The sequence below is a fragment of the Vibrio sp. G-C-1 genome (genome assembly GCF_021728015.1).
GTDB classification, from domain to species: Bacteria; Pseudomonadota; Gammaproteobacteria; order Enterobacterales; family Vibrionaceae; genus Vibrio; species Vibrio splendidus.
The window spans coordinates 57672-115342 of record NZ_JAKKCR010000008.1; the positions used below are offsets into that span (position 1 = coordinate 57672).

A 57671-nucleotide genomic window follows, 5' to 3' on the forward strand; every position below is an offset into this window, starting at 1 on the left:
CAGGTATTTCTAAATAAGGAGTAAAGATTGGTGTGATCAACGCAACCTTGTCGCCTTTTTTAAGTAAGCCGTTGTTAAACATCGTTTGGAATGTATAAGTCATTGAAGCGGTTCCACCTTCCGTTGCAAACAAATCAAAATCTGTTGTCATTGGTGTTGGGCCGTACATTTCTTCAGCGATGTATTGTTTAACTACTTTCTCAATGTTTACCAACATACGCGGTGGTACTGGGTAGTTACACGCAAGGTAAGCGAGAACGAGTTCGTTTAGGAACGCTTGTTTTTGGATGCCTAGACGATCTTTTGCGTAGCTTAGTGCGCGCTCGATGAACTGAACACCTTTGTCGTTTTGGTATTCTTTTGCAAATGTATCGAAACGCTCAACAATACCTACGCCGTCAGGAATACCACCAAAATCACCACCAAGGTATGCATAGTTACGTTCTGCTTCATTAACAGCGAATTCACCAAGGCGAATAAACGCTTTACGTGGTAGTGTCGCTAAAAAATTAGGGTTACCACGACCAGCATCTAATAGCGCGCGGTCAGGCACTGTTTGTGCTACTTCGATTAGTTTATCTTTTAATTCAAATGGGCTTAAATCTTCGAATTTTGAGAAGTCGATTACTGTATTTTGTGTAGTCATAATATTTACCTAATTATATATTTACTAAATTTTGGGAATACTTACCCTATCGACCAAATATTTAGCCGATAAGTTATACTGTTTATTATTTACATGCCTGCGTTTAAAGTAATTACACCGACGATGATGGGGCCCCACAATGTAAGTAGGACATTAGCTACTGCGTAAGTTACTGTGAAAGTAAATACAGGTGTTGCATTGCCTGTTTTTTCCATTAATGCCGCAAAGCCAGGGTTTGCGCTGCGTCCGCCAGTCACACAACCTAATGCTTCTACCGGATTCTTAATTTTCAACACAAAGTATGAAAAGAAGAATGATATAAGTTGCGGAATAATGGTTACAGCAGCACCTAAGAACAATAATGACATACCGTGTTCTTTGATGGTGTCAACGGCTTGTGGTCCTGCTTGCAGACCAACAATTCCAACAAAAGCTGCCAGGCCAAAGTCACGAATAAAGTTAACGGCTCCAACTGGAAACTGTGCAATGTGAGGGTTTCTGCTACGAATCCAGCCAACGAATAAACCAGAGATCAAACAACCTGCACCAGAGCCGATCGTTACTGGGATACCAGCGATTTTAAAGCTAATCAAACCAATAAGCAGACCAACAACCATACCCAAACCAAGAATCACAAAGTCAGTCATGCTTGCTGAGCCCATGCGCTGTCCAATATTTTTCTCTACGCGATTAATATCATTTGCAGTACCAGTGACTTGAATAATGTCATTTTTCTTAACAACCAATTCCGGTGTCAATGCAAGCGGTACGCCTTCACGGATGTAATCAGTAATGTAAACACCACGATATAAACCTTCGTTTGAGTGTTGTTTGATCTCTCGAAGAGATTGTCCGACAAGCTTACGGTTATCTGCGATCAGCTGTCGATTTTCTTCTATAATTTCATAGCTTTCAGGGAGAGATACTTCTTTGCCATGAGCGCTACCCTGTAACTCTTGAACCGCATTTCTACGACCGGTAACAACGATGATGTCACCTTCTTTGAGTACTGTGAACTTGTCCGCATTAAGCTCATGTCCATCACGCTCAATCAATTCAATACAAGCAGAAAGCGATGTGTCATTTAACTGTGCTAAGGTATTTCCGACTAACTTGTCTCCAAAACTGACTTTAAACGCACGGGTAACTAATGCCGTAACCGCATTAAATTCACCAGGTGCCAGTTCGCGTTTACCGCTAGAGTTTTTTTCTTCTAAGGCTATCGCTTCAGCTCGAATGTCCCACTTCATCAGTGTTGGGAATACCCAGGTAACCATTAGGATTGGACCTAAAGAACCAAAGATGTAAGTTACTGCATAGCCGACAGCAACATTGGTTTGCATTAGGTGTTTTGCTTCTTCTGATACCCCACCAAGGCGAGCGATAGCATCACCAGCGGTACCAATAATTGCAGACTGTGTGAGACCACCAGCGGCTAGGCCTGCAGCCGTACCTCTATCGAGGTCAAATAACCATGCGGCAGCTAATACACAGAGTAAGCCCGACACTGTCATCACGACAGCTGAAAGTAATATATTGATGGTTCTAAAGTTAAGTGCTTTAAAGAACTGAGCACCACCTTGATAACCAACTGCATATATAAATAGCGCAAAGAAAATACTTTTCACGCCTGGGTCAATATCAACACCGAATTGTCCGATAATTACACCCATTAATAATGTCCCGGCAACACCGCCTAAAACAAATCGACCAATGGTAATCTTACCGACCATATAACCGAGAGAGAGTGTAATAAATAGAGCGACAAATGGGGCCATATCAAATAGATTAGAAATGATGTCCATGACAAATTTACTCTTATGTTAAATTAAGGAATAAATAATCGAACGAATAAATTAGTAATGATATTTGTTGGATTATTAAAGCATCTCGTTGCTTCGAGACGAATATTAGTTAGAAAAGAGTATTCAATGTAATCCTTTTTGATGGACTCAATCATCGCATGTTCAATAATTAAGCGACATCATCATTTTAGAAATGAAGATTTCACTATATTACAGTGAGTTACAATAAAAATAATTGTTTTGAATTTTGTAGATATTTTTAAAAGTAACCGTTATTTGTTTCTTACCTCTATTTATACATCTGACAACCTCGCTTTACGTATCCACTTCACTTCGTATTGATAGGCTTATCCGGCAAATAGAAAGTCGATTACGCCTATTGATGGATCAGGTCCTCTAAACACGATTATCACGTTCAGCCTAACTACCGTATCGTTCCATTCATCAAACAAATAGAGAACAAAACCATGAACACCATGCCGCATGAGCTCGTATGGGGAGAGGTTTACTTTCCACCGCTGTTACTGGTTGTCGCATTGGCTTATGTGTTGACGATATTAACCGGCTCAATCACAACCAGATTAGGACTTCATAAATATGTCGCGTTTCCTGCGTTAGCTGAATTGAGCCTAATCGTCATTTTTACTGGCATCGTCGGCCAATTTATTACCATTTTTTGAGGCAATTCCTGTGATAAAACGTTATCTCATTACACTCCTATTATTCGCAGCCGCTGGTACTGTCATCTATAGCTATTACCAATCTTATTCAAGCAACCCTTGGACTAGAGACGGCCAGGTCAGTGCTTATATTGTCTCTATAACACCACGTGTTACAGGCCAAGTAACCAAAGTCCATATTGATGATAACTCTCAAGTGGTCAAAGGCGATATTCTGTTCGAAATCGACCCAAGCCTTTACCAAGCCGCCTATCACAAGGCCTTAGCGTCTCAAAAACAAGCCTTAGCATTACTTTCCAAAGCAAAGAATGAAGAGCAACGCGCACTTAACTTAGAAAAAAGAACGCCAGGTGCTATACCAGTTTTAACGCTAAACAACCTCAGTAATGCGGTTGAGACTTCCTCCGCGAACGTTCAGCTAGCTAAAGCAAACGTCGAAGAAGCACAACTTAACCTTGAGTATACAAAGGTGTATGCACCAACTAATGGTTATATCACTAATCTAAGCCTTCGTGAGGGTTCTCAAGCAGTCGCAAACTCGCCAGTTGTCGCGTTAATTGATGAGGATAGCTTTTGGATTGAAGGTTATTTCAAAGAAACGGATCTTGTTGGCGTTGACGCGCAAGACAAAGCATACGTAACGTTAATGATGCACAACAAAATCCAGTTAGAAGGTCACATTAAGAGCATCGGTTTTGGTATCGCAAAACAAGATGGGAGTACCGGTAATGACTTGCTGCCCAACGTAAACCCAAATTTCCAATGGATTCGCCTTGCGCAACGTATTCCAATTAAAGTGAAGTTAGACCATATTCCTGATGAATTACAGCTTCGTGTTGGTATGACAGCTTCTATCAAAATTATCAAATAATTGGGTGTTTTCTATGTTCAATGCGTCGACTAAAGAAGCGATAAAAGCGGCGTTCTCTATTGTTATCGCTATATGCTTAGCACTATGGTTCCAATGGGAAAAACCTTATTGGGCAGCGATTGCAGTTGCAGTGATGGCGTTGAATGAGAGCTTTGCTCACTCTATAAACAAAGGGCATAACCGGTTAATGGGAACCTTGTTAGGGACCGGTTATGCCTTTTTCCTCATTGCGATGTTTTCACAAGACCGATTTTTGTTTCTGACATTTTTTACATTGTTCTTAGGCACTTGCATTTTCATGTCTAGTGACGAGAAATATGGCTATGTGTTTTCAATTGGTTTCGCAGTCTGTTCGATTATTTCTTGTATGGGCGGGTTTGATAGCCAAGTGACCTTCCATTTTGCCGTGCTACGTATACAAGAAACCATACTTGGTATCGTAACTTTTTCTATCGTCTATCGTTTAATTTGGCCAGTCAACACAGAGTTAAATTTTATACAACGATTTGAAACCAGTAGAAATTCACTATTAGAAATAATGGAAAACCTAGACAACATCGACATCAACGCACTTGAAAGTAACACCGCCAATATTGATAAGTTGTATCAACTTTTAGATTTGCCACTTACTGGTAGTTACCATCTTAAAGAGAACAGCCAAACATGGCGCTTACGTATCAACGAGATGGCGCATATACAAGATACATTACTTGAGCAAAGTCACAGTGAATCTGACTTGGGTATTCAATGGGCCGTTATTACCAACAACTTGAAGAGCTTTAATACACTAACACCAGATCAATCACTTATTGAAGGTGAACCCAATGTAATGGGCGATAATAAAGACGTGTCTTGGCATCGCGCTCATCGTACGTTTGTTCAACATTTGAATGAAGACGGACGCAAGGTCCTACAAGGTGTGTCGATGTTCGTAACTTCGCTATTGATATGGATATATCTTCCAATGCCGGGTGGCTTTATTTTTCCAATGCTTGCGGGCGTTTTTTCTTCAATGGTACCTACAATGCCACCGAGTATCATCAAAGATGCATTTTTCGGCGTGCTTGGTACAGGTTCAGTGATCTTACTTCAATACATCTTCGTGATGCCTTTGATGACCGAGCTTTGGCAACTTGCCCTATTCTACTTCGTTAATATCATGGTGATATGGAAAGTCTTCGCGACACCTAAACTAATGGTACATCGAATATTGGGTATTAACTTATTGGTGGTTCTTACATCTGGTGCACTCAACCTGACACCAGTCTATCAAATAGAAACACCACTATTAATGTTGGTCAATATCTTAATCATTTTGATGATAGCGAAACTATTTACTGATCTATTCAGAGTAAAAGTGACGGTTTAAAATTACGCCTGCACTACCTCATAAACATGTAACGGCCTGCCAAGCATATTGCTTCGCAGGCCGTTTTCCTTTCTATTTACCTGCCTGCCTTATGAACACATTAAGTTTTAAAATCAATTAGTTGCCAAAGAATACCACTGAAAAGCAATTAAGTGAGGATGGCGTCCATCAAACGCGATTAACGACATTTCCACCCTCACCTTAGAATCCTATCATTGATTGGCGCAATGCATTTTTAAACGCGACATTCACATTGGAAATCCTTATGGATACATACATAACAAACTGAACACGAGGTTCAGTACAACATCGACTGTTTGAGTCTCGAAGGTTTGAGGCTACTCAGAGTGGAAACCGTCATGAGTTTTTTTGAAATACGCACTAGCGCCTGTAAGACCCATACTCTTTCTGTATTAGCGAGCGCCCTGCTACTTACAACACCCTCTTTAGCTTCAGCCGCAGAAGAAACTAAAACTTACAGCGAAGCCATGGAAAAAGGACGTGCCCTGTTTGACAAATATGGCATCAGCCACGACTTACCAAAACTAGCAATCAGCTCATTGGTTCAAGGTGAGCACTTGGTCGAACATGCGCGTCGTACTCTTCAAGTCGGTGATGAAATTCGTGACTCAAGCGTCTACCTAGTAAAAAACACCGACAGTAAAGGCAACATAGACCTACGTATAAAATATAACCCAGAAGAACTGGACGATAACGATGATCTACTGGATGAAATAGAAGCTTTCACTCGTACTGAATATCGCTTACGTGACTATGCCGAAAGCTTTGATTCTTCTTCAGTGCGCGTGCAAGAAATCGACGACAACAAAGTCATCATTAGCTTTGATTATTCGAAGTATGGCTTACCTCAAGATATCGCGTATTTCCGATTCTTGAATGTCGATATCGAATTAGTCGACGGTGAACCAAAGCGAATGCTGATCACCAATGACAAGCCTTTTACACACCATATTTACAAGGTAGAAAGCTACAACCAAGAGATTGAGTTCAACACATTGGAGTCTGGCAAGCTCGTTATTGCACGCAAAACAACAGAAGTCGTCGGCACAACGAAGAATAAACCGATGAAGATGACTAGTTTGGTAGAACCAGTGGCGCTATACGCAGATGACAACGGCGTACAAGTTCTAAATGAAGCAAGACTTCAGGAAGTCTCAGACCCAAGAATGCAAGAAGCGAGCGTAAAGCTGGACCGCATCTTTCCATTAATGGGGGACATGGTGCGCCGTAAAGGCATCGATATGCCGCTTCCATTCGGTGTTTCTGTTGCTTACCGAAACCAAAACATGAATGTTCCCTTCAACGATTTCACTATCGGGGGTGTTCGTTTAAACGATTTGTTCGATCCCGACGACAGTGTGGGCATCGTCAATGCAGAGAGTTTATCTATCCGAGGTGACGTAAATATCCTACCGTTTTGGAATGTGTTCGGATACATAGGAAAGGTTAATGTCGATGCAAATGTCGACGCGTCTTATACAGGGGAAGCTGGGCAATTTCTCAAAGATAAACTTAACGACAAACTACCAGGATTGGGTGACAAACTTTGTGAAGGTGTATCTGCACTGTGTAACAGTGGTCGCTTAAACGTTCCACTTCACCTTGAATATGATCTCCGAGGTCTGGGTACAACGTTATCAGTTGGTTACAAAGAGTTTTTTGCCTCAGTTACCGGCACTTACTCGCAAACACGCCTAAAAGGATTAGACGATTGGGGAGAAGGCATTGTTACAGTTCAACCAATGCTGGGTTATCAATTAGTCGATTATCGCGCTCAATTTTTCGTAGGTGCGGAATACCAAGGTTTAGATTCACGCATGCAAGGTACTGTAAAAACCGGTGACATTGAATTTGATTATGACGTTGGTGTCGAGCTAAACGAATGGGCTCTCCTAACGGGTTTCAACAAGCAAATCGGTAAAAATTACAACTTAACCGTTTTGTACAACAAAGGCGAAACGCGCGATGCACTGACATTAAATCTCGGCTACCGCTTCTAGACTAAATCTAACCAAATTTCTGATGTGAACCTACGTTGTATTAGGTCGACATCATACAAATGAAAACGCGCCAACGTTGGTTATCCAGTAGATAACACACGAAGAAACACAACGTCAGATGCTCCAAAGACGGAGCCATCACCTTATGGATCTACAGGTTTGACGGTATCGATGCGCGGTTCGTTATTTTACCGAATTCTATTGTGGACACATTTTTTATGACTATTGCATATCGCTCTCTTATTGCTTTGACTATTGCTTCGGCCCTTATAGGTTGCGGCGACGAGAGCCAACCAACGGTTCCAATGCCAGACAAACCTGAACCTCTCGTGCCTGCCCCTGCTGAAACGTTTACCGCTCAAATCGGCGATGTGATGATCACAGCGTCTAAAGAAGAGCTGGTGATTACTTCAAATAGTGCCGTCGACAAGCTAGCTTCTGTTGAGTCTTTTAAAGGCATTAAATTTGCCGAAGCAGAGCGCTTTGAGCAAAGTAACATTGTTGATCTTGGGAGTGACATTGATGCCACTGCGTTTGGTGATGCATGTCCTCAATTGAAGACCGTTTCACAGACACAATCTGAAGACTGTTTGAACCTTAACATTTGGCGCCCAGTAGGCGTAGATGCTGATGCAGACCTACCGGTTTATGTATTCATTCACGGTGGTGACTTTGAATATGGCTCAGGTTCTGAAGCACTTGTGCACGGTGATACCGTGGTTGCTCAAGGAAGCGACGATGGTAAGCCTTTCATCTATGTAAGCTTGAACTACCGTCTTGGTCAGTTAGGTACTCAATGGATTAAAGGCGCGAACGAAGATGGCAACTATGGCCTAGGTGACCAGAAGCGCGCCTTAGAGTGAGTACATAACAATATCGCTGACTTCGGTGGTAATGCTCAAAACGTAACCGTTATGGGTCAAGGCTCAGGTGCTATGTCTATTGGTTTCTTGCAACAAGATGACAATATCGCAGGTCAATATTTCCAACGTGCCATTATGCAAAGCAACCCGTATGGTTTTGAGTATCCTAGCTATGACGTTGCTAAGGACCGCAACAATGACTTTGATGTAGACACTTCGATCGACGAGATCATGGCGTCGCAAGAAACAGCTTTGAATGGTATTGAACAGCTAAAAAATTGGTTGTTAGGTTCTTTGCAAATCCCAATTCTGAGCCCAACCGCAGATGAGACTCCAATGTCAAACCTGGTGCCTTTTGCTCCATACATATTGTGTGAAAAAACTAGTATCCTTGGTAGCTGTAGCGAATCAGCAGAATCACCAACGCAAGCAGGCTTCTCAGTACCAACTGTCCTAGGTGAAAATGCACATGAAGCGAACAGCTTTGGCATGCTCTTTACCACTACGTTCTTAATTCCGACGGTCATCGAGTTATTAACAGATGATGAACCTGAACTGCTTACTAATGAAGATCCAGCAAAGCTAGCTCTAGCTATGGTTAACTGGTTAGAAGATGAAAACAACATCGTTCTTCTGCAGCAAAAACTATCTGAGCAAGCAAGTGATGAAACTTCAGCAGATCTTGCATTGCCAAGCAGTGCTTACAGCGCAGTAACGGGTTTATTTTATGGTGCCAAGCTAGAAGGTGATCTACTTGAAATGACTGGATGCATTGATACCAGTGACATTACGGGTACCGTAGGTTGCTTGGTCGACATTGTTGATATCACTAGCCACCAACAAACCCAAGATATTCTGGCTCTAACGGATTTCTACCCTAACTCAGAAGCTGACATAGGTGGTGCTCTTGACAACATGACGCAATTTAAAACCCTGCTAAATGACACCTTGTTCAATGGCCCTGCTCGTTATATGGCAGCAAATAGCAAAGTAGAAGCAACGCTATACCACTTTGAGCACAAACCAAGCTTTAACATGTGGAACTTTAAAACAGGTCTAAATGAAGAAACGGGCGAATACGACCAACTGTCAATCATTGATCTATTCAAAACGATCGGTTGCATCAGCGGCGCATGTAACGGTTCAGAACTGCCATTTATGTTCAACAAAGCTATATGCTTTGACGGTAGTGATATTCACCCGACAAGCAATGAGAAGGTATTGATGAACGAAATGTCGCGTCTTTGGTTTAGCGATGAATTGTTCCAGAGCTACCAGTACAGCGATGCAGCCGACAATGTGCTTGTAATTGATGGTGCAGGATTCAGCGAAAACAGTACTACCTTCGACTGGGATTATGTCACAAACCCAGGTGTTGATCCTAAGCTTCGTGAAGGTCGCTTAACGGGTCTAGCAGAGCAAGGTCTTATGCCTTGGGACTGGTACCTTAACTAAACATCTTCAACACCCCTCCTACTTTAACGGCCAGCTCGCTGGCCGTTTTTATATCCAAATTTCATGTTTAAACGCAGGTTAGTTATGACATTTAGCAAACTAAAAACAGCATGCACAATAATGTTGATTGCTTTGGTCGCAGGATGTGCCCAACCTTACCCCGATGTTGACCCCGATTTCGAAGCTAACTGGCAAAGCACAGAACATCAAGCCGAAGTCTATTTGATCCCTAGCGCGCCTGAAGCCTTTGCTCGCCGTATTGATCTGGTTCGCCAAGCCCAACATTCCATAGATATGACCTACTTCTCATGGGAAAACGACACTCTGGGTCTGATGCTGTTAAACGAGCTAACACACGCCGCTGATCGCGATGTGACCGTGCGCCTCACACTGGATGACTTGCTGGTATTCAATGACAAATGGTTAGCCGAGCTAGACTCGCACCCAAACATTGAAATCCGTTTGTTCAATCCGTTTGATTCACGTAAAGCTGGCTGGATAGGACGTGCGTTTAATTTCTCGACTCACCAAAAACAACTGGATAATCGACTTCACGAGAAGTACTTCAATGTTGACCACCAATCGATGATTTTGGGCGGAAGAAATATTGGTAATGATTACTTTGGTTATAGCGAAAATGCCAATTTCTTTGATATGGACGTTCTGTTTCGAGGTACAGTAATAGCGTCTTTCGACTGCAACTACCAAGCACTTTGGGAGAGCGAATACGTAGTGCCAATTCAAGAGCGTATTCAAATCCAAGAGACCGAACAATACCAAGCGTTCACCAAAGCGTTAAATAAAGGCGAGAAGAATAAAGCGTTGATCACGTCTGAAGTCGAAAGGCAGATAAAGAGCTTAAACCAACCGAAGTTCATTTCGGCCTCTGTCACGCCGGTATTTGACTCACTGGAGAAGCTCAATGACAACAAGCCTTACTTTCGTCAACGTACAGAGCACTTAATGAAGCAAAAAGTAGCGACGCCAACTAAGGCTATAATTTCTACGCCTTATACGGTGCCAAGCGATAATCAGTTTGTGTTTGTCGATGCGCTCAGAGAGAACCAAGCCGAAGTCACTTTACTGACCAACTCATCGGCTTCCAATGATTCAGGCTTTGTACCAGCTTATTACGAAAAACACCGTGAGACTTTACTCGACAAAGGCGTAAGTATCTATGAGTACAAAAGCCAAGCTATCAATGATGATCACTACTTTCATGTTGATACCTACTACCACAACAAGACAGTAATTTTAGATGACCGTTTTACCTACATTGGCTCTTCTAACTTTGACCCAAGATCGGACTTTTTGAATGTCGAGCTGGGGGTACTGATCGACAGCGAAGCGTTTGCTCAGCAAGTGATACGTCACTTAACGCGTCAGAAAGACGAATTGTTCTGGGAGGTGTCACGTGCCCAATCAGGTGAGACTACTTGGGTTTCAGGGGAACAAAAACAGATTAAGAACCCTGATTACAGTTCATGGAATAAGTTGCCGGATTGGTTGTTCCGCAAAATAAACGGCGAGTTTGAGCTTTAATACTAATGCCCGTGAGTGTGTCAGAATCGTAAAGTCCTTATTTGTCTGCAATTCTTTGTAACTCATCAATCTTCAAAACATAAAAAACCGCATAATTCGCGGTTTATTTATGTTTCAGGCAAGCAGATCTCAGTTTATAAACGACGAGTCATCGCTCTCTTGGCTACGTAGTTAACCATATCTAACGTTGTGTAAATAGATTCAACATCATTAATGTCGTAATCAAGATGGTCACGTTCGACATACTGTTCTGCTAGTCGATAGATATCTACAACACGCTCAGCCACAGCTTCCATAGGGTCAATAAGTTTGATAGTTGGAAATGCACTTGCAAGCTGTTTTCTAACAAGAGGAAGTTCAGTACACCCTAAAATCACGGTATTTACCCCTTTATCAACGATACTTTGTACAGCAATCGAAAGTAGAGCTGCATTATGGTCAAACTGACCGGCTTTAATACCGTTTGTTTTACGAATCGCTTGACCACACTCTGTCATCTCACCCGTCACTTCACCATAGATAGCGCTATGTACGTTATGCTCTTGCTCAAAGGCATCTGGCTTAACAAACACCAGATTGGCGTCCGTTAGGTAACGATCATAGATTCCCGAGTTGTAAGTACCATTGGTACACAGAATACCAACAATTGCTTCCGGATTATCTTCTTTGATCTGATCAACGGTGGTTTGAAGCATATCGACGATATAAACATTGGTATGTTTTTGAACTTCAGGTCTGAAGTAATGAGCGGTATTGCAGGTCATTACGCCAAATTGAACATTGGCATGTTCTAAAATGCACGCTGACTCAATCAGCTCTGGAACAGGGTCGGTGCCGCCTTCGTTAATCGCTTCAGAGCGGTCCGGAATATCTGAATTTTTAACCACAATCATGGCCATATGATCTTGGTCTTTTAGCGCACCATGCTCGATCTCTTTCTTAGCAACGATATCTTGGAATAACGCATCAGCTTCAGGTCCCATATTACCAAAGACGCCAAATCGTACTTTTTTCATCGTATTTACCTTTATGTTTATTTAAGCACAAAGGTTATTACGCTTGCTTGATTTCCTAGAATCCCATTAGATGGATCAAACCCTCCCTGAGAACCGTAAATATTAAAACTGAGTGCCTAGAGAAAAATGGATACGGAATTCATCACCTTCGGGCGCATCCAGACCATAGGCAAAATCGAGTTTGACTGGCATAAGCTGTGAGTTCCAAATCAAGCTCACTCCCGTGCCACGCTTCCAATATGGTTGTTGATCAAATGCATCTCCCGCATCAAGAAAGGCACCCAACCAAATTGAACGATAGACTTGATGCTGATACTCGATTCCAGCCGTTAACATATAACGTGCCCCCGTTAATTCGCCATTCTCGTCTCTAGGAGAAATCGATTCATAACCATAGCCCCGCAAGTTGCCGTCTCCACCAGCAAAATAACGAAGCGAGGAAGGCACATCCGATAATGATTTTGCGATATTAATGCCGACGTTAGAACGGAAATGAAGCTTTTGCTCATCACTAATATCCCAAGAAACTACACTGTTTCCTTCCAACCGCAACAGCCTTGAATCAGACAACAGACTAGGGTCAGAATACTCAATAGAATACATGTGTCGATGATTAAGCTCCAATTGATCATTCTTACGATCAACCTGAGAAAAGCTGATTCCAGGTAAGAACAATTGAGATTGCTCTTCTTCAGAGGCCTGACGGTACTGCTCGTGCAAGTATTTGACGTAAATAGTACTTTGCCAATCGCTGTCTAGTTGCCAGTAACGTTCAAACTTAAGATCGTTTGAAAAGCTTTTTGTGTCTCGATGATCAATACGTTTCGATTCAAACTGAATACCAAAGTAATCGGTCGTTACCTTTTCCGTCGGGATTTTATACCCTAATTGAAGCGACTGCTCTTGTTCAGACAAATACGTTTGAGTTTCAAAACTGTGTCCCCTTTGGTTGTACCAAGGTTTTAACCAGTTCAGAGAGGCTCGAAATCCGAGATCGGTAGAATAACCACCACCAACTTGAACAATATCACGTGAGCTTGGCTCCGCGATGATTTCAATTGGGACTTCCAGACTGTTATCAAGGTGGTTGAACTCACTGTGCACAACGACGCTGCGAAACCATAGAGTGTCAGACAAATCAGATTGCAGTTCACCTAACTTGATGGTGTCAAAGTCATCACCTTTTTTAAATGTAGGTATTTTCTCGATACGAGTAGGCTCAACCCCATCATCAGGAATACTTATAGAACCGAACTTGTAGCGTGGACCACTTGCAAAATACAAGTGTATATTCGCGATGTTCTCGCTAGGAATAACCTCAATCTTTGACTCGATAAACCTACCGTCAAAATAACCTTTCCGCTTTGCTAAAGAGAAAATCGCACGCTTAGTTTGGTCGTATTCTTGGTGAGACAAAGTTAAACCTGAGCCTAACTTGCTTTGATTGAGTATATTGATGAACTCCGCATCTAAACTAGCTGCACCTGTAATTTTTACTATCGATTCTGCGATGCGCATGACAGGACCAGAATCGACGTTAATGATCACTTTATCAGAATCATTGAGGTCGATATCGATCTGTGGGTGATAATAACCATAAGGGTTGAGTGCATCTTGAATACGTTTAGATAGCTTCGTTTTTGATAGCTGTGATGCAGGAACATCGGCTAAAGGTTCTAAATATAATTCTACATTTTCGGTGAGAGTTTTATTAACCCCTTTAACCTCAAATTCAGCAGCACTAGAAGAGTATTGGGTAAACAGGAAAAATGAAGTGGCCAGCACTAATGGTTTAATCGAGGTCTTCACGCGGTTACCCAATTGCTCAAAACCCGAACAGGTTATGAGCAAAGCGTTGAATCGCTGAATCTCTTATGGAGGACGCTATCCTTCGAGCCGCTTATCTGGTTGTTTAACACTGCAACAGTCGTTTATTAACGACTCAAATCCCCTCACTACAGACGCAAAAAAGGCGCAATTAAGCGCCTTTAGAAATTCTATTTTTTACTGACTCAATATCAGTTGTTTCTCAGCCACACATCTTGGTTTTTAGGTGCTTTCTTCTTTTTCTTTTTGCCTGTGCCAGCCGGTGGCGCAACGGGTTTTAATGCAGCAACAAGTTCAGCCGTAGCTTCTTCATCCACTTCAAAACCTTCAATTTTCTCACGCTCAAGACGGATTTTGTTCTTCTTCTCAATGATTGTGAAGTGATGGTAATCTTCGTGGTCGATCAAAGATAGCGCTAGACCAACCTCACCCGCACGACCACTTCGGCCAATACGGTGCATGTAGTCTGATGGGCTACGCGGTAGGTCAAAGTTGATTACTACTGGTAGCTTTTCGATATCCAGACCACGTGCCGCGATGTCTGTCGCGATAAGAACGTCAATCTCGCCAGATTTAAAATCTTCAAGAATACGAGTACGTGAACCCTGCCCTTTATCGCCGTGGAATACTTCTGCGATGATACCGCGCTTGTAAAGCTTGTCTGCAAGGTGCTCACAGCTGTTTTTCGCGTTTACGAAGATAAGAGCTTGGCGCCATTCGTGCTGTTGAATCAGGTGCGCTAACAATGCGGTCTTACGACCTTTTTCTACTTCGAATACACGCTGAACCAATGTGCTCGCATTGGCACTTTGAAGTTGAACTTCAATTGGATCATTCAGTAGTTCGTGAGTCAGCGTTTTAACTTGCTCGGGGAAAGTCGCAGAGAACAACAAGGTTTGTTTTTTGCTTGGCAGAAGTTTCAAGATCGCGTCTAGTTCTTCTGTAAAACCAAGGCTTAACATTCGGTCAGCTTCATCAAGCACTAACGTTTTTACTTTATCTAGCTTGATAGCGTTGCTTGAGATCAGATCCAGCAAACGACCCGGTGTTGCCACCAAGATATCAGTGCCGCCACGTAGCGCTTGCATCTGAGTGTTTACCGATACACCACCAAATACACAAACCGTTTTGATCGCACCATTGAAGTGTACTGCGTAAGACTTAACGCTGTCAGCCACTTGCTTAGCAAGTTCACGTGTAGGCACCAAGATAAGACCAGACACAAAGTTACCTTTGCCTGCTCTGCGGTCTAAAGGCGCATCTTCATGGATTTGTTGTAACAGCGGCAGTGCAAATGCTGCAGTTTTACCTGAACCCGTATTTGCACCTGCAATTAGGTCGCGTCCTGCTAACACACTTGGAATAACTTGCGCTTGGATAGGCGTTGGCTGTTGGTATTCAAGCTCTGTTAAACGAGCCATCAAAGGAGAGATTAAGCCAAGATCAGAGAAGTTGGTTGGTGTTGTGGTGTTAGTCATTAATTGCAGGAACTCAAAGCTAAAATAATAGCGCGCTATATTAACGTATTTCAGCAGTATTACGTAACTAAATCGCCCCTTTCTCCCGTGTTTCAGCGATTAAGCCCCTCTAAAACACATCCAGATATCAAGTTATCGCAAATTTAGTTAAGCCACCCCGCGACCGTTTGCTCTGGCGTGTACGAGTTGAGCTCAGTTAACCACACGGCTACAGCATCTGGCTTAGCGACTAACGGGGAGAAATTGATATTGAATTGCCATTCAGACTCACCACGTTGATAGCCGTCGTAAACCACGACAAAATCGTGCTCAAGTTTCTTACCTCTGTTCTCCCCCGCTTTAACGCTGGTGACTTCGTTCATCGCCAACAAGGCAATATGAGCGACATAATCCCCTTTGCCTTCGTAACTCACGCTGAACGTATCGCCTTTATGGTTCACTGTTAATTTGGGATTAGTTTGTTGTTGGAGCGAAGGCAACGTTCTGTCTAGCCAATTAAAGTAACCACGCCACTCTTTTCCATCGACAACAAAGCCCGGTGTATAGACGCCACTTGTTACCCCATAAGCTTTGTACAAACGTTGCTTCTGACTGAATGCCTTGCTGGCGAACTTGTCTCCCCAGCCTAAGTAGTCCCAGTAGTCTACGTGATAAGCAAGCGGTATGACCTCGGTCCAAAGTTTTGGATGATCTGCAAAAGTACTAAGGTACGTGTCAGCAGGTGGACAACTAGAACAACCTTCAGAGGTAAACAGCTCAATAACCTGAGCAGGCTGGCCTTCGTTACTCCACGTTTGTGCAAACGACACAGAAGAATGGGCGCCGATTGGCAAGGCAAGTAAACAGAGTTTAAGCAATGATGAATTGCGTGTGGCGTGTGACATACCGAGATCCTTGTACAAAGCGAATTTACTGGCGCTCAAATAAAGACCGTTATGCCTAAGTATTTCTTTCAGGTGATGAGTTTCTTTCAGATGCTGGGGTTATTCAGATGTGTAGTTTATTTCAGATGCACAGCTTGTTTCAGATACAAAAACGCCAGCTTTAAAAGCTGGCGTTTTTTAAATTCTATATTTTTACATGTTAACGCAGAGACTAACGGTTGATACCGATATCGCGTTGCATGTGACCAGATAGGTCGCTTGCGTAGTAACTACGTGGAGAGTTGTCTACGAAAAGAATATCGAAAATGTGTGCAATCAATCCTTTGATGTTAACCGAGTAGGTCTTCTTATCCATAGAGTTAGGAACAGCGATAGTATTCATTTGCATTGCTTGAGCCATGATTGCCTCTCTATAAATTTGTTTATGTGGTTCGTTCTGATGACAAGAATAATAGGTGATCTTTTGCAGGTTAAAAAATGACTAAAATTAGAAATTCAGATTAGTTTTTCTAATAAAACAATCCATTAACAACACCTCGAAATACATATTCACGCTTGATGAGTAAAAATTCACAACAGTGCCTAAATCATGCATTTAGTACAAATAACCCTCAAACAACAGTGGCCAATGTCACAAAAAATTTACATAAATAAATTTCAATCTTCATTGACCACCTAATCCTTATCGAGTTTTCGATAAGTTATTTTTGTTTTAATTTACTTGTTCAATGTCTGGCTTCTTCGCATAAATCGACGCTATAACCGCAATCGTCATAGTAGAAATCAGAACAGCTAGCGACCAATACGTTGGGATAGCCCACTCACTGTCAACCAATAGCATTTTCACACCAATAAACACCATGATGAATGCCAGTGCAGGCTTCAAGTAGATGAACTTATCCATCATGCCTTGCAGAACAAAGTACAAAGAACGAAGGCCAAGCAATGCAAATACGTTTGCAGCCAGTACTAAGAATGGCTCTCGCGTAACGGCGAAAATTGCAGGAATAGAATCCAGTGCAAACATCACATCCATAACCGCAATGGCACCAATCACCAACATCATTGGCGTGAGTACCCATTTAGTGCCTTGCTTGATCATCAACGCTGGACCATGGAAGTCTTCTGTCACTGGCATCACTTTACGAAGTAACTTCTCAGGTAGCGTATTCACACTCTCCTCTTCGCCCTTGTCTAGCGCTAGTTTAATACCCGTACCAATTAGGAATGCAGCAAATACATAAAGCACCCAATGGTATTCAGCCAATAGCTGAGCACCTAATGCGATCATAATTGCACGAAGCACCAATGCACCAATTACGCCCCAAAGAAGCGCACGAGGTCTTAGATGCTCAGGAACTTGGTATTGAGCAAAGATCATCGCGAAAACAAACAAGTTGTCTACGCTCAATGATTTTTCTAGCAAGTAACCGGTAATGAATGACACGGTTGCTTTTTGGGCTGTGTATTCACTATTCGGCGCATAGATGTCCCAAAAAAGGTAAATGGAACCAGCAAATAAAAACGCGAGCACAAACCAGAAAACGCTCCAAATTGCCGCTTTCTTGATGGTTACACTACCACCACGAGTCTGATAGATATCAATAGAGACGAGAATGACTGTCAGCAGGAAAAAGCCCGCATAAGTCGTCATGATTGGCGATGAAAAAAAGGATTCACTATTTGTAGATAATAGAGATTGAGTTGAGTTCATTATTCCTCCGGGCGGAAGAACTGTACAAAGACCTTCCGCAAACAAAACTATCAAGTTCCACGATGGATCTTGATTGTGATTGCGTTGGTCTCGTTGAAGTGAAATATGGGATTTCACCTTTACATACCGGATAGACTCTTGGCCTAACGAGATGACGATATGTAAACTTGCGCTAACTACTCCCCAAACGCGTGGATAATATTCCTCTATCTTTGTTTCGTCTAGAAAAATTTTCTGAAATAAATAAAAAAGGAGCAAAACGCTCCTCATTTATTTCTATAGGCTTGTCAAAACGACATTCGTATTGATTCTGAGAATACTACTGAGAGGGTTAACCCCTAATACCGTTACTCAGTGATACAAATCCGTTACTCAATGATGCGAATAACGAACGAGTCTTGTACGCGCTTTGTCTGACAGTTCACTTCAAGGCACGCTACGTTATAAACCTGCAGCGGGTACCAAGTACACTAACGCAGACCAAACCGATACCCAACCAACCACTGCTACCGCATCTAACCAATCTTTCTTATCCATGCTTATCTCCACAAGAAGGCGACCTGCAGGAATAAAGCATAAACAATGCCAAATTTATAAATAGACGAAACTAATAACACCAATCACAAGTATTACCTGTGGCTATCTAAAACACTCCAAACAATTCAGTGGCTCGTTGTGTTGCAGTGACTCTGGGTGGTCTTGTAGAAACTCGATGAAACAGTCAGCCATAGAGTCAGTGGTTACCGTGCCATCACCGATCATATCCAACACAGCGTTATAGCCCTCTTTCCCTTTCATGGTATAGGCTGACGACGCGCCTCGGTAAATACGGTTGCGAGAAACAGTCTGCCAACCCGATTCATCAGAGTGGATTTCTAGATGGTGAATCCTGTGTCCTAAAGGCGCTTCTTTGTGGTAACAAAACCTCAGGTTATGCGTATAAGGGAAGCTGCCTGAACCTGTCCCTACAACGCCATTATCCAATGCATTGTTGATTGCACCTTCAAGCATGCCAGCGATCGTTTCACCTTTTACTTCATACACACCAATGGGTACGGCAAACGGTAGTAGTTTTCCGGCAATATCGGCAACAGAAACATCGCCGCTATTCAGTGAATTTCTAACACCACCTGCGTTGTGAATAGCAAAGTCAACGTGATGCCCTTTCTTGTTCATTAGATGGTGAAATGATTGAGCAACCAAAGGCGCTAGTTGGCTCGGGCCTTTATCATCTGGAATACGTACATGGCGAAGTTTTGTGTCTGCATGAGCAATCACTTGTTGCTGAAGCTTTCGAACTCGCGGCTGGTATTTATCCGTCAGAATGCTCTGCAGCTCAGGATCTTTCTTACATACCGCAATATTGGGGTGGTTGTTCAAAAACTCACACGCCATATTATGAGCATCGTCTTGCCCTACTTCACTCAATTTCGCGTCTATAAACAGTCGACGGCCTAACAGCAGTTCGTTCTTACCGTTGAAGTGAGTCACTTTGCCTTCAGCATCGAACTCGATTTCGCAGTGTCCTAGGCTCATGGCGTGGAAACCCGCTTGCACAACATAGGTGTCACCGACTTTCACGCCGTAACCATCATCTTTAACTAAGCCAATATCAGAGAAATCACCTTGTAAGCGATGACTATGACCACCAACAATGACGCCAATACCTGTTACGTTGGCTGCTAACTCTAAATCAGCTTCGTAACCAAGATGGCTAAGTAACACAATCTTGTTGATGCCAGCTTTATGAATCTGCTTAATAGTCGCTTTTGCTGTTTCTAAAGCATTTTCAAATGGTGTATCGATATCTGGATTAGCAATGCCTGCCATCTTGTCGATGCTTAAGCCGAATATTGCAACCTTCTCGCCATCAAACCCTTTCGTTATAAAAGAAGCGCTTCGCGTTTCAGTCAGATAAGGCTTAACAATTTCGTTGTCCGCTAAGGTATGAGTTTTATTGATATCCTCATTCGATAGATTCCAGTTACCGGCCAACAATGGGAATTTGATTCTTTTCGCGAAAATCGCAACGGGCTCATTACCCATATCTAGCTCGTGATTGCCGAGCGTCATGGCATCTATATTAAGGGCATTCAACAAATCGGCGTTGGCTTTTCCCTTGAATAAAGAAAAGTACAAAGTCCCCTGGAAGCAGTCACCAGCATGCAGGAACAGGGTTCCAACCTTCTGACGCTGGGCATCTTGTTCTATTTGTTTAAAGCGTGTTGAAATTCGAGCAAAGCCACCAGTACTGACATAAGGTTCAATGATGTGGTTGTTCATTTTAAGTGATAGCTGTAACGAGGTTGGTTCAAAGTATGAGTGGGTGTCGTTGATGTGTGCCAACACTATTTTTGTCGGCTTATTCTTTTTAGTCATATTTTCTTCTCTCTTTGTCCCTTCATACTAGGTCGAGAATCATGACAGAATCGTGAATTTTATGAAACTGCACTGCAAAAAAATTCTCGAGATAGATCAAAAATCCCATTTTGATCCGTACAAATAAACAACGGGTTTTGTGACAGGTGAGCATACCGGATTGGTATTTTTCGATTATGATTAAAGATATCTGTTAGCTTTCAAACAATTAGCAGAGCCTTCCGTTAGGAGTAAGCCTATGCAACTAGAAAGAATCGAGATTTCTGGCTTTCGAGGTATCAAGCGCATGTCACTCGCGTTTGACGAGCTAACCACGCTTATTGGTGAAAATACCTGGGGTAAGTCTTCATTATTGGATGCCCTTTCCGTCGTTCTGCCCTCAGACGGTGTGCCATATCACTTCGAAATGACTGATTTTCATGTCGATTACTCGGTTTCACATCCACAGTCTCAACATCTTCAAATTGTTCTCGCATTAAAAGCCAATGATAAGAGCGAACTCAACGCTGGTCGTTATCGCAAGCTTAAACCTATATGGGTTCAAGATGAATTTGGCGTCCATCGTATCTATTATCGAATCAGTGCCACATTAGAACAATATGAAACGACCACAAACTACGCATTCTTAGGTTTAGACGGTAATCCGCTCAAACTCCATCACTCAGAAAAGCTCGCTCAAGAATTAATGACCTTACATCCTGTGATCCGTTTACGAGACGCAAGGCACTTTGATCGCCCTTTCAACGGAAATTCACTCAACCACAATGCTCACCTGCCGACTAATGTTCACGCTAATAACGGTCACGCTAACAATGCAAACGGCAATGGGAACAACAATCCAAATAACGGGCATGGGAACGGACATAATCACACTACCAATGGTCATGGCACGAATGGAAACGGCAGCGGCAGCAATGGCAATGGCCGTCAGGCAAGAATAGAAAAGCGGATCGACAACACCTGCCGCCGTCTTATGGCGATACCCGGACATGTTAATAAAGGTGAAATGCGCAGTAGTCTTGAGTCAATGCAAAGCTTAATAGAACACTATTTCTCATTTAAGAGTGTCTCACGTAAGAATCCGAGAAAACCGCGTGACGGGCTACTGTACTCAGCTGGAGCGAACGACAAGAGCATTCATCAATTGGTCGAGGAGACCAAGAATAAACAAACTCGGCTGTTATTCATGGGCTTACTTAACGCTTATCTACAGGCCAAAGGGCCGACAGACTTAAGACGATGTGCGCGCCCTCTTTTGATCCTTGAAGATCCAGAGGGTCGACTGCACCCAACGCACCTAGCAAGGGCTTGGAGCTTGATGCAGAAGTTACCTATGCAAAAAATCCTTACCACCAACAGTGGCGATCTACTTGCTGCTGTACCACTTCAATCGATTCGTCGTTTGGTGCGTCAGTCCGATAAAACCATCGCTAACCAACTCAACATGAACCACTTTAGCAAAGATGAGCTTCGTCGAATTGGTTTTCATATTCGTTTCCATCGTTCAGGTGCTCTGTATGCTCGCTGTTGGTTATTAGTAGAAGGTGAGACTGAAGTCTGGTTGTTTAACGAGTTAGCCAACCAATGTGGGTATAACCTTGCTGCGGAAGGCGTTCAGATTATTGAGTTCGCTCAATCAGGACTAAAGGCATTGATCAAAGTCGCGCAAGAGTTTGGCATCGATTGGCATGTCGTCACCGATGGCGATGCAGCAGGTAAAAAATATGCGGCAACAGTGCTATCTAAACTTGGGAACGATCAAGAGCGACATCGCCTCACAGAGCTTCCTGACAGAGACATCGAGCACTACTTGTATATGAATGGGTTTGAGAATTTTTTCAGAGACATGGTTAAGATTCCTTACGATCACCCTATCCCAGCGAAAAAAGTCGTGGCTAAAGTTCTTAAGAAACACGCAAAACCAGATCTGGCTTTAGCGATCGTGTCTCATTGTGAGAATCAAGGACAAGACTGTATTCCCTTGTTATTAAGGTGGACGCTAAAACGTGTCATCACCATGGCAAACGGGAACACCTAAGCGCTTTAATTAATTGATAGATGCTATTGGTTCTTCTGCAGATGATTTTTTAAACTGATTGGCTTAACCAAAACCAAAAAAGGCACACCAAGTAGTGTGCCTGTATAAATCGATATACAAATTAATTGGGGGTTATCTTGCAAGAGTTTACAGTGACTAAACTGAGGTTAGGTTAACGAATTAAGGTTAGATTAACGAATTAAGCCTTAGCTTGCTTAGTGTGTTGTTCAACCACTTCCGAAGATTGAGTCGATTTCTCGTGAAGCCATAGCCCCGTTGCTTTCATCAAGTATCCAAATACACCACCAAGCAGTAAAGATGGTACTACAAGTTGCCAATCGCCACCTGCAGCAAACGTCGCACAACAACCAATGAAGGTTCCTGGGATATAACCTAGCCACGCTTGTTTCGCTTGGATACACATAAAGAAAGCCACAATAGCGGTAATCATGTAGCCTAAAATCTCTAAACCTGCGAAGGTTGAGCTTTCGATAATCACCATTGCCCAGAATACGCCTGTCATGTTAGTCAATAAGCTACCGGCTAGTCCTTTTACGCCGCCTGTTGGCGAAGCAAAATAACTGGTGCAACCTAAGAAACCTGCCCATGACAATAAGCCGAAAGAGATAGCAATCCATCCCCATAGACCTGACAAAATACCTGTTGTTAATGAAATCGCGACTAATGTACTCATACTATTTCTAAAGCCTAATTACGTAATTCATCGCAACCGGATTTAGCCTCACTTAAAATCAAGTAAGCATATTATGGGAAGAACGCCCTTTTTTAGCCGATCGTGATCACATTAATAATGTATGCGAACATGCATTTATCACCAAATGGAGACCGGAATCGCTTATTCAACATAAATAGTTATTAGTATTTTATCAATTTATCGCTACAGAACCGACGGTTTGCCTTTCATCATGCGTTTACCTTCTCGCTTAATACACTCAGCAAGTGGGTTCTCAGACATATCTGCACGCCAAATAAAGGACAAGGTTCTTTCCATTTCAAGCTCAGGGACATTTAACGTGACCAGTTGACCAGACTCAACAAACTGTTCGACATCGAGATAAGGTAAACACGTTAAATATGGGCCGTTTGCAACCAAACTTCTTAAAACAGGAACGTGTTCATACTCTCGCCAAACATCAAGATCACCAATTAAATGATGAATAGAGCTATCAAAAACTTTGCGAGTACCCGAACCATGTTCACGTAATACCCATTTTGCTTGTTCTAATTGCGCCAAGCTTACTCGTTCACGCTTCGCAAACGGGTGATGAGCCGATGCAACCACCGTTAAATGGTCCGTACACCACACTTCTTGGTGAACTCGGTTGTCATCACAACGACCTTCGATAACACCCAAGTCATATTGATAATCTAATACGCCATCAATAACCGCATCGGTACTTTGTACGCCGAGCGAGATTCGCATCTCAGGAAAGTCGTTATCAATAATACTGATGAGGTCAGGAACAAGGTGTTCCGCTGGTGTTTGGCTTGCACCGAGTTTGAGCTCTCCACTTAGTAAATGCTGCTCATAAAAACCCATCTCAATTTGCTGCGCATCTTGCAGTAAACGCTTCGCTTTAGGCCTTAGCCACATACCCCAATGAGTAAGAGCCATTTGCTTGCCCTGCCTTTCAAACAAAGGCCTGCCGAGCATTTTTTCCAACTGTGCAAGAGACATACTTGTCGCTGACTGAGTCAACGCCAACTTGTCTGCTGCCTGACTAACACTCCCGGAATCCGCCACTGCATCAAATACCGCGAGTTGCTTTAATGAATAACGCAAAATTCATCCTTAATTCTTTTAATAACTTATGTCCTGCTGCTCGTTTTTTGTTAAGCCGATGAGCAATTAATTTCATTCTACGCGTAACCCAATCTATATCAATAATTTTGATGTGGTTTCTAAAAATTATCAATTTTACCTCTACCCCTCAACCCCCTAATCTGGAATGGCAGGACACAAACGAGCCCTGCAAAAAATCACTGATTAACCATTACGGATTAACCAAGTCATTAACACTAGGAATTACACATGACGGATTGTTCAAGGGGGGGATATGGCAACCAGCACTTCTGAAAATCAGCAACTGTTCTCGCCAACAGAAATGATGGCGGAAGCCGAGAAGTTTGCATTAAGCAAAGCAAATAAAACCAGCAGCATGACATTGAGTTTGGCAATCATGGCTGGCGCATTCATCGGGCTTGCTTTTTTATTCTACATCACGGTGACCACGGGTAGCGCTGATGCTGGATGGGGATTGAGTCGTTTAGCCGGCGGTCTTGCATTCAGTATGGGGTTAATCCTGATTGTGATTTGCGGTGGCGAGCTGTTTACCAGTTCAGTGTTATCAAGCATTTCATGGGCTAACAAGCAAATCACCTTCACTAAGATGCTGTCTATCTGGGGCAAGGTCTACGTCGGTAACTTCATCGGTGCCATGTTCCTATTGGCTTTGGTAAGCGCAGCAGGCTTATATCAACTGGATGGCGGGCAATGGGGCTTAAACGCTCTGAACATTGCTCAACACAAGCTACACCACAGCCCTGTTCAAGCTTTTGCTTTGGGCGTGCTTTGTAACTTATTGGTGTGTTTAGCGATTTGGTTAACGTTCAGCTCTGCGAACGCTATGACCAAAGCAATGATGACCGTATTACCTGTTGCAATGTTCGTTAGCTCAGGCTTTGAACACTGTGTGGCGAATATGTTCATGGTTCCACTAGGCATCACGATTCAAACATTCGCACCAGAGAGTTTTTGGATGCAAATCGGAGCAACGCCTGTTCAGTACGCAGACTTAAACATCATGAAATTTGTCACCGCAAACTTAATACCAGTGACAATCGGCAACATTGTAGGTGGTTCAGTATTGGTCGGCTTAGCCAATTGGAGCATTTACCGTCGCCCGCAGCTGAAAGCAGCAAAAATTACAGCAATTACACAAACAACAGAAATTACGTCAGTTAAGGAAATCACTATGAACACAGCAACGACTATCAAGCAAATCATGAACACTCAACCAATTACACTGAGCGTAGAAATGCCTACATCAGTCGCAATTGATTCCCTTCTAGACGCTCAACTTGTTAGCGCTCCTGTTTGCGATGTTGAAGGTCGTCTAGTGGGTATCTTCTCTGTTCACGACGTAATGGTTGACCTTTGGTGCCAAGATTACATCCCGACAAAAGGTCAGAAAGTCGTAGACCTAATGAGCCGTGACGTTGTGGCTATCGATGCAAGCGACAAGTTAGTCGACGTTGCTGAGTTCCTATGCATCGACAAAGAACAACTGTACCCAACTACGAGCATGGGCTTCGCAACTCGCCTGACTTCTCTTTCTCTAGAAGAGCGTGCAAAAGCGATGAAAGTAAGCCAACCACATATGCTGCCAGTGTTAGAAAATGGCGTAATGGTCGGTGTGTTAACTCGCATTGAAGTGATGCAAGCACTACGTCCAATCTACGGTGACCGACTAAACGTGGTTCCTCAAGCTGAACTAGAAACGGCTTAACTAATCGTAAGTTGAACTATTAGGGATTAGTAGTTCAATTAGATAACTCAGTCATGGCAACGTTGACTGGCAGAAGTAAATGGTGGCTTAAGACGCAGTAAAAGGTTTGACACAAAACAGACCTAAACGCGTGGCTATTTACCTCAATAAAAAAGGCGCAAAGTGAAAACTTTGCGCCTTTCTCTATTTCTAGCGGTTTTGCTACTTTCCCTATTACCAACTAGCTTACTAGCTGCTGACCAATTTAGTATCGACCAAACTTTTGATGTCTCTAAAAAATGTTGATACCTGTCAGAAAGCTAGAAAACTAGAAAGCTAGAAAGCTAGAAAGCTAGAAAGCTAGAAAGCTAGAAAGCTAGATTACTTCTTTACACCTTCAACGTGTAGATCCATGTCTACATAGCTTGAAGCGCCCATTACTGGAATGTTGAAGTCAGCAAGCTCTAGACGAGTTGTACCAACGAAACCAGCACGCTCACCGCCCCATGGGTCTTGACCAGCACCAATGAATTCAGCTTCGATAACGATAGGCTTAGTTACGCCATGAAGTTTAAGGTCACCCATTACTTCAAGTTTGCCGTCACCTTTATCAACCACTTTCGTGCTGTTGAATGTAGCATCAGAAAACTTGCTTGCATCGATGAAATCACCGCTACGGATGTGCTTATCACGTTCTGCGTGGTTAGAATCAAGACTTGTAGTATCAACCGTTACGTTTATTTTAGACGCTGCAACGTTGCTTTCATCAAATGAGAAATCACCTGAGAACGTGTTAAAACGACCTTGGATAAAGCTGTAACCTAGGTGGCTAACTTTAAAGTTAACTGAAGCATGCGCACCTTTTGTATCAATCACGTAATCAGCGGCGTTCGCAGCGAAAGGCATTGCCATAGCAAGTGCTAATCCTGTAGCGATAATTGACTTTTTCATTTTGAAGCTCCTATCATTTTTCGTAGCGTATCGTCTTTGTCGATAACGTGGTGTTTTATCGCCGCTAAGGCGTGCACTGATGCCATAATGATCAGTACCCATGCAGCATAGTAGTGAATCGTTCCTGCGAGATCCGATTGGTTTTCAAATAGCTCACCCATACTTGGAACAGTGAACCAATTAAACACGTCGATCCCACGGCCATCTGATGTTGAAATCAAATAACCTGAAATAAATAAAACCGCTAGGTTAATGTACATAAAGCCGTGCGCTATCTTAGCGGCTGCAACTTCATAACTTTTGCCTTCTACCTTAGGTGACGCGGTAACTAGTTTCCAAAGCAAACGGAGAACAGTAACTGTAGCCAAAAGAATGCCTACCGAACGGTGGTAGTCTGGCGCTGTTTTGTACCACTCGCTGTAGTATGAAAGATCAACCATCCATAGGCCTACACCAAATAAGCCAAATATTGCGAGTGCTGAAATCCAATGCATTGCTCTTGCTAAGGGATTGTAATTTTTAACGTTGTTGTCCATGCATCTGTTCCGAATGTTAACGAGTCGTGTAATTTTGAAAAGCGTACCCTACACTAAGTTTGTGTAACATATTATTTACCAAGCTTTACATTAGTTACATCATTTCAAATTAAACAAGTTATTCAAAATTTTTGAACAAGTTGCTTTATTGACAAATTTCTTTGTCGAACAATCGCTTGCTGTGTCTATATTTCAACGATTTGTTCAATTTCATAGAGCTCATCTGAGATATCTAACATTTTTCGTTCCATGACTTTCTGAGCATCTTCTATCCCCTTGTTGTAGTAAACCGCACCAAACTTTTTACTAATGAAGTCGACCAAGAATTCCGTGTCGAACTGACCAAGCTCCACATCGAGTTCATCTTGCAGATACTTTTGAAGCGCATGGGTGAGCTCAGACTTTTGTTTCGAATCTAATTGAATGGTCATGAATGTGTCCAAATAAAGAGTAAGTAGAACAATTGTGATTAGCTGACTAAGATTAGGTTGACTAGCGATAACTTTACTAAGTCACCGTGAGCCTGCTAACTCACTATTATTTCTCATAATTTAGATTACAGACCCGTAGAGCGCCAGTGCTATCCATAAAAACGCTCTGTAATGGCTAATTTTGATAGAGGGATCATGAACTGGCACTTTGACGATAGGTAATGGCACTGCAATTACCGTACTATTGCCCATCAATAAGATAGTAACTGTGTATAAGGGACTTCATTGTTATTAGATCTAGTGATTAAAAGCGTCAACCAGTTTCAAGACGATTGCCTAAAGCTTTGTGAACGCCACTATCCTACGGTACACAATCAAGGGATCAGTGAGCACCATATAGGAAAAGCTTTTGCTCGACGAATGGAGCACACCTTCGTTAGCTTTAATCATGCAAGCAACATCAGCCCGCTCGAAATGCTTTCTTCTGGTGAAACCCCTCGACACTTCCGAATCTCCTCTGAAATAGGAACGGTTTGGATGATCAGCCACCACATGGTGAGCGCGGGGAAAACTTGTCGTAGAAAGTTGATGTTGGACATTCATAACTGGCAATCAGAGTATGGATTTGCAATCCAACCCAATGACGTTTTGATCATTGTCTCCGACCATTGGATAACCCGAAGTAAAAACAGCGGTGAACTATTACATTGGTGGATGGGAGAACTCCCAGACGAGATAACCGAATACAGCCAACAAGGCATCACCCTAAGAGAGAGCGAGTCTCAATTTGCCGCTGATTTGAATATTAACTTTAAAATTAGCCCCTGTTTTATTAAATTTGGTCACCCGTTAAAACGGTCAGGAAATCATCAATTAGTACGTAAATATCTGCAACTTTATGCGGTACTTCAATGGCAGTGATAATACGGGTCAACTTTTTCATTCAATATTGAAAGTAAATTGTTAGACCTTCATCCCAGCATTTTATAAAAGATAACTCATTCCCTGTTCATTAATTATTCGAACTTCCTGTTTTAATTATTAATAGCCGATCGACTCACAGTCTCGATTTTGAGAGATAGATATCATTTCTGTGTAACTCGCCTAGTCAATCTATTTTATAACTTTGACACTCCCCCATAATTTAAGCCATTAACCCTACTTTTCTCTGGTGTATCAGCGTTCTAGCCTTATATTGGTTGGGTTAATATGTGAGACGTTACTCAGCCATTAGATTCACTTAAACTATCAAACACAGTCAATGATAAGTAAATTTAATGGTTAATGTCATTTATCATGCTGATTTTTCGTTAGTTATATTAATTTAAATATTGACGTTACAAATGAATTTTTATTAATTGACAATTTAGTAACACCTGTCAATATTGTGACAGCCGTGACGTATATTCTCGTCATTAAATAAACACCTTTATTAGCGACTATGATTTTATCAGACAGAAGTGAATTTATTAGCTGTATATCTGTGGATGCCGATATGCAGTTTATTGCGAAATATCAAGACCTAACACTTAGAAGTGTCTACCAACCTATATTTGATTCTTCTATGACTCAGATAGGTGTAGAGGCTTTAGTTCGAATTTCGAACAGCAAAGGTGCCATTGTTCGCCCTGATCACTTCTTTCATTCCGACGAAACCTCATGCACAGACAAAATTAATGTCGAGAGGCTGAGCCGAGCCATTCATATACGCAACTTCGCACAGTCGACTATTCGTCATTTACACCTATTCTTGAATGTTCTTCCTAATGTTGGCGAGTTATTTGCCGCAGAGAAAGTGAGCGACAGCTTGCTAGCTAAACGCCTGCATGAGCTTAACTTATCGTGCGAACAAATTGTGATGGAGTTGGTCGAGCTTAATGTAGAGAGTGAAGAACGTTTGAAAGACGCGGCCCATTCATTAGCGGAAAATGGTTTTCAAATCGCTGTTGATGATTTCGGAACACAAGCGTCAACAGAACAGCGGGTTCGCCATATTAATCCTCATATCATCAAGATAGATCGCTCTGTGATGTTGGATTTTGAACAAGGTGACACAAGTGAAATGGAGTTGGCCCTAAAGCTTGCTACTCAAATCGGTGCGAAGACGGTAATCGAAGGGATAGAAACCCAACAACAACTCACAGCGATGCAAAATTTAGGCTTCGATATGTATCAAGGTTATCACTTAGCCATGCCAAAGCCGATTGAGTTAGATCTCCGCCTCGCAATCTAGAACTGCCCTCTATTCTCTATTCTACAGGAAGCCGCTTGACCATTGGTTAGCGGCTTTTTTAATACTTCCCTATTCGTATCCGCTTGCCACTCTCATGTGTTAACACATTTCAGGACGGGACAACACGCATAAAAAAGCCCAGTCGAATTTGACTGGGCTGGCTTAAAAGAATCTGTTTTATATCATTCCCTAATAACCCGCAGTGGACGGTTTGATTCTATATAGAATAGCGAACATCACTGGTACTACTATTAGCGTTAGTACGGTAGCAAAGCCTAAGCCTGCCATGATGGTAATCGCCATTGAGCCGAAAAATGCATCGAATACCAAGGGAATCATCCCCAAGATAGTCGTCAGTGCTGCCATAGATACCGGTCGTACACGACTGATCGCGCTGTCTACAACCGCTAGGTATGGGTCTTTACCTGTTGAGAGTTCGGTGTTGATCTGGTCAAGCAGGACGATACCGTTTTTCAAAATCATGCCGCTTAGGCTCAGTAGGCCAAGGAACGCCGTGAAGCTGAATGGCATATTAGTCCCTAGCAGACCAATCGAAACACCAATGATAGAAAGTGGTACCGTAAACCAAATCACAAGAGGCTTACGAAGCGAGTTAAACAAAAGCATGGTGATGATAAACATCAACAAGTAACCCATTGGCAGTGAACCAAATAGAGATTCTTGTGCATCTTTCGAACTTTCGTACTCGCCACCCCAGCTAATGTTGTAACCTGCTGGTAGCTCTAATGCTTCTACCTTTGGTTTAACACGAGCAAACAAGCTAGCCGGCGTTTCATCACCCAATACATCGTGATCAGCCAGTACGGTTAGCGTACGTTTTCTATCACGACGTTGAATCAGTGGTTCAGACCATTGAAGCTCTACACCATCAATCACTTGTTCAACTGGAATGTAGGTTTGCAGCGATGGGCTCCAAATCTTCACATTGTTTAGTGATTCAAAATCAAAACGCTCTGCTTCAGGTAAACGCGCAACAATAGGCAACATATGAGTACCATCACGCAGTAAACCGATGTTGTAGCCACCAAACGCCATTTGTAACGTCTCGGACAGATCCGTCTTTGAAATACCAAGACGACGAGCCTTTGATTCGTTAAACAGTGGCACGAGCTCTTTGGTACGTTCACGCCAGTCGTGACGAACATTTCGAGAGCCTGGGTCCGCTAACAAGATATCTTCCACTTCAACCGCAATACTGCGCAAGATTTGTGGGTCGGCACCACTAATACGAGCCTCGATTTTTGAAGCTGGTGACGGGCCAAACTCAATCAATTTGAATTGGAACGTAGGTTGTTCAAATTTGTTGGCTAAGTCCTTGTCTAACTCTTCTAGGACTTCGAACATGGTGTCACGGTCAGTCGTTCTAACTTGTAGCTGACTGTAGGCTTCGTAACTTTTCTCTGGTTGATATGTCAGCGCAAAACGTTGCATACCCTGCCCAACCGTTGTTGTCACAAACTCCACGTCATCTTGTTGACGAATGTAGCTTTCGACTTTTTCTGTCTGCTTAATCGTTTCACGAACATCCGTGCCTTCCGGCATCCACATGTCGACATAGAACATTGGCGTATTTGATGGCGGGAAGAACTGCTGCTTCACCATACCAAAACCGACAACGGAAACCGCTAATAGCGCGACCATACTTACTACAGTAAGCCATCTAAATCGAAGCGCTACTTTCAGGCACGCACCAAATACAACGAACAAGATGCCTTTGTAAGGGTCTACGTTTTCATCAACCTTGTCTTCTTCTTTAAGCAGCATCTCGGCAAGGAATGGCGTTAGTGTTAGTGCTGTTACCCAACTCAAAAACAGTGAGAAACACAGTACCCAGAACAGCGAACCCATGAACTCGCCCGTTGCATCTTTCGACAAACCGATCGGTGCAAAGGCTGTGATAGCGATAATGGTCGCACCCAACAGTGGCCATTGTGTTTGTGTCACGATGTCTTTCGCTGCTTGAAGCTTGGTTTTACCTTTTTTCAGGCCAACCAGAATACCTTCAACCACAACAATTGCGTTATCCACCAGCATACCAAGCGCGATGATCAATGCGCCAAGTGAGATACGGTGCAGTTCGACATCGTTGTAGTCCATAAGAATGAACGTACCGAATACAGTCAGCAACAGAACCAAACCAATGATCAAACCACTGCGTAAGCCCATCGCGAACAGAAGTACGATGATAACAATTGCGACCGCTTCGACTAAGCTGATTAAAAAGTCAGCAACCGACTTGTCCACTTCCTGCGCTTGGTTGTAGAAGTAATTCAACTCAACACCGGCTGGCTTAATGCTTTCTAAACGCTCAAGCTCTGCATCGAGTGCCTGACCGATTTCCACTACGTTTACGCCTGAAGAAAATGCGATCCCGAGGTTGATGGCTGGCATACCATTGTAAGTGAGTACATTGCCTGGCTTTTCTTGGATTCCGCGAGTGACCTCAGCGACATCTTTTAAGCGAATTAGGTTACCTGTATCACGGCCGTGAATGATTAAGTTTTCTAGTTCCTCAACCGTACTTAAAGTGCCATTCGGTTTGATCGTTAGGTTTTGGCCATTGAGCATTACCTCACCGGCTGACACCACACTGTTTTGTTGTGATAGCAGTGACGTAACCATCGACATATCTAGATTCAGCGCCGCTAAACGCTCAAGTGACATCTCAACAAACAATTGCTCTTGTTGGTCACCTGCAATGCTTACTTTGCCTACACCGTCGACCAATTCGATTTCACGGGTTAGATAATCAGCATATTGTTTAAGCTCAACGTAATCGTAGCCATCACCCGTCAGCATGATCATCACGCCAAACACATCACCGAAGTCATCAATGATCTGAACTGAGTTAACACCACTAGGAAGCGTGGGCTGTAGATCGTTGATCTTACGACGCATTTCATCCCAGATTTGTGGTAGCTCGTCTGGACCGTAGTCCATCTTCATGCTCACCATAATTTGAGACATACCATTCGACGACGTTGAGGTTATCTTGTCGATATAAGGCAGCTGTCTTATCTCTTTTTCAAGCGGGTAAGTCAGCTCTTCTTCAACTTCCATTGACGTAGCGCCAGGGTAAGTTGAAATAATCATTGCATCTTTAATGGTAAAAGCTGGGTCTTCCAAACGGGATAGATTACCAAAAGACGTAACACCACCAATGGCCAATATTACGAGAAACAGCCAGCTGATTACTTTGTTTTTTATTGAATATTCTGCGATGTTCATTCTGCTTTTCCTGACAATTTGATTCCGTCACGGAGTTTTCTTAGATTCGAGTTTACGAGTCGATCACCTTGCTCAACACCGTGAGCGATTAATGCGCCTTGGCCACTGATCTTGTCGACTTCTACTTCGCTTTTGAATGCTTGTCCGTCTTCCATTTTCCACACATAAAACTGATTCGCTTCAGAACCCGCTTCTAAAGTTGTCATTGGTAATTGGTAGCCTTGAACATCGCTCAAGCCGGCTTTCGCCATATCCACGTTCACCGTAACGCTGGTGCCCGGCAGGATTTCATTTTTAGGTTGTTGCATCTGCATCCAAAATTCGTAAGTACGCGATTGCGGGTGCAATTCACTGGTGTGCTCCAAATACGTCAGTGGATATTGGCCAGTGTGACCGCCAAAGGTCGCCTCAGGACGATAGCTATTTGAACGCATGTCTGGACTGATCGATGCCAAGATCGAATCTGATACTTGAATTCGTACATACACCTTATCGTTCTGGTACACGCTCAATAGTGTTTCACCCGGTGTCGTGTTTTCGAAACGTTGCTTGTCCACGGTAGAAACGGTCCCGGAAAATGGCGCTAAAAGCTCTGTGTAACTTAGCTTGCGTTCTGCAGCTGCCAAATTCGCTGATGCCAGCTTATAGTTAGCCGTTAGTTGGTCTAACTTTGACTGCGACAACATCTTGCTACCAAACATCTCCGTACCACGGGCCAACTGCTTGCTCGCCAGTTTGAATTGAGAGTTAGCATCAGTCAGATCTTGGAGATACGTCGCGTTGTCTAAGGTCACAAGTAGCTGGCCTTTTTCGACGTTGTCACCGGCTTCTACCAAGACTTGTTGGATTTCGCCTGCGAGCTTAAATGCCAATGGGGTCAATTCAGCGGGCATTACCTGACCGTTAAAACTTCTGAATTGATCAGTCAGCGGCGCGCCAACTTCAAAGGTAGAAACTAACAGAGGGGGTTGTTCACGATGTACGGCTTCACTGTTACAGGCTTGAAGTAACATAGCCGACGCGACAACAATTGATAATTTGGAAAGGTTCATTAAATACCGCCCTCACGTAACCAAGCTTTTACTTGCTGTCCATCGGATAACACATCCACACCCGCTTCAACGATAAGGTCGCCAGACGACAATCCGTCAATAACCTTGCCTTGCTCATCAAGAAGGACTTGTACTTTAGAAATCAATTGAGAGTCAGGGTTATAGCGCCATAGCTCACCATGGTCAGCTTCTTTGGTTAACCAAGCTGAATCAACAATGCCAATACCGTAGTCAGATTTATGCTTCTGAACTTCAACTTGCGCTGTCATCCCAGAAAGTAAATTGATGCCTTCCGGCTTTTCGATAGATACAACCGCTTGGTAGCTGTTGGTGTCTTCATCTGGTTGTGTAGAGATTTCTTTAAAGCGAGTCGGGATACGAATACCACGGTGGCTATCCATCACAACCCACATGTTTGAGCTCGTTAGGTCTTGAATAGAACGATCTTCAAGCTTTGATACTGGAATAGAAAACGTCACGTCCATTTCACTGTGATTCAAAATATTCAGTACAGGCTGCTTTTCTGCGATCAATTGATATTGTTTTCCAAACACCATCGATACCACGCCATCGAATGGAGCAACTAAGGTGGTGTAGCCAAGGTTTGTTTTTGCTTGGTCCAACTCAACGTCAGCGGCAGTAAAGGTGTTTACGGCTTGGTCGTAGTAATCAGTACTGACTAACTTTTTCGCGTACAACTCAGAAGCTTGTTTGTATTGGCTATTCGCAAGATCAAATTTGGCTTGTGCTGCATCAACCGCAATACGGTAATCCGTCGCGTCTAATACGGCTAACACCTGACCTTTCTTCACTTCTTGTCCCATACGAACATCGAAGGTTTCAATGTCGCCTCCCACCTGAAAAGAAAGCGCAGCACGGTCGGTTGCATCCACTTTTGCGATAAAGCTATCAAGCTCGATATCCGTCTGAAAAGGAATCTCAAACAGCTTTACAGGCTTAACAACTTGAACCGTTTCTTCTGACTGAACCTTATTACATCCGGTCAAAGAGCCTGCGAGCAATAGTGCTGCAATCACAGCTCCCATGCGCTTGCTCGATATGGCATTGATAGACAAATTGGACTGCATGATGGCTCTCCATTTAATTATTATGATTTATTACACAGGTGGGCAGTATATTCAAAATTCCGTAATCCACAAGCTTTACTTTCCACCTGTGCAGTATTTTTTATTTGAGTAAAAACAGTGTAGAATGTGGTAATCAGGTAAATGTGTGAAATGAAGATGACTGAAAAGAAACAAGGCAGAAGAAGCGCAAAAGACGCTGAAGAGACGAGATTTTTGATCATGGGTGTTGCTGCGGATATGTTCTGTGAGCATGGTTATGATAGCGTTTCGCTTCGTAACATCAGTGAGAAAGCAGGTGTATCGCATAGCCTTATTCGCCACCACTTTGGCAGCAAAGAAAAAATATGGCATGCGATAAGCGATTGTTTACATGCCTATTTTCAGTCTTATATTGCTAAGATAGTGGAAGAGTTACCAAAAGGCGTCGCACCAAACATTACTATCTATTTATTTAGTATGCGCCTCTTTAGCAACATGATTCACTCACGAAAACCAATGCAACTTATCACCGACTCTGTTCGCCAAAAAGACAACTTGGTCGATTACTTTATCGACAATGTTGGCGATGTCGAAAAAGAAATCAACATGTTAGCTGAACAATATAACGATGCGAATCCAGAGAATTTGATCAACATTTATGAGATTAAGTGGCAAATGATCATGTATGCGCACGGAGCGGTATGCCTAACTCCCTTCATGGAAAGCACTTGGAATGAAGGCGATATGGTCACCTCGCCCGAAGATGCGCTACTTAAGCATTGGCAGCTCTTCAACACGCAAATGGTCAGCAAGTTTAGAATCGAAGACCAATGGGTGCTAAACCCAACTAGCCTAGAAGAGCTAATTTATGAAGTGCCCTGTGTATGGAAGTGTAATCAAGAACATCATTAATCCAGTGTTTTTATCTTCCTTGGTCGTAAATAGATTTACTTGAAACAAAAATGCGCCGTTACAGAACCAACTGTAACGGCGCATTTTTATATGTAGAGATCTTTAAACTGGAGCTTTGTCCAACTTGTTAGCGACGTGCTTTACCGCGGTTTTGGTGAATCTTAAGCTTCGCTTTGATCTTACGTTTTTCTGATGAGCGACTTTTACTGCGACCACCGCGATCAGGGGCTACATCTTTTTCTAGACTTGGTTCAAAGCCCTCTAACCACTCTTGAGGCAAGCGAGTATCAAGTAAGCGTTCAATGTCACCCAATAGGTACGCTTCATCCTGACTCATCAAAGAAATCGCTAAGCCAGTATTACCTGCGCGGCCAGTACGTCCGATGCGGTGAACGTAATCTTCAGCTTTAAATGGCATGTCATAGTTCACAACTTGTTCTAGCTGCTGGATATCAATACCACGCGCTGCCACGTCGGTTGCAATCAACGCTCTCACCTTGCCTGATTTGAAATCATCCAGTGCTTTTTGGCGCGCACCTTGGCTCTTATCACCATTGATTGATGCCGCTTTGATGCCGTCTAACTTAAGCTCTTTAACTAGAGCATCAGTGCCCTGCTTAGTTTTCGTGAACACCAACACTTGTTGCCAGTTTTTTGAGCCAATCAAATAGGCTAGTAGTTCACTTTTACGCGATTTATCAACCGGATAAACCATCTGGGTAACGGTGTCAGCGGTGCTGTTTTTTGGCGTAACTTGAATTTCGCTTGGTGACTGCATCATTCGATGTGCAAGTGCTTTAATTTTATTGTCGAACGTCGCAGAGAAGAACAGCGTCTGACGTACGTCGTTCATGCGAGAAAGAATGCGTTTGATGTCAGGCATGAAGCCCATATCTAGCATGCGGTCTGCTTCGTCTAATACCAGCACTTCCGTTTGGCTCAACATGATATTCTTGGTGAACATATGGTCAATAAGACGACCAGGCGTCGCTACAAGAATGTCGGCGCCTCCGCGTAGGTTATCGGTTTGAACCTTCATGCTAACGCCGCCGTAAGCCACCACGACTTTAATATCGGTGCCTTTCGCATAACTCGTTACGTTATCAAACACCTGTTGTGCCAATTCACGCGTTGGCACTAACACAAGTGCACGAACGAGCTTAGGGTTCGGAATAACATTGTCTTTAGTCTCGATTAATCTTTGAATAATCGGCAAACCAAACGCCGCGGTTTTACCGGTACCCGTTTGCGCACCAGCCAGTACATCTTTGCCTTCCAATACCAATGGAATAGCTTGTTCTTGAACACTAGTCGGAGCCGTAAAGTTTAGCTCCGATAGCGTTGTAAGAAGTTGCTCAGACAATCCTAGTTGGTTAAAAGATCGGGTAGATTCAGACATAGTATGATGCTCAAAGATTAAATAGGCGCGGATTGTAGCAAACCTGCATTACGCTGTTTACCTTTCCTTTTGATTTTTCTTCATTTGAAGTGCATTAAACTGCTTCGCTTCTTCTAAAACGTTGGGATACAGCTCATTAAAGTGACACTGCAACGTATCATAGTGACGTTCGAGGTCGTCGTAACAATTTTTGAGCATGCCTAACTTGGGCCTTCTCAACGCCATACGTTGCAATACCACCTCTATGGAAGACATGTCTTGATAGCTTTCCAGCCAACGTTGTTCAGCCATCTTCTGATGAATCGTAATGAAGTTCTCAGGCCAGTGTGGCTCTTGATGTTCAAAGATCTGTTGATGACTATCGAAACAAAAATGCTCTAACGTCTGCTGCGAGAACTGAGTCCAATGATTGGCTAAGCAGTGATCCCAAAATACATCGAGTGCGATAGGTGCAAAGCGTCGTGTTTGATCTAAAAAAAGCGATTTTGCCGATCGGGATACATCGTGGCGGTCTGTGTAACTATCCACGAATCGATGAAGTCTTATTCCGTCTGAAAGCGAGGTTGAATAGTGCTTATCAGGGTCGCCTTTAACGAAGTCACCTAACAGATTGCCAGCTAAGTTACTTTTGCAGTGTTGAGCGATGTGGAGGTGTGCGAGAAAGTTCATTGAACCTCATTAAAGTGTCGAGAACTAAGTAACATGGTAAACGTACTCGTTTATCTTCGCGAACTTTAATGAGGATAGTTTTGTTATGACGTGTGAGCGAATGAGATTTGCTCAGTTTAAGAATTGTCTAATTTGAGAACGTTGAACTACAGAAACCTTTAGTTCAGGTAAAACCTAGTTCGAAGACTTAAAAAGTTCTTCTGCTAATTGTTTAACCGCCTGCTCGTAGTCAGATAAATCAATGCCAATTTCCATGGCATCTAACAACTCAAGACTTTCGTCATTAAAAGATTGGTCACTCATAGTGCCCCCTCTATTCCTTGATGCGGACATGATGTCCGATTAACTAGTGCACCATCTTGGACTTATATTATGTCACTTTGATGAACGCACTCTACTCTACCCATTCCATATTTATAGCTTGAAGCTACTCGCGATCATTAGCGCTTGTTTACGCTAAAGGGGTATACGCGAACGACATATGTACTGTCACCTTACACCAAGTACAACAAATTACTCTACAAATTTTGAAGCAGATCATGGTCAAACGTTTGCTTCGGGCATTTAAGTGCTTCCAACTCACCAATCGTAAAACAAAGTTTACAGTGGATATTTTTAATTACATTAGACATTGCATTTGGAATTAAACTCAATCAGAATACTTAAAAATCGAGATATTCTTTGGGTTTATGCGCTTAAGCTAGAAGAATTACAATGAAAACACACCCTAACGTAAAGAATTATATACAATGAATAAATCAAAGGTTTTTGGTAGTACTTTGATCATTGCAGGCACCACTATTGGTGCTGGCATGCTCGCTCTTCCACTTGCTTCTGCAGGTATTGGCTTTTCAACCTCACTTTTTCTAATGCTGGGCTTATGGGCCCTAATGGCCTTTACTGCATTGTTAATGGTAGAACTACATCAATTCGCTGATTCTGACGCAACCCTACACACGCTAGCAGACAAAATTTTAGGGACAAAAGGTAAGTGGATCGCTAGCTTTGCAGTTATGTTCCTTTTCTACGCTCTGTGTTCAGCTTATATCGCAGGCGGTGGTGCGCAGTTTAATCAACGTATCTCGGATATTTCAGGCATTGAGCTTAATGGCCAAATCACAACCCTTCTATTCACACTGTTAGTTGCTGGCGTTGTGACGATTGGTACGCACAGTGTTGATAAAGTTAACCGCGTTTTATTCGGACTTAAACTGATTGCGATGGTACTGGTACTCAGCTTCCTAGCACCAAACATCACCTCTCAATACCTAATGAGCATGCCTTTACAACAAGGGCTGATTGTTGCAGCGATCCCAGTCGTGTTTACCTCTTTTGGCTTCCACGGCAGCATCCCTTCAATTGTTCGATACTTAGATGGTGACGTTCGATCTCTACGTAAAGTCATGATTATTGGCTCTGCACTGCCTTTGGTCATCTATGTTTTCTGGCAGAGTGTGACTCTAGGTGTGATCAGCCAAGAGCAGCTTTTGTCGGATACAAGCTTAGGCGCACTATTAGTCTCATTGTCACAAACCGTTCATCAATCAAACCTTAGCGTGATCGTTGGCGTATTCGCAGACCTTGCACTGCTGACTTCTTTTATTGGTGTGAGCTTGGGGTTATTTGAATTCATGGGGGATTCACTGAGCAAGAAACTAGGCAGTGCAAAACGCGTTAAAACGGCCGCTATCACTTTCTTACCGCCATTAGGTTTTGCCTTGTTCTACCCACAGGGTTTCATTACAGCTCTGGGCTACGCAGCCATAGCACTTTCAGTACTCGCAATTTTGCTGCCGACAGTGATGGTATACAAGATTCGTTACACGGATTTCTCTGTAGAACCTCAAGGTACAGAAGCGACTTACCAAGTGCTCGGTGGAAGTAAAGCGTTGTTTTTAGTTGGCAGCGTAGGCGTTTTTATCATTGCGATTCAAATCCTTATTTCAGTAGGGCTATTGCCTTCTCTGGGCTAATAAACCCATAGAGAACAAAAATACTTGATAGATGTCTCATAAACGATATGTTGGTATCATTAATTTTCACAATTAGTCGATTAGCATCACATTTTTATTGAGGTCGGTTATTTAGAGTCCACGGTAAAGGATTTACCGTGGAGTTTTTATGAAAGAAGTACAATTTCGAACGATAGACAAACTGTTTATCAAGATGTCGATCAACGACAAGTTTTGGGTCATTTTCTTAATCTTTTTTGCCGCTCTGGCAAGCCTCGCTGGACTCAACTACGTCAACAAAATGGAACACATTGACGTAACTGCAAAACAGCAGGTCGAGTATCAACTGCAAGGCATTTTATCAGCATCAGATTCCCCTGCTTCTGTTCGCTCTGTTAGCCAGCAAACTCGCGCTCAACAAACCACTATTTCAAACAATGGTTCGGTGACTGCCACAGCACTCGCACAAGATGGCAACTACTACTCACTTACCGTTTCAGCTAACGATATACAGAATCAAAAGCAGCAAGCACTGTACACTTTATTACTGAGCTTTTTGTGGTGTGTGCCTTTTGGTCTTTTCTGTTACTGGGTAGCGACTTTCCTAGGCGGCGCACTTTGGGTGCTTTACTCAACTACTCAAAAGATTGGTGATGGCGACTTAACATCACGCCTTGGTTTCCACCCAGGACGCGATGAGTTCGGTACGATTGGTTGTGCACTTGACCGTTCAATGGACACGCTTAGTGAGCTAGTCAACAACGTAAACCACAGTGCAGCGACACTAAGCGAAACATCGGCTTCTTTCGAAGCAGAGATGAAGCGCAGTGAAACACAAATCATGAGCCAGAATGCGTCTCTAGACTCTGTTGCTACTGCCATGGATCAAATGACCGCTTCAGCCAATGAAGTCTCTAACATTTCAGCACGTTCAACTGAACAAACTGAACAAGACGCGCAGCAAATCAACGACAGCCATACGAAAGTTCAACAAGCCATCTCAGAGATCACCACGCTCTCTTCTTTGATTGAGCAAACCTCATCTTCAGTTACCAGCTTGAATGTGAACACGAGTCAAATTAATGAAGTGATCACGACGATCAACGCTATTTCAGAGCAAACTAACTTACTTGCTTTGAATGCCGCGATTGAAGCCGCTCGTGCGGGCGAACAAGGCCGTGGTTTCGCAGTTGTTGCTGATGAAGTAAGAACACTGGCAAGTCGCACTCAGTCGGCTACGGTTGAAATCCAAGCAATGATTGAACGCTTACAGCAAGAGAGCCAAAATATCGCTAAGATCACCGAGCAAACGGTCGACCAAGCGCAAACTAGTAGCCAACTGATTTCAAACATTGGGGACGATGTAAACTCGATTGCTGACTCAGCTCAAGCGCTAATGGATATGAGTATTCAGATTGCAACCTCAGCGGACGAGCAAAGCAACGTAGCGAACACCATCGCAGCTGAGCTTAACGATATTCGCAGTCAATCCGATGTGATTAAAGAAGTGGCTCAAAACTCTTCAAATGGCGTATCGACACTGACAGACGCATCAGTTTCTTTGTCTAAAACTTTGGCAAGATACCGCACTTAGATTTGAGTTATGACTTAGGCTGACCAAGTTAAATTCAGCGAAACTAAAAAGGACTCATCATGAGTCCTTTTTTGTCGACGTTCGTTAATAGCAGCGTCCGCTAATAGCAACTTTCACTAATAACAACTTCCGTTAATAACAACTTCCCTTAATAACAACTTCCCTTAATAACAACAGGAAAAACATGGTCTTTAACGATGAGATTATCATTACCATGAAGCAAGTCGCAAAGGCGAGATTATCAAGTGTCAAAACTGTCTAATATTCGAGCTTAGGGGTAATCTAATTAAACGGGTCTTTTTTCGCTTACCCTCTTGCTGCAGGTGACACATAATGAATAAAACAGAAACACCAAACACCGACGACATTACATGCCCTTTATGCCAACACGACGAATATCTACTCTCAGAAAGTGGAGAAAAGTTTACTTGTGCCTCTTGCGGTTTTCACACTAAACAATTTAGTAAGGTAGTCAGCCTTCAGCTAGGCTCTACCCCACCAAAGCTGCAGGGTTCGGTATTCCACCACTTGAGCAGTGTTTGCCATTAATCCAAACCGAAATCTCTTCCAAACTGTAGATATCCTGAGCCGCTACCTCTGATGAGTCGGCTTCGGGATCTACGATTGATTCATTAATACTTGGGCGCAATCGGAATGATTGAATACCCGCACGAACACCCGCTTCAATTCCTTTCAAAGTATCGTCCACATAGATACACTCATTGGGTAAAAAGCCCATATTCATGGCTGTATACATAATCAGATCAGGTTCTGGCTTCCAACTGTTGGCATCAAAAGCTGAAAACACTTTACCTTTAAAGTCGTCGAGCATTCCTGTCATTGCCAATGAAGATTCAACCCGAGACTTAGGCGCATTAGAAGCGATACAAAACTCGATGTCCTGTCGCTTTAGGAATTCAATGAGCTCGATGGCACCATCCATCGGCTTTAAATGGCGTTGGAACAAAGCTTCTAATTCAATACGATATAACGGCTCAAGCGTATCAATCGAGATAGATAGCCCTAAACGTTCTTGTGTATCCATTAAGATGTCGGCCAGCTTTCCACCTTGAAAGTGCGCATAGCAGTCATTAACGTTTAGCTCCGCCCCAAAGCCGGTGAATACATTCACCAAGGCTTGGCAACACAGCTTTTCGCTATCGATGAGTGTTCCATCACAATCGAAAATTACACATTTAGTCTGTTCTAACCGCATAGCTCTCTCACTCGCATTGAATTCAAGTTTTATCCTATAGTGTTCTTTCAATGCGCGGGATGATTAAGATAACAGTTTACGGACACAGGCTTATTTCTCTTCGCGAAATATGGACTTGATCACCTTATGGCTCGACATAAGCAACAGATTTCATCAAATTAACCCAGAATCTGCAAAACCAAATACTGCAAGGTTTACATAAACGACTTAATTTCAGTGGAAAATATAAATTGCCACGTCCTAGTCGGATTAGGCTGAATTGATAAAGAAATCAAGATTTGTAGACTATTCAGATAGAGCGAGAGTTAGTTAGTTAGTTAGTTACTTAGCTAACAACCGACTCTTCTAGAACCTTAACTTCAATCGAAGGTACAGACGCATATTCTACAGCTCCAGTATCGGGATACGAATCTCGGATAGCGACAAACTCGGGCAGGTGTTTCAGTAGCAGTTTGGTTAATTGAGGATCAAATTGATAGCCACACTCTCTCTCGAACAAGTCGACCACCATCTCTAATGGCCATGGATCTTTGTAGCAACGAGCACTAAGCAATGCGTCAAATACATCGGCTACGGCAGTGATACGAGCAAACAAGTGAATTTGTTCACCTACCTTGCCATTAGGGTATCCAGCGCCATCCCAACGCTCATGATGTTCGTTAGCAATGATTGCCGCGAGGTTGGTAATATCACCCGCTCCGCTCTTCAGTAAATTGTAGCCCGCAGTGGTGTGAAGTTTCATTACATCCCACTCTTGGTCTGTCAATTTACCTGGTTTATCTAAGATAGATTCCGGAACCGAAATCTTACCGACATCATGCATTGGGCTGATGATCTCAATCATCTCGACCTCGCGATGGCTCAAGCCACGATACTTGGCAAGCAATGCGGATAACTTGGCTACACGCTTGACGTGATTACCCGTCTCGCCAGAGCGAGTTTCAATGGCTTCACCCAGCACATGAATCATGTCTTTTTGAACATTCAAAGTTTGTTTCTGTAGTGCAAGGATTCGCTTGTTCTTTTTTGCCAACTCTTTCTTTTGGCGCAGGGTAATAAATTGCATCACGATAATCACGCTCAGCCCTGTAATGACCATGATTAAGCCCAACAACAATTGAAAATTCTTTTGTAAAAAGGAGGAAGGCTCGTTAACAATCACAGATCCTGTCGGCAGTACATTATCACCAATACCAAACTTTTTAAGCGCCGGATAATTGAAAACAAAACGCTTGTTGTCACCGGGAACTAAAGGTGTAGAAAAATTAAGAGGCACATACTTATCCAATGCACTAACGGCCTCTTCACCCATACTTCGCGAGTGGTTTACATAACCTCCGAGTACATCACCGACTATATTAAACTGCCATAACGCAAACACTGGTGCGGCGCTCGATGCAGATAAGGTTTCCGCGACCTCTTGATAGGTATGATATACACCTTGATCTAACTCAGTATTGTAGTGGCTCAGTAAGACTGCATCGTCAGCAGATACCCTTTTCAAGAACTCACTTGTCTGCTTGAGCGACAAATCGCGTATTTCGACCAAATTAATCGATGGAAAGTCTGCCATAATACGGCTTATATCTTTACGGATTAGCTCAGAAGTGACACTGTAATCATTGATGAAATAGAGGTTCTTTAGATTAGGTCTTAGTTTAGAGATCAGCTTAATATTGACGTCTATCTGATCGTTCTCATAAAGCACAGTCGCTCTATCAGACACCGCATACATATCGGTGCTTATGTCGTTGATACCCGCCGCAACAATAGGTGTCGCACGGTCAATCAACGCACTCAATGATTCAAGGAAATTGGCCGCGTTATCGTCAGTCGCAATAACCCCATCAAATTTATAACCTGCGTATTTGGCTTGTAAGTAATCGGCGAGAGAGTCGTAGTACTCAGAGCTATGGACGCGCTTTGTATCCAAATACTCGATTGAGAGTTTAACTTCGGTTTGAGATTGGCTGAACGCACTGTCTATCCCTTTCTGAAAGTCAGCAGTCCATTGGTAAGAAGGTTCGTATGAGTGTAAAACTAGGATGCGTTTGATATCCCAGTCGGTAGCAAAACTGACTGTAGAAAAAGCGCTAACACACAATACAGCGATTGATATCAATAGCTTGTACATACAAAACCCTTTATAAAAGATGGGGTATTGTACTTAGATTAACGCTTTCTCAAAGAATCTTTAGTTCTCGACCCACACTTTATCGTGAGAAGCATGATCTTGTGCCCAAAAATCATGTAACTGCTTAGCAAAGCCGTTGATATCTTGACCGTTTTCAATAATCACGTCGGAGATCAACAGAGACTCTTCCACCTCTGTGACAATAGCACTCGCCACAACATCACCATTTTGAGTTCCAATGTATAAAACATGCTCATCAGACAACATAATCTGACTCAAAAACTCAAGCATATGTGCTCTTTCGGTTTCATCGTGATAAACACTGGCTTGGTTAAGTGAAAAAAGTACCGTCAGTTTATGGAAATCGACTTTATGCAGTTCATCAATTTGGGAAGGAATTTGATCTTGAGCGAGGAGTTGGTAATTCTTGGATGGGAGTCTGCTTTGATAAAGTTCTCGACCTAGCAAGCTCTCCTTTGCGGGATAAGCAATGTCGAGTTGGCTAAACAGCCATTGGTTTTTCTTATGTGCGCTTTCAGGTATTTCGTTATTCATTCTTTTAGTACCTAAGATTAGTAACCCCAAATATCACAGTTATTTGGGAGACATATGGTCGGCGTAGGAGCCGAGCTACATGCAGAAAGGATACAGAGCATGACTAACGCCAACAAGTACTTTAAATGCTTCATATTTTTCATTCTCTCATAACACCCTTTAAGAACTCGGTGAAAAGCTCTACACTCGTATTCAAGCTTTCAATATCCTTATAGTAAACAGAACTATATAAATAAAAAGGACTTCTTATGAAAAAAGCCTTAATAGCAGCAGGTATCATCACAATGTTGGCAGGCTGTTCGGACAACGAGGTTGGCGACGTCTCTCTTGGATTCTTCACAATGAAGGATATCAAAATGTCATCGTTAGATGATGATAAGATCGAAGGAGTGACTTGTCACATTGCATCAATCGAAGCAAATCTGAGTCTTTCCGATCCAAGCGATAGCTCTATCTCTTGTCGTCAAACGGGCGAAATCACTCCAGAAATGATTGCTAAAATAGACAAAAGTAAATCAGGTGAAGTGGTATTCAAGCAATCGAAAAGTATCTTCTTCAAAACGATGAAGGTTCGTCGTATCTACGATGCTGAGAATCAATCGCTGCTTTACTTGTCTTACACAACCAAAGAAACAGAAGGCAGTTTCAAACATAGCCTATCAACCGTTCCGCTTTGGGGTACAAAGGCTTACGTAGATCCGGCAACACTCGTTCCAGCCGAATAGTCTCACACGAATGGTCTGAAGCAAAAGTAAGCTGAATCATCTGTACAGACATTGTGCAGGTGATTCAAAATGTAATAAAAATGAAAGAAACAGAAACAAAATGTGATATCATGCGGCAAAATTTTTTCACTGTATTTGTCATATGAAATTTCCTGGACAGCGTAAATCTAAGCACTACTTTCCAACTCACGCACGTGATCCGTTGGTCAACCAAATTCAACAAACACCTAAGCTACACCGCGCAACAGTTGTCGGTATAGGTCAAACGATTGTTGATATCGAAGCCCGTGTTGACAACGAGTTCCTAGAAAAATACGAGCTGAGTAAAGGCCACTCACTGGTTTTGGAAGAAAGTAAAGCAGATGCGCTGTATGAAGAGTTAGTTGAGCGCGGTTTGATCACGCATCAATACCCTGGCGATACTATCGGCAACACACTGCACAACTATTCTGTTCTTGCAGACAGCAAATCTGTCCTACTTGGCGTAATGTCTAAGAAGATTGAAGTTGGCTCATTTGGTTACCGCTACCTTTGCCGCACTTCTTCTCGTATGAACTTAAACCACTTACAAACCGTTGATGGTCCCATTGGTCGTTGTTACACGCTCATTACCGAAGATGGCGAACGTACGTTTGCGATCAACGAAGGACACATGAACCAGCTGCTTCCTGAAAGTATTCCTGAACAGATTTTTGAAAAAGCGTCTGCATTAGTTGTGTCTTCATACTTAATGCGCGGTAAGCCTGAAGATCCGATGCCAAAAGCGGTACAAAAAGCGATTGAATACGCGAAAGCGTACAATGTGCCAGTTGTACTTACACTTGGCACGAAGTACGTAATCGAAGGTAACGCTGAATGGTGGCAAGAATACCTGAAAGAGAACGTAACCATCGTCGCGATGAACGAAGATGAAGGTGAAGCATTAACGGGTGAAAAAGATCCGCTATTGGCTGCGAACAAAGCTCTTGAGTGGGTTGACCTAGTTCTCTGCACTGCAGGCCCTGTCGGCTTATACATGGCAGGCTACACTGACGAACCAGCGAAACGCGAAACAACGCTTCCGTTACTGCCGGGTAACATTCCTGAATTTAACAAATACGAATTCAGCCGTGCGATGCGTAAGCAAGACTGTAAAGACCCAGTAAAAGTGTACTCTCACATTGGCCCTTACTTAGGCGGCCCACTTGAGATTAAGAACACCAACGGTGCTGGTGATGGTGCACTTTCAGCACTACTTCACGACATGGCAGCAAACAGCTACCACCACGTGAATGTGCCAAACTCAGAAAAACATGAGCACGCTTGTCTAACTTACTCTTCACTGTCTCAAATTTGTAAATACGCAAACCGTGTAAGCTATGAGGTGCTGACTCAGCACTCTCCACGCCTTTCTCGTGCGCTACCTGAACGCGAAGATAGCTTAGAAGAAACATACTGGGATCGTTAATCAACCATGCCAAGTTGTTAACTCATTGAGGTTGATTACCAGCTAGATTATCCATTCCTGAAGGGCTGCTATATGCAGCCCTTTTTGTATTCAGCACTAATATAACGGCAGCTGAAGGCAGTCAGATCGAATATTTTGCTCGTTTAAGATTTGATCTCGCGCAATGACTCTTTAGATCTGTTATCTTCCAGCACATAATTCGTGTGGTTTGCCTTTACTTGGCAAATTTATACAGTACTATCGCCACGCAAACGTTTACGTACCACCTTTCGGTTCTGATATAAGGATCAAATATGCTATCTGATATTGATATTTGTCGCTCTACTCCCCTTAAAAACATCAGTGAAGTTGCCAAACAAGCTGGCCTGCAACACAACGAACATCAGCCATTAGGGCAATACAAATCTAAAGTGTCTCTGACATCACTTGAACGCCTCGCCAACCAACAAGATGGTAAATTGGTCGTGGTGACCGCTATCACACCAACGCCTCTTGGCGAAGGCAAAACAGTCACTACTATTGGATTAGCACAAGGCCTCGCAAAGATTAACCAATCTGCGATGGCCTGCATTCGCCAGCCTTCAATGGGCCCAGTATTTGGTGTAAAAGGCGGCGCAGCGGGCGGTGGTTACTCTCAAGTCGCCCCTATGGAGCAATTAAACCTTCACCTCACTGGTGACATTCATGCCGTGACAGCCGCTCATAACCTCGCCTCTGCAGCCATTGATGCACGCTTATATCATGAACACCGTGAAGGGTTAGAAGCCTTTGAAGCACGTTCAGGCTTAAAAGCGCTCAACATTGATCCTAGTAGAATCGTTTGGCGACGTGTACTGGACCATAATGACCGTGCATTACGCATGATCACAGTAGGCAAAAACGAAGCAGACAAAACAATTAATGGCCTTGAACGGGAAGATGGTTTTGATATCTCAGCCGCTTCAGAGCTGATGGCTATTCTCGCTCTTGCCGATGATCTGCAAGACCTACGCAAGCGTATCGGCCGTGTCGTACTCGCATACAGCAATCAAGGTTCGCCATTAACCGCAGAAGACTTCAACGTCGCGGGCGCTATGACAGTAACCATGAAGGACTCTATTGAACCAACATTGATGCAAACCCTTGAAGGCGTTCCTACTCTAATACACGCGGGGCCTTTCGCTAACATCGCACACGGTAACTCATCTATTATTGCTGATAAGATCGCGTTAAAGCTGAGTGACTTCGTCGTGACAGAAGGTGGTTTCGGCTCAGACATGGGTTTTGAGAAGGCGTGTAACATCAAGGTGAAAGCGTCGAACAAGAAGCCCGATTGCGCCGTAGTTGTCGCAACATTACGCGGATTAAAAGCCAACTCTGGTTTATACGATTTGAGACCGGGTACTCCATTACCTGATTCAATCTTTAATGACGATCAAGACGCGCTCACAGCAGGCTTTGAGAACCTTAAATGGCATATCAACAACGTTAAACAATACCAAGTACCTACTGTCGTAGCGATCAATCGATTCCCACAAGATTCAGCTCAAGAGCTCGATGCTTTGAAACAAATGATCATCGACTTTGACCCAAGTGTCAGCGTTGAAGTAAGTGAAGCTTTTGGTCAAGGTGGCGAAGGTGCAATTCAGTTGGCTCACGCCGTGGTAAAAGCATGCCAAACAGTGAGTAAATTTAAGCCTTTGTACTACTCTGAGCAAAGCTTAGAAGAGAAACTGATGGCAGTCGCTGAAGTCGGATACGGCGCAGCAAGTATTTCACTATCACCACTGGCAAGAAAACAACTGACTGAGTTCAACCAACACGGCTATGGCGACCTATCGGTTTGTTTGGCAAAAACGCCATTATCGATTTCAACAGAAGCTCAAATAAAGGGTGCACCCACTCAGTTTGACGTACCCGTTAGAGAGTTGAAACTGTGTGCTGGTGCCGGCTTCATCTACGCTTTGTGCGGCAACGTAATGACCATGCCAGGCTTACCTGACAAACCGGCTTTCATGTCATTAGATATTGATAGTAATGGAAATATTATCGGCCTAAGCTAGGTGTCCTTAACTAGATAAACGGCAATTAATCGCGATTAATTAGGCTCAAGTTTCAGAGCGGCGTTCTATATTTAGCAATCATTTCCTAACGAAGTGATTGCTCAACAATCAAGCTTAAATGCAAAAAGTTGCACTAAAATCGTAGTTATATGCAAATCTTGTTTTAAGTTCTGGGTTAAGATCACATTAAAAACCCCATAAAATATATAGTATTGCGCTGATTCTTTGAGGACAGTGATGAATACGAGTATAAAAAAACTAGTCAGCCAATTTCTATGCACCATATTTGCCCTAGGATTAGTCCCTGCCCTCTACATCAATTCTGAACTTGACAGAATTGATGCTCAGCATACTCTAAATATTAAGCAGTCTAGCCAAAACCAAATCGAATACAGTTTTCACGAACTGGCCGTTATTGTTGAGCAAATATCTAATTCTGTTCCTTCTATCGCAGACTCTCAAACGTTACTTCGCGCAATTGAAGAACCATCAATTGTTCATAAACAAGCTCTGCAAGATCTGTGGGTGATGTTAGCTCGCGGACAACAATACTATTCTCAACTTCGCTATCTCGACCTAGAAGGTAACGAGGTTTACCGTATCAACTACAACAACAAGAAAGCGACAATAGTTCCTGAGAATAAACTGCAGAACAAATCAGCTCGTAGCTACTTTAAAGATCTCCACCGACTGAAGATTGGAGAAGTAAGCTCCAACGGTATCGATTTAGAGATTGAGAATGGTGAAGTCGTCCACCCTTTGATGCCAGCCCTAAGGATAATGACACCCGTCGCCTCAGAAGATCGTATTATTGGCTACTTTATTGCTAACCTTAATATGCTCGAGGTCTACGACCGCCTTCTTTATCAAATCGGTACATCATCAGCCGTCCCTGTCATTCTTAACAGAACCGGACATGTCATCATGGGCCCTGATATCGAAGAATCGTTTGGGCATCTTATTGAATCTCGTTCAGATAAAACCTATGCGAAGCTTTACCCAGAGCTTTGGAAAGCCATTCAAGAAAATACCTCTTCTAGCTACTTTGATGGTAAAAACTGGTATTTTCACTCAGATATCAGCCCTAAAATAAAGCAATTTAAAGGACCAATTTATTTGGTTCTTCATGTTGAAAACCAACAATTTAGCAGCCAATACCGACAAGAAAAACAAGCCATATTCGTACAGATCATCACCTTATCTTTCTTAATTTCGATGATCTCAGCAGGTTTTGTGCTTTGGAACAGTAACCATAAAAAGAACAGCATCGATAGCCAACTGGCTAAAGCCGCGATGAATGGCATGTCAGCCTTGGTAATTACTGACCGAAATAACCGAATCATCAAAGTAAACCAAGAGTTTACTCGCGTGAGTGGTTACGATTTGGAAGATGTAAAAGGACGTCAGCCTTCGATGTTTGCCTCTGGTCGCTACAATCAAGAGTTCTACATCAAGATGTGGAGCATTATCACCAAGACGGGAGTTTGGGAAGGTGAAGTGGTCAATCGCCGTAAAGACGGGTCTTTGATCACTGAAATACTACGAATCCAAACCATCAAAGATTCGAAAGATGTGATTCAGTTTTACGTCGCTTCTTTTGTCGATATTAGTAAACATAAAGAACTCGAAAAAAAGCTCAGAAATCTAAGTGAAAAAGACGCATTAGCTGGTTGCTGGAATCGAAGAAAATTTGACCTTGAACTTCGTGACGAATGTTCTCGTGTTAATCGTTACCCTACTCGCGAACAATCTTGCTTAGCTATCTTGGATATTGACTACTTCAAACGCATTAACGACAGATTTGGGCACGATTACGGTGATCGAGTCATTCAAACAGTCGCTCAAGTACTTCAGCGTGAATGCCGTGAAACAGATTTTGTTGCTCGCATTGGTGGCGAAGAGTTTGGTGTTATTCTGCCTCACACCACAACAGAAGGAGCTGAATACGTTCTCAACAGGCTGAGAATTGCTGTCAGCCTTGAACTCGATAACGTAGTCACTGTGAGTGGCGGCATTACTAACATCACCAATGATCCAGCGCTGAACTACAAGTGCGCTGATTTAGCGTTATACGAAGCTAAAGCAGCAGGTAGAAACAATGTATGCTTATTCCTAGACAAAGAAATGAGTGAAATAGCCTAACAATAGACAGTACAAGCACTCTTGTTAGGCTCTCGATCAACTTGGGGCCGGGTAAAACTCTAACTTGTTCCCTTCTACCACCAGAATACAATCCATCTTCGCAGCATGAGCGGCTTGTTTACCTAAGTTCGTATCTTCAAACACAACACACTGCTTTGGCTGTAATCCCATACCAAAACACGCATCTAAGAAGGTATCTGGGTTAGGTTTGTGATTCTTAACGTCTGTTGCTGTCACTAGGATATCGAGCTTGCTCAAGATATCTGTTTTGTCCAACAACTGTTCTGCACTTTTACGTTGGCTACCCGTCCCGACGGCAATCTTCTTGCTACCTAAATTTTCTAATAACAGAGAATGCGTACAAGGGATGATATCTCCTTTGTCTTCAATCGCAGCAAACGACGCCATCTTAAACGTAGAAACCGCTTGTGGGTCGAGCGATAAACCGTATTTACTGTTCACCTCACCCGCGATCTTATAACTCGGCATGCCACCTAAGCTATGCAGCCAAGACGCTTCAAAATGAAAACCGAATTCTTCAGCCGTTTGCTGCCACGCCTTTACATGTGCTGGCATTGTATCGATCAACGTACCGTCCATATCAAAGATTAATCCTTCATATGCCGTTAAATCTATTTTCATCACTACTACCACTCTTTGAGAAAGTTACTGATACCATAACCAATATTCAGTATCATGACCCCATATTACCGTTCAAAATGGATGTTTATGTTACAAATATCTAACTCTGTTTCGATTCAAGACTGGGAACTCCAGTTAACTGCGATCAGAGCACAAGGAGCAGGCGGCCAAAACGTCAATAAAGTATCGAGCGCGATACATTTACGTTTTGACATCAAGCACTCCACCCTACCAGATTTCTATAAAGAGAAACTGCTTGCACACAAAGATAGCCGCATCACTAAAGATGGCGTGATTATCATTAAGGCCCAGCAGTATAGAACTCAAGAACAAAACCGTGATGATGCTTTGGTGCGTTTGAAAGAACTTATCTTGGAAGCAACAAAAGTTCAAAAAGTGAGACGAGCAACTAAGCCGACGCGTGGCTCTCAGAAAAGACGTTTAGAAGGAAAGAAACAACGAAGCACCACTAAGCAACTGCGTGGAAGAGTAGAATAATTGTTTCATGTCATCAGTGAACACGTCACCCATGAAACAACCGTTCTAACTCTATTTTCTTGAACAAAAACGGATACCTAACGCTATTTATTTGCAGGCTATTTGTTCGAAGTATTGATTCAAAGCCTATTCGTTCGAACGCTAGGCATTCGAAATCTAGGTATTAAAAAGCTAGGTATTCCAAAATAACCTAATGGAACAAAACTCTACTGCTGTTTTTTGACCGACAAAATCAGCTTGATTAACAACATGCGCTCTTCGCTGGTCAGTAAACGACTGACCGCCGCTACGTCTTCCGCTGTCGCTTGTGATGCGCCAACAACATCCAGTACCACATCCAAATCGGTAACTTTCAACGTCCTCGTGAGCGAACGATACTGAGACATTTTGATATCAGCTTCACCACGTTCGATTCGTTGATAGGTTTTTAAACTCATTCCCGCACTTGAGGCTAATTTTTCCTGGGACAAATTAGCGAGCTTCCTACGATCAATCAGCGCCATGATTATGGGTTCTTGTGACATAAGCTTATCCTCAATAGACAGTTATGACCTAATTTCAGCAAGAAGCAGACCATATTGACTCGCAACGGTTTACATACGCCATTAAAGGCATATTATTCGATTATTAAAAAACGTTACGTTTCATAAACTTTGACACTTAGATCGGTCGTGAGCGTACAGGCTAGTAAACTTGAATATTCAAGTGTTGGGAAATAAGAAAAATTGCAAATTGCGAATAATGAAGACGTCAAATTGGAAATTGCGAATCGCTATACATTGGCATTTCCTTGCATAAAGCACGCATTAGAATCAGAAAATACCCGCAATCAAATTATCGCGGTACAGCATAGGCTACTCACTTACAAAGAAGTGTTGTTGCACGGGAACATGTTGGAAGACAAGGAATTAAGACAGGCTTTTTCTGCGTTGAACCAAAATGAAAAAGATGTCGCGCAAGGTGGCATCAAAAGCATCAATGATGCGATAAAAGAGATGGATGAGATTCTAGAAAGGTACAGTAGAAAAGTGTCTTCTGGTTTGTGCGTCTAGTCTATTGATATCAACGAGTAGCACCAAACTCTCAACGGCTTAAACGAATAGAACAAAACAAAAACGGCCAGTCATTATTTAATGACTGGCCGTTTGTTTAACTAAGATAGGGAAGTAGTAATCTAACGAGATATCACTCGTCTAAACCCACCTAGTAACATCAACGCACCTAACAAGCCAAATGATAAACTGCCCCCGCTGCCACCAGAGCCAGATGAAGTTCGTGCATTAACATAAGCCGTTCGCTTAGCATCTGTTGCAGAAATTCGAACCGTTTCAGAACTACTAATTACACCATTAGCTACATCTGTAATCCAATCTCTGTAGTCATAGATTTCAGTGAATACCGATGTCACACTAGAGCTACCACCACAAACTGTTGGACCAAAACTGGTAATCCCAACTTGTTGGTAGGCAGAACCATCCCACCAATATACCGGCCCACCAGAATCACCCTGACAAGTACCACCATACAAATTTGAGGCTCCCTGAGCACCACTAAAACATATTTGTTTCTGCGTTAACGATACACCATCGGTAAACACACCTGCACAAACATTATTTTCAACATATGTGAGGTCAACTTTTTGAAGACGGTTAGTCGTATCTTGACCTGTTGCCGTATCTCCATGACCAACAGCGACAAATTGACTACTAGAGCTTCTATAAAGTTCAGAGGAAGGAGGAATTATGTTCGCACCGATATTGAGTGATGTTTCAAGCTTTAAAATAGCAACGTCATTTGGTAATAACTTACTTAAACTATTCGAATAATCACTGCGATAATAAACCTCTGCCACTCGAACTTTCTGAATATTACCATTCGGAAATTCAGACGTATTCTCTAGTTGGGGAACAACCGTAGTAAAAAGCTGAGCATTCTCGTCACCATAGATACAGTGCGCTGCCGTTAAAATATGGGTTGGGTTAAGAATAGTCGCTCCACAGTAAGGGTCTGTTGAGTAAACACCGTCATAACCACTACGATCAATGAACAAGCTTGCTATCGAAGGAAACTCAATGACCGAAGCATTGCTACCATTAACGATATAAGGAGTGACACCAACATCAGGAGTACTTTCGACCGTGTTTTCCGTCGCCAATACACTAGATGTATAAATGAACGGTGCCAATAGCACTAAAACGGCTTTACGAACCGGACTCACTGTATAGTTCACATTCATAGTCAACTCCTTGTAACCACTACGACTTATTTATAAAAATGATATGTGGCACCATAACACGACATAACCCTGAGTATAGTAAGTATTTGTAACGATATGGCCACACCTCTCATTTTATTAACAAATTTATAAACAACTTATCTTAGCCAATCATCCTAAGTTTTATACGCTGCGAAAAACAAAAAAGCCTACCGTTAACCCCCTCAAATACAGAGAAGCAAACAATAGGCTTTAATTTAACTTAGTGGTTTCTCTTAAAAGAGATTAGCCACGGTAGTAACGTTGAGGTACGAAAGGCATTTTTTCTACTGTCATTGGTAGCTTCTTGCCACGAACGTCAGCGAATACTTCAGTGCCAATTGCTGCTAGGTCTGTACGAACGTACGCCATAGAAACTGGCTTGCCTGCGTTAGGGCCAGCAGTACCACTTGTTACAACGCCAATCTTGTTGTCTTCAGCATCGAACAATTCAGCACCTTCACGTACTGGTGCTTTAGTTTGACCAACAAGACCAACACGTTTACGTTGAACATCTTTCGTTGCGATTTGCTCAAGGATGATATCAGCGCCTGGGAAACCGCCTGCACGCTCACCGTCAGTACGACGAACTTTTTGAATACCCCATAGAAGGCTAGCTTCTACTGGAGTAGTTGTTGTATCTAGGTCGTGACCGTATAGACATAGACCACACTCTAGACGAAGCGAGTCACGAGCACCAAGGCCAATCCACTCTACTTCTGCTTCTGATGTTAGCTTACGAGCAAGCGCTTCAGCGTGATCGTTCGGTACTGAAATCTCATAGCCATCTTCACCCGTGTAACCACTGCGGCTCACGATGCATTCAACGCCGTCGATATCAACTTTTTGAACGTCCATGAACAGCATGTCAGCAACGCTTGGTTGGAAACGAGCTAGAACTTCAGACGCTTTAGGGCCTTGAAGCGCTAACAGAGCGCGATCATCAATCACTTCCATTTCTACGTCAGCTGGAAGGTGCGCAGTTAGGTGGTCGATATCTTGTGTTTTACAAGCCGCGTTCACAACAACAAACAGGTGATCGCCTAGGTTAGCCACCATCAGGTCATCCATAATGCCGCCCTGCTCGTTGGTAAAGAACGCATAGCGCTGCTTACCAGAAGGAAGGTCAATAATATCTACAGGAACCAAAGATTCTAAGACAGCTGCTGCGTTTGCGCCATGAAGACGAAGTTGCCCCATGTGAGAAACATCAAAAAGACCGGCAGCATCACGAGTGTGTAAGTGCTCTTTCTTTACACCTAGTGGGTACTGAACTGGCATATCGTAGCCAGCGAAAGGAACCATTTTTGCACCCTCTTCAACATGAAGTGCATGCAGTGGTGTTGTTAGTAGGTCTTGATTAGCGTGTTCTTGAGTCATTTTCTTCTCCATGAAGCGTTGCAGGCTGTCCAAAGTCGAGTCTGCCGCTTATATCTCTATTTAGAGTCGCCTCTAACGATAAGTCTCATCATTAGTCACCTCAGCGTATTCGCGTTAGTCACCTTGACGTCTTAACCTTAGAAACAGTAGATAGTAAAAAGTGATGTCTTTTATATAGGCTTATATCGTTAGCTTGATAAATCAGGTTAGCTGTACAAAAGCTCTACAAGTCACTTTCTAAGAATTCACTTCAGTAAACTTCAATCAACATGAGTAAACCGTGTTCACTATAATAAACAAGCCTGAGTCAGTTTTACACCCTTAACAATAGTAAAACAGTTCAAAATGTGACATTTAACAATTTAAAAACAATTTTTCGATGCATACAAAAACGCGATATTGATGATTATCACATCAATATCGCGTTTGTTGGCTAACGTTAGAAACAATAGCAAACGGTTGCATTCACTATAAGAAATTCCAACTTTGTTAAT

The 57671-nt window shown here is 42.8% G+C and carries 45 protein-coding genes and 1 pseudogene (1 of these 46 only partly in view); 19 read left to right on the top strand and 27 right to left on the bottom strand.

Going from position 1 to position 57671, the window contains the following annotated elements; genetic code table 11:
* Positions 1–646, bottom strand: the 5' end (the start) of a protein-coding gene (locus L3V36_RS13290; RefSeq protein WP_017081112.1) for a bifunctional aspartate transaminase/aspartate 4-decarboxylase. It extends 950 nt beyond the left edge of the window; the window shows 646 of its 1596 coding nt (coding positions 1–646); its start codon is at positions 644–646; the stop codon falls past the left edge of the window.
* 89 nt (positions 647–735) lie between these two features.
* Positions 736–2451, bottom strand: a complete 1716-nt coding sequence (aspT, locus tag L3V36_RS13295; RefSeq protein WP_102500772.1) for an aspartate-alanine antiporter — start codon at positions 2449–2451, stop codon at positions 736–738.
* Between the two features lie 467 nt (positions 2452–2918).
* Here aspT and L3V36_RS13300 point away from each other — a divergent pair, with 467 nt between their 5' ends.
* The 6 genes and pseudogenes from L3V36_RS13300 to L3V36_RS13325 all read left to right on the top strand — a co-directional run bounded on the left by L3V36_RS13300 (position 2919) and on the right by L3V36_RS13325 (position 11252).
* On the top strand, positions 2919–3131 hold the full coding sequence (locus L3V36_RS13300) for a DUF1656 domain-containing protein (RefSeq protein WP_017079206.1): 213 nt from the start codon (positions 2919–2921) through the stop codon (positions 3129–3131).
* A gap of 10 nt (positions 3132–3141) precedes the next feature.
* Positions 3142–4002: an HlyD family secretion protein gene (locus tag L3V36_RS13305; RefSeq protein ID WP_017092840.1), complete on the top strand. Its 861-nt coding sequence runs from the start codon at positions 3142–3144 to the stop codon at positions 4000–4002.
* A gap of 13 nt (positions 4003–4015) precedes the next feature.
* Positions 4016–5371: an FUSC family protein gene (locus tag L3V36_RS13310; protein WP_017090882.1), complete on the top strand. Its 1356-nt coding sequence runs from the start codon at positions 4016–4018 to the stop codon at positions 5369–5371.
* Positions 5372–5730: 359 nt separating this feature from the next.
* A complete protein-coding gene (locus tag L3V36_RS13315; protein ID WP_017095570.1) occupies positions 5731–7392 on the top strand; it encodes a hypothetical protein in 1662 nt (553 codons plus the stop codon).
* Positions 7393–7610: 218 nt separating this feature from the next.
* Positions 7611–9710 (top strand): annotated as a pseudogene (locus tag L3V36_RS13320) (carboxylesterase family protein).
* Positions 9711–9794: 84 nt separating this feature from the next.
* Positions 9795–11252 (top strand): phospholipase D family protein, encoded by a 1458-nt coding sequence (locus L3V36_RS13325; protein ID WP_208774849.1) that lies wholly within the window; start codon positions 9795–9797, stop codon positions 11250–11252.
* A 134-nt stretch (positions 11253–11386) separates the two neighbouring features.
* Here L3V36_RS13325 and L3V36_RS13330 read toward each other — a convergent pair whose 3' ends face one another.
* The 7 genes from L3V36_RS13330 to L3V36_RS13360 all read right to left on the bottom strand — a co-directional run bounded on the left by L3V36_RS13330 (position 11387) and on the right by L3V36_RS13360 (position 20550).
* Positions 11387–12268: an amino acid racemase gene (locus tag L3V36_RS13330; RefSeq protein ID WP_017095573.1), complete on the bottom strand. Its 882-nt coding sequence runs from the start codon at positions 12266–12268 to the stop codon at positions 11387–11389.
* A 102-nt stretch (positions 12269–12370) separates the two neighbouring features.
* Positions 12371–14089, bottom strand: coding sequence for an autotransporter assembly complex family protein (locus L3V36_RS13335; RefSeq protein WP_102447443.1), 1719 nt, complete (start codon positions 14087–14089; stop codon positions 12371–12373).
* A gap of 197 nt (positions 14090–14286) precedes the next feature.
* Positions 14287–15573: a DEAD/DEAH box helicase gene (locus L3V36_RS13340; protein ID WP_102447379.1), complete on the bottom strand. Its 1287-nt coding sequence runs from the start codon at positions 15571–15573 to the stop codon at positions 14287–14289.
* Positions 15574–15716: 143 nt separating this feature from the next.
* Complete coding sequence (locus L3V36_RS13345) at positions 15717–16457, bottom strand: DUF1223 domain-containing protein (protein WP_102447378.1); 741 nt, start codon at positions 16455–16457, stop codon at positions 15717–15719.
* A gap of 211 nt (positions 16458–16668) precedes the next feature.
* Complete coding sequence (locus tag L3V36_RS13350; protein WP_017079198.1) at positions 16669–16857, bottom strand: hypothetical protein; 189 nt, start codon at positions 16855–16857, stop codon at positions 16669–16671.
* A 312-nt stretch (positions 16858–17169) separates the two neighbouring features.
* Positions 17170–18171, bottom strand: coding sequence for a TerC/Alx family metal homeostasis membrane protein (locus tag L3V36_RS13355; RefSeq protein ID WP_029222116.1), 1002 nt, complete (start codon positions 18169–18171; stop codon positions 17170–17172).
* Between the two features lie 639 nt (positions 18172–18810).
* Positions 18811–20550 (bottom strand): bifunctional UDP-sugar hydrolase/5'-nucleotidase, encoded by a 1740-nt coding sequence (locus L3V36_RS13360; RefSeq protein ID WP_208774851.1) that lies wholly within the window; start codon positions 20548–20550, stop codon positions 18811–18813.
* 238 nt (positions 20551–20788) lie between these two features.
* On the opposite strand from L3V36_RS13360, the gene L3V36_RS13365 reads away from it, so the two are divergent.
* Positions 20789–22588 (top strand): ATP-dependent endonuclease, encoded by a 1800-nt coding sequence (locus L3V36_RS13365; RefSeq protein WP_208774853.1) that lies wholly within the window; start codon positions 20789–20791, stop codon positions 22586–22588.
* 199 nt (positions 22589–22787) lie between these two features.
* On the opposite strand, the gene L3V36_RS13370 is transcribed toward L3V36_RS13365, so the two are convergent.
* Positions 22788–23282 carry a DUF1097 domain-containing protein gene (locus L3V36_RS13370; protein ID WP_017079195.1) on the bottom strand — a complete coding sequence of 165 codons (495 nt, stop codon included), beginning with the start codon at positions 23280–23282 and terminating at the stop codon, positions 22788–22790.
* Positions 23283–23486: 204 nt separating this feature from the next.
* On the bottom strand, positions 23487–24392 hold the full coding sequence (locus L3V36_RS13375) for a LysR substrate-binding domain-containing protein (RefSeq protein ID WP_017064628.1): 906 nt from the start codon (positions 24390–24392) through the stop codon (positions 23487–23489).
* A gap of 274 nt (positions 24393–24666) precedes the next feature.
* Here L3V36_RS13375 and focA point away from each other — a divergent pair, with 274 nt between their 5' ends.
* On the top strand, positions 24667–26118 hold the full coding sequence (gene focA / locus L3V36_RS13380; protein ID WP_208774855.1) for a formate transporter FocA: 1452 nt from the start codon (positions 24667–24669) through the stop codon (positions 26116–26118).
* Between the two features lie 360 nt (positions 26119–26478).
* Here focA and L3V36_RS13385 read toward each other — a convergent pair whose 3' ends face one another.
* From L3V36_RS13385 to L3V36_RS13395, 3 genes are all read right to left on the bottom strand, one after another.
* Entirely contained in the window at positions 26479–27048 is a 570-nt protein-coding gene (locus L3V36_RS13385) for a YceI family protein (RefSeq protein ID WP_102534157.1), read from the bottom strand.
* Positions 27045–27584, bottom strand: coding sequence for a cytochrome b (locus L3V36_RS13390; RefSeq protein ID WP_004730891.1), 540 nt, complete (start codon positions 27582–27584; stop codon positions 27045–27047). Before L3V36_RS13390 ends, L3V36_RS13385 begins: the two co-directional genes overlap by 4 nt.
* 185 nt (positions 27585–27769) lie before the next feature.
* Entirely contained in the window at positions 27770–28015 is a 246-nt protein-coding gene (locus L3V36_RS13395; protein WP_048660209.1) for a DUF2164 domain-containing protein, read from the bottom strand.
* A gap of 285 nt (positions 28016–28300) precedes the next feature.
* On the opposite strand from L3V36_RS13395, the gene L3V36_RS13400 reads away from it, so the two are divergent.
* Positions 28301–28936, top strand: a complete 636-nt coding sequence (locus L3V36_RS13400; protein WP_017081124.1) for a hypothetical protein — start codon at positions 28301–28303, stop codon at positions 28934–28936.
* A gap of 574 nt (positions 28937–29510) precedes the next feature.
* Complete coding sequence (locus tag L3V36_RS13405; RefSeq protein ID WP_102568944.1) at positions 29511–30248, top strand: EAL domain-containing protein; 738 nt, start codon at positions 29511–29513, stop codon at positions 30246–30248.
* 189 nt (positions 30249–30437) lie between these two features.
* Here the strand turns inward: L3V36_RS13405 and L3V36_RS13410 are convergent, their stop codons facing one another.
* Genes L3V36_RS13410 through L3V36_RS13420 form a run of 3 tightly spaced genes read right to left on the bottom strand, consistent with a single transcriptional unit; the run spans position 30438 to position 35637 of the window.
* A complete protein-coding gene (locus L3V36_RS13410; protein WP_102568943.1) occupies positions 30438–33497 on the bottom strand; it encodes an efflux RND transporter permease subunit in 3060 nt (1019 codons plus the stop codon).
* On the bottom strand, positions 33494–34549 hold the full coding sequence (locus L3V36_RS13415) for an efflux RND transporter periplasmic adaptor subunit (protein WP_208774857.1): 1056 nt from the start codon (positions 34547–34549) through the stop codon (positions 33494–33496). Before L3V36_RS13415 ends, L3V36_RS13410 begins: the two co-directional genes overlap by 4 nt.
* On the bottom strand, positions 34549–35637 hold the full coding sequence (locus tag L3V36_RS13420; RefSeq protein ID WP_108175361.1) for an efflux RND transporter periplasmic adaptor subunit: 1089 nt from the start codon (positions 35635–35637) through the stop codon (positions 34549–34551). The genes L3V36_RS13415 and L3V36_RS13420 overlap by 1 nt, the downstream gene beginning before the upstream one ends.
* 150 nt (positions 35638–35787) lie before the next feature.
* Between L3V36_RS13420 and L3V36_RS13425 the strand changes: the two genes are divergently transcribed.
* The gene (locus L3V36_RS13425; protein WP_017081129.1) at positions 35788–36528 is read left to right on the top strand and encodes a TetR/AcrR family transcriptional regulator; all 741 of its coding nucleotides are present in this window, start codon (positions 35788–35790) and stop codon (positions 36526–36528) included.
* Positions 36529–36655: 127 nt separating this feature from the next.
* Here the strand turns inward: L3V36_RS13425 and L3V36_RS13430 are convergent, their stop codons facing one another.
* The 3 genes from L3V36_RS13430 to L3V36_RS23890 form a co-directional block, all read right to left on the bottom strand.
* Complete coding sequence (locus tag L3V36_RS13430; protein ID WP_017079186.1) at positions 36656–37927, bottom strand: DEAD/DEAH box helicase; 1272 nt, start codon at positions 37925–37927, stop codon at positions 36656–36658.
* A 57-nt stretch (positions 37928–37984) separates the two neighbouring features.
* Positions 37985–38596 carry an ACP phosphodiesterase gene (locus tag L3V36_RS13435; protein ID WP_108099096.1) on the bottom strand — a complete coding sequence of 204 codons (612 nt, stop codon included), beginning with the start codon at positions 38594–38596 and terminating at the stop codon, positions 37985–37987.
* A gap of 174 nt (positions 38597–38770) precedes the next feature.
* Entirely contained in the window at positions 38771–38899 is a 129-nt protein-coding gene (locus L3V36_RS23890; protein ID WP_004730901.1) for a hypothetical protein, read from the bottom strand.
* Positions 38900–39345: 446 nt separating this feature from the next.
* On the opposite strand from L3V36_RS23890, the gene L3V36_RS13440 reads away from it, so the two are divergent.
* Together L3V36_RS13440 and L3V36_RS13445 are read left to right on the top strand one after the other, a co-directional pair.
* Positions 39346–40569, top strand: coding sequence for an aromatic amino acid transport family protein (locus tag L3V36_RS13440; RefSeq protein ID WP_017081132.1), 1224 nt, complete (start codon positions 39346–39348; stop codon positions 40567–40569).
* A gap of 148 nt (positions 40570–40717) precedes the next feature.
* Positions 40718–42142 carry a methyl-accepting chemotaxis protein gene (locus tag L3V36_RS13445; RefSeq protein WP_102447370.1) on the top strand — a complete coding sequence of 475 codons (1425 nt, stop codon included), beginning with the start codon at positions 40718–40720 and terminating at the stop codon, positions 42140–42142.
* Positions 42143–42632: 490 nt separating this feature from the next.
* On the opposite strand, the gene L3V36_RS13450 is transcribed toward L3V36_RS13445, so the two are convergent.
* The 3 genes from L3V36_RS13450 to L3V36_RS13460 form a co-directional block, all read right to left on the bottom strand.
* Positions 42633–43358, bottom strand: a complete 726-nt coding sequence (locus L3V36_RS13450) for an HAD-IA family hydrolase (RefSeq protein WP_029224226.1) — start codon at positions 43356–43358, stop codon at positions 42633–42635.
* A 325-nt stretch (positions 43359–43683) separates the two neighbouring features.
* A complete protein-coding gene (locus L3V36_RS13455; RefSeq protein WP_102447369.1) occupies positions 43684–45492 on the bottom strand; it encodes an HD domain-containing phosphohydrolase in 1809 nt (602 codons plus the stop codon).
* Between the two features lie 60 nt (positions 45493–45552).
* Positions 45553–46047 carry a hypothetical protein gene (locus L3V36_RS13460; RefSeq protein ID WP_029222120.1) on the bottom strand — a complete coding sequence of 165 codons (495 nt, stop codon included), beginning with the start codon at positions 46045–46047 and terminating at the stop codon, positions 45553–45555.
* A 248-nt stretch (positions 46048–46295) separates the two neighbouring features.
* On the opposite strand from L3V36_RS13460, the gene L3V36_RS13465 reads away from it, so the two are divergent.
* The 4 genes from L3V36_RS13465 to L3V36_RS13480 all read left to right on the top strand — a co-directional run bounded on the left by L3V36_RS13465 (position 46296) and on the right by L3V36_RS13480 (position 52403).
* Complete coding sequence (locus L3V36_RS13465; protein ID WP_017079179.1) at positions 46296–46772, top strand: CreA family protein; 477 nt, start codon at positions 46296–46298, stop codon at positions 46770–46772.
* A gap of 142 nt (positions 46773–46914) precedes the next feature.
* Positions 46915–48219: an inosine/guanosine kinase gene (locus L3V36_RS13470; protein ID WP_004730908.1), complete on the top strand. Its 1305-nt coding sequence runs from the start codon at positions 46915–46917 to the stop codon at positions 48217–48219.
* Between the two features lie 293 nt (positions 48220–48512).
* Complete coding sequence (locus tag L3V36_RS13475) at positions 48513–50261, top strand: formate--tetrahydrofolate ligase (protein WP_102447368.1); 1749 nt, start codon at positions 48513–48515, stop codon at positions 50259–50261.
* A gap of 237 nt (positions 50262–50498) precedes the next feature.
* Positions 50499–52403 carry a diguanylate cyclase gene (locus L3V36_RS13480; protein ID WP_017082293.1) on the top strand — a complete coding sequence of 635 codons (1905 nt, stop codon included), beginning with the start codon at positions 50499–50501 and terminating at the stop codon, positions 52401–52403.
* A gap of 36 nt (positions 52404–52439) precedes the next feature.
* Here L3V36_RS13480 and L3V36_RS13485 read toward each other — a convergent pair whose 3' ends face one another.
* Positions 52440–53045 carry a beta-phosphoglucomutase family hydrolase gene (locus L3V36_RS13485; protein WP_029224228.1) on the bottom strand — a complete coding sequence of 202 codons (606 nt, stop codon included), beginning with the start codon at positions 53043–53045 and terminating at the stop codon, positions 52440–52442.
* 87 nt (positions 53046–53132) lie between these two features.
* Between L3V36_RS13485 and arfB the strand changes: the two genes are divergently transcribed.
* Positions 53133–53543: an alternative ribosome rescue aminoacyl-tRNA hydrolase ArfB gene (gene arfB, locus L3V36_RS13490; protein WP_004730912.1), complete on the top strand. Its 411-nt coding sequence runs from the start codon at positions 53133–53135 to the stop codon at positions 53541–53543.
* A 206-nt stretch (positions 53544–53749) separates the two neighbouring features.
* Here the strand turns inward: arfB and L3V36_RS13495 are convergent, their stop codons facing one another.
* Complete coding sequence (locus L3V36_RS13495) at positions 53750–54067, bottom strand: helix-turn-helix transcriptional regulator (RefSeq protein ID WP_004730913.1); 318 nt, start codon at positions 54065–54067, stop codon at positions 53750–53752.
* A gap of 201 nt (positions 54068–54268) precedes the next feature.
* On the opposite strand from L3V36_RS13495, the gene L3V36_RS13500 reads away from it, so the two are divergent.
* On the top strand, positions 54269–54595 hold the full coding sequence (locus tag L3V36_RS13500) for a hypothetical protein (RefSeq protein WP_017086313.1): 327 nt from the start codon (positions 54269–54271) through the stop codon (positions 54593–54595).
* A 122-nt stretch (positions 54596–54717) separates the two neighbouring features.
* Here the strand turns inward: L3V36_RS13500 and L3V36_RS13505 are convergent, their stop codons facing one another.
* Both L3V36_RS13505 and gcvT read right to left on the bottom strand, forming a co-directional pair.
* Positions 54718–55779 (bottom strand): serine protease, encoded by a 1062-nt coding sequence (locus L3V36_RS13505; RefSeq protein WP_151417336.1) that lies wholly within the window; start codon positions 55777–55779, stop codon positions 54718–54720.
* A gap of 264 nt (positions 55780–56043) precedes the next feature.
* Positions 56044–57177, bottom strand: coding sequence for a glycine cleavage system aminomethyltransferase GcvT (gene gcvT / locus L3V36_RS13510; protein WP_029223675.1), 1134 nt, complete (start codon positions 57175–57177; stop codon positions 56044–56046).
* Positions 57178–57671: the final 494 nt, after the last annotated feature.

What these genes read in the sequence shown, in the direction of transcription:
- L3V36_RS13480 (WP_017082293.1), top strand. Translation starts at nt 50,499, where the DNA reads ATGAATACGAGTATAAAAAAACTAGTCAGCCAATTTCTATGCACCATA.
- L3V36_RS13495 (WP_004730913.1), bottom strand. Translation starts at nt 54,067, where the DNA reads ATGTCACAAGAACCCATAATCATGGCGCTGATTGATCGTAGGAAGCTC.
- L3V36_RS13435 (WP_108099096.1), bottom strand. Translation starts at nt 38,596, where the DNA reads ATGAACTTTCTCGCACACCTCCACATCGCTCAACACTGCAAAAGTAAC.
- L3V36_RS13345 (WP_102447378.1), bottom strand. Translation starts at nt 16,457, where the DNA reads ATGTCACACGCCACACGCAATTCATCATTGCTTAAACTCTGTTTACTT.
- L3V36_RS13360 (WP_208774851.1), bottom strand. Translation starts at nt 20,550, where the DNA reads ATGACTAAAAAGAATAAGCCGACAAAAATAGTGTTGGCACACATCAAC.
- L3V36_RS13455 (WP_102447369.1), bottom strand. Translation starts at nt 45,492, where the DNA reads ATGTACAAGCTATTGATATCAATCGCTGTATTGTGTGTTAGCGCTTTT.
- L3V36_RS13415 (WP_208774857.1), bottom strand. Translation starts at nt 34,549, where the DNA reads ATGAACCTTTCCAAATTATCAATTGTTGTCGCGTCGGCTATGTTACTT.
- L3V36_RS23890 (WP_004730901.1), bottom strand. Translation starts at nt 38,899, where the DNA reads ATGAGTGACCAATCTTTTAATGACGAAAGTCTTGAGTTGTTAGATGCC.
- L3V36_RS13395 (WP_048660209.1), bottom strand. Translation starts at nt 28,015, where the DNA reads ATGACCATTCAATTAGATTCGAAACAAAAGTCTGAGCTCACCCATGCG.
- L3V36_RS13445 (WP_102447370.1), top strand. Translation starts at nt 40,718, where the DNA reads ATGAAAGAAGTACAATTTCGAACGATAGACAAACTGTTTATCAAGATG.
- L3V36_RS13390 (WP_004730891.1), bottom strand. Translation starts at nt 27,584, where the DNA reads ATGGACAACAACGTTAAAAATTACAATCCCTTAGCAAGAGCAATGCAT.
- L3V36_RS13365 (WP_208774853.1), top strand. Translation starts at nt 20,789, where the DNA reads ATGCAACTAGAAAGAATCGAGATTTCTGGCTTTCGAGGTATCAAGCGC.
- L3V36_RS13505 (WP_151417336.1), bottom strand. Translation starts at nt 55,779, where the DNA reads ATGAATGTGAACTATACAGTGAGTCCGGTTCGTAAAGCCGTTTTAGTG.
- L3V36_RS13425 (WP_017081129.1), top strand. Translation starts at nt 35,788, where the DNA reads ATGAAGATGACTGAAAAGAAACAAGGCAGAAGAAGCGCAAAAGACGCT.
- L3V36_RS13300 (WP_017079206.1), top strand. Translation starts at nt 2,919, where the DNA reads ATGAACACCATGCCGCATGAGCTCGTATGGGGAGAGGTTTACTTTCCA.
- L3V36_RS13355 (WP_029222116.1), bottom strand. Translation starts at nt 18,171, where the DNA reads ATGAACTCAACTCAATCTCTATTATCTACAAATAGTGAATCCTTTTTT.
- L3V36_RS13485 (WP_029224228.1), bottom strand. Translation starts at nt 53,045, where the DNA reads ATGAAAATAGATTTAACGGCATATGAAGGATTAATCTTTGATATGGAC.
- L3V36_RS13430 (WP_017079186.1), bottom strand. Translation starts at nt 37,927, where the DNA reads ATGTCTGAATCTACCCGATCTTTTAACCAACTAGGATTGTCTGAGCAA.
- gcvT (WP_029223675.1), bottom strand. Translation starts at nt 57,177, where the DNA reads ATGACTCAAGAACACGCTAATCAAGACCTACTAACAACACCACTGCAT.
- L3V36_RS13370 (WP_017079195.1), bottom strand. Translation starts at nt 23,282, where the DNA reads ATGAGTACATTAGTCGCGATTTCATTAACAACAGGTATTTTGTCAGGT.
- L3V36_RS13460 (WP_029222120.1), bottom strand. Translation starts at nt 46,047, where the DNA reads ATGAATAACGAAATACCTGAAAGCGCACATAAGAAAAACCAATGGCTG.
- aspT (WP_102500772.1), bottom strand. Translation starts at nt 2,451, where the DNA reads ATGGACATCATTTCTAATCTATTTGATATGGCCCCATTTGTCGCTCTA.
- L3V36_RS13325 (WP_208774849.1), top strand. Translation starts at nt 9,795, where the DNA reads ATGACATTTAGCAAACTAAAAACAGCATGCACAATAATGTTGATTGCT.
- L3V36_RS13475 (WP_102447368.1), top strand. Translation starts at nt 48,513, where the DNA reads ATGCTATCTGATATTGATATTTGTCGCTCTACTCCCCTTAAAAACATC.
- focA (WP_208774855.1), top strand. Translation starts at nt 24,667, where the DNA reads ATGGCAACCAGCACTTCTGAAAATCAGCAACTGTTCTCGCCAACAGAA.
- L3V36_RS13350 (WP_017079198.1), bottom strand. Translation starts at nt 16,857, where the DNA reads ATGGCTCAAGCAATGCAAATGAATACTATCGCTGTTCCTAACTCTATG.
- L3V36_RS13440 (WP_017081132.1), top strand. Translation starts at nt 39,346, where the DNA reads ATGAATAAATCAAAGGTTTTTGGTAGTACTTTGATCATTGCAGGCACC.
- L3V36_RS13405 (WP_102568944.1), top strand. Translation starts at nt 29,511, where the DNA reads ATGCAGTTTATTGCGAAATATCAAGACCTAACACTTAGAAGTGTCTAC.
- L3V36_RS13315 (WP_017095570.1), top strand. Translation starts at nt 5,731, where the DNA reads ATGAGTTTTTTTGAAATACGCACTAGCGCCTGTAAGACCCATACTCTT.
- L3V36_RS13420 (WP_108175361.1), bottom strand. Translation starts at nt 35,637, where the DNA reads ATGCAGTCCAATTTGTCTATCAATGCCATATCGAGCAAGCGCATGGGA.
- L3V36_RS13450 (WP_029224226.1), bottom strand. Translation starts at nt 43,358, where the DNA reads ATGCGGTTAGAACAGACTAAATGTGTAATTTTCGATTGTGATGGAACA.
- L3V36_RS13310 (WP_017090882.1), top strand. Translation starts at nt 4,016, where the DNA reads ATGTTCAATGCGTCGACTAAAGAAGCGATAAAAGCGGCGTTCTCTATT.
- L3V36_RS13410 (WP_102568943.1), bottom strand. Translation starts at nt 33,497, where the DNA reads ATGAACATCGCAGAATATTCAATAAAAAACAAAGTAATCAGCTGGCTG.
- L3V36_RS13465 (WP_017079179.1), top strand. Translation starts at nt 46,296, where the DNA reads ATGAAAAAAGCCTTAATAGCAGCAGGTATCATCACAATGTTGGCAGGC.
- L3V36_RS13470 (WP_004730908.1), top strand. Translation starts at nt 46,915, where the DNA reads ATGAAATTTCCTGGACAGCGTAAATCTAAGCACTACTTTCCAACTCAC.
- arfB (WP_004730912.1), top strand. Translation starts at nt 53,133, where the DNA reads ATGTTACAAATATCTAACTCTGTTTCGATTCAAGACTGGGAACTCCAG.
- L3V36_RS13340 (WP_102447379.1), bottom strand. Translation starts at nt 15,573, where the DNA reads ATGACTAACACCACAACACCAACCAACTTCTCTGATCTTGGCTTAATC.
- L3V36_RS13330 (WP_017095573.1), bottom strand. Translation starts at nt 12,268, where the DNA reads ATGAAAAAAGTACGATTTGGCGTCTTTGGTAATATGGGACCTGAAGCT.
- L3V36_RS13385 (WP_102534157.1), bottom strand. Translation starts at nt 27,048, where the DNA reads ATGAAAAAGTCAATTATCGCTACAGGATTAGCACTTGCTATGGCAATG.